Source organism: Pseudomonas palmensis, from assembly GCF_017848315.1.
GTDB classification, from domain to species: domain Bacteria; phylum Pseudomonadota; class Gammaproteobacteria; order Pseudomonadales; family Pseudomonadaceae; genus Aquipseudomonas; species Aquipseudomonas palmensis.
Window position 1 is genome coordinate 55,874 of the sequence record NZ_JAFKEC010000012.1, and the last position, 55,001, is coordinate 110,874.

The 55,001-nt window shown below is 59.2% G+C and carries 51 protein-coding genes and 2 pseudogenes (1 of these 53 cut by a window edge); 17 read left to right on the forward strand and 36 right to left on the reverse strand.

Features of this window, described 5'->3' with window-relative positions; all coding sequences use genetic code 11:
• Nucleotides 1-164: the 5' portion of an FMN-dependent NADH-azoreductase gene (locus tag JZZ72_RS09715; RefSeq protein ID WP_210014355.1), read on the reverse strand. The gene continues 502 nt to the left of window position 1, outside the view; only the first 164 of its 666 coding nucleotides appear in the window; its start codon is at nucleotides 162-164; its stop codon lies off the left edge, out of view.
• A gap of 30 nt (nucleotides 165-194) precedes the next feature.
• Entirely contained in the window at nucleotides 195-677 is a 483-nt protein-coding gene (locus tag JZZ72_RS09720; protein ID WP_210014356.1) for a GNAT family N-acetyltransferase, read from the reverse strand.
• Nucleotides 678-767: 90 nt separating this feature from the next.
• Between JZZ72_RS09720 and pdxR the strand changes: the two genes are divergently transcribed.
• Entirely contained in the window at nucleotides 768-2,204 is a 1,437-nt protein-coding gene (pdxR, locus tag JZZ72_RS09725; protein WP_210014357.1) for a MocR-like pyridoxine biosynthesis transcription factor PdxR, read from the forward strand.
• On the opposite strand, the gene JZZ72_RS09730 is transcribed toward pdxR, so the two are convergent.
• The 14 genes from JZZ72_RS09730 to JZZ72_RS09795 form a co-directional block, all read right to left on the reverse strand.
• Complete coding sequence (locus tag JZZ72_RS09730; RefSeq protein ID WP_012314955.1) at nucleotides 2,197-2,676, reverse strand: carboxymuconolactone decarboxylase family protein; 480 nt, start codon at nucleotides 2,674-2,676, stop codon at nucleotides 2,197-2,199. The genes pdxR and JZZ72_RS09730 overlap by 8 nt on opposite strands.
• A gap of 209 nt (nucleotides 2,677-2,885) precedes the next feature.
• Nucleotides 2,886-3,614, reverse strand: a complete 729-nt coding sequence (locus JZZ72_RS09735; RefSeq protein WP_182375168.1) for a TIGR03747 family integrating conjugative element membrane protein — start codon at nucleotides 3,612-3,614, stop codon at nucleotides 2,886-2,888.
• A gap of 34 nt (nucleotides 3,615-3,648) precedes the next feature.
• Complete coding sequence (gene traD, locus JZZ72_RS09740; RefSeq protein WP_210014358.1) at nucleotides 3,649-5,775, reverse strand: type IV conjugative transfer system coupling protein TraD; 2,127 nt, start codon at nucleotides 5,773-5,775, stop codon at nucleotides 3,649-3,651.
• Between the two features lie 9 nt (nucleotides 5,776-5,784).
• A complete protein-coding gene (locus tag JZZ72_RS09745; protein ID WP_210014359.1) occupies nucleotides 5,785-6,204 on the reverse strand; it encodes an integrating conjugative element protein in 420 nt (139 codons plus the stop codon).
• Nucleotides 6,201-6,755 carry a lysozyme family protein gene (locus JZZ72_RS09750; protein ID WP_210014360.1) on the reverse strand — a complete coding sequence of 185 codons (555 nt, stop codon included), beginning with the start codon at nucleotides 6,753-6,755 and terminating at the stop codon, nucleotides 6,201-6,203. The genes JZZ72_RS09745 and JZZ72_RS09750 overlap by 4 nt, the downstream gene beginning before the upstream one ends.
• Nucleotides 6,737-7,456: a TIGR03759 family integrating conjugative element protein gene (locus tag JZZ72_RS09755; RefSeq protein ID WP_210014361.1), complete on the reverse strand. Its 720-nt coding sequence runs from the start codon at nucleotides 7,454-7,456 to the stop codon at nucleotides 6,737-6,739. The genes JZZ72_RS09750 and JZZ72_RS09755 overlap by 19 nt, the downstream gene beginning before the upstream one ends.
• A gap of 10 nt (nucleotides 7,457-7,466) precedes the next feature.
• On the reverse strand, nucleotides 7,467-8,138 hold the full coding sequence (locus tag JZZ72_RS09760) for a hypothetical protein (protein WP_210014362.1): 672 nt from the start codon (nucleotides 8,136-8,138) through the stop codon (nucleotides 7,467-7,469).
• Nucleotides 8,135-8,650 (reverse strand): PFGI-1 class ICE element type IV pilus protein PilL2, encoded by a 516-nt coding sequence (gene pilL2 / locus JZZ72_RS09765; RefSeq protein WP_210014363.1) that lies wholly within the window; start codon nucleotides 8,648-8,650, stop codon nucleotides 8,135-8,137. Before pilL2 ends, JZZ72_RS09760 begins: the two co-directional genes overlap by 4 nt.
• Before the next feature lie 131 nt (nucleotides 8,651-8,781).
• Complete coding sequence (locus JZZ72_RS09770; protein ID WP_210014364.1) at nucleotides 8,782-9,498, reverse strand: DUF5983 family protein; 717 nt, start codon at nucleotides 9,496-9,498, stop codon at nucleotides 8,782-8,784.
• A 65-nt stretch (nucleotides 9,499-9,563) separates the two neighbouring features.
• Nucleotides 9,564-10,058 carry a JAB domain-containing protein gene (locus JZZ72_RS09775; protein WP_014753671.1) on the reverse strand — a complete coding sequence of 165 codons (495 nt, stop codon included), beginning with the start codon at nucleotides 10,056-10,058 and terminating at the stop codon, nucleotides 9,564-9,566.
• Between the two features lie 66 nt (nucleotides 10,059-10,124).
• A complete protein-coding gene (locus JZZ72_RS09780) occupies nucleotides 10,125-10,382 on the reverse strand; it encodes a hypothetical protein (RefSeq protein WP_210014365.1) in 258 nt (85 codons plus the stop codon).
• A gap of 67 nt (nucleotides 10,383-10,449) precedes the next feature.
• A complete protein-coding gene (locus tag JZZ72_RS09785) occupies nucleotides 10,450-10,983 on the reverse strand; it encodes an STY4534 family ICE replication protein (protein ID WP_210014366.1) in 534 nt (177 codons plus the stop codon).
• A 741-nt stretch (nucleotides 10,984-11,724) separates the two neighbouring features.
• Nucleotides 11,725-13,692, reverse strand: a complete 1,968-nt coding sequence (locus tag JZZ72_RS09790; RefSeq protein WP_210014367.1) for a DNA topoisomerase III — start codon at nucleotides 13,690-13,692, stop codon at nucleotides 11,725-11,727.
• 96 nt (nucleotides 13,693-13,788) lie between these two features.
• Complete coding sequence (locus JZZ72_RS09795; RefSeq protein WP_210014368.1) at nucleotides 13,789-14,133, reverse strand: helix-turn-helix domain-containing protein; 345 nt, start codon at nucleotides 14,131-14,133, stop codon at nucleotides 13,789-13,791.
• Between the two features lie 141 nt (nucleotides 14,134-14,274).
• Here JZZ72_RS09795 and JZZ72_RS09800 point away from each other — a divergent pair, with 141 nt between their 5' ends.
• The gene (locus JZZ72_RS09800; RefSeq protein WP_210014369.1) at nucleotides 14,275-14,502 is read left to right on the forward strand and encodes a hypothetical protein; all 228 of its coding nucleotides are present in this window, start codon (nucleotides 14,275-14,277) and stop codon (nucleotides 14,500-14,502) included.
• Between the two features lie 93 nt (nucleotides 14,503-14,595).
• Here the strand turns inward: JZZ72_RS09800 and JZZ72_RS09805 are convergent, their stop codons facing one another.
• The 9 genes from JZZ72_RS09805 to JZZ72_RS09845 form a co-directional block, all read right to left on the reverse strand.
• On the reverse strand, nucleotides 14,596-15,024 hold the full coding sequence (locus tag JZZ72_RS09805; RefSeq protein ID WP_210014370.1) for a single-stranded DNA-binding protein: 429 nt from the start codon (nucleotides 15,022-15,024) through the stop codon (nucleotides 14,596-14,598).
• A gap of 5 nt (nucleotides 15,025-15,029) precedes the next feature.
• A complete protein-coding gene (locus JZZ72_RS09810; protein ID WP_210014371.1) occupies nucleotides 15,030-15,524 on the reverse strand; it encodes a DUF3158 family protein in 495 nt (164 codons plus the stop codon).
• Nucleotides 15,521-16,276, reverse strand: coding sequence for a PFL_4669 family integrating conjugative element protein (locus JZZ72_RS09815; protein WP_210014372.1), 756 nt, complete (start codon nucleotides 16,274-16,276; stop codon nucleotides 15,521-15,523). The genes JZZ72_RS09810 and JZZ72_RS09815 overlap by 4 nt, the downstream gene beginning before the upstream one ends.
• A 151-nt stretch (nucleotides 16,277-16,427) precedes the next feature.
• Nucleotides 16,428-17,645: an STY4528 family pathogenicity island replication protein gene (locus tag JZZ72_RS09820; protein WP_210014373.1), complete on the reverse strand. Its 1,218-nt coding sequence runs from the start codon at nucleotides 17,643-17,645 to the stop codon at nucleotides 16,428-16,430.
• Nucleotides 17,639-18,190, reverse strand: a complete 552-nt coding sequence (locus tag JZZ72_RS09825) for a DUF2857 domain-containing protein (RefSeq protein WP_210014374.1) — start codon at nucleotides 18,188-18,190, stop codon at nucleotides 17,639-17,641. Before JZZ72_RS09825 ends, JZZ72_RS09820 begins: the two co-directional genes overlap by 7 nt.
• Nucleotides 18,191-18,206: 16 nt before the next feature.
• Nucleotides 18,207-19,718 (reverse strand): ParB family protein, encoded by a 1,512-nt coding sequence (locus JZZ72_RS09830; RefSeq protein ID WP_210014375.1) that lies wholly within the window; start codon nucleotides 19,716-19,718, stop codon nucleotides 18,207-18,209.
• Between the two features lie 14 nt (nucleotides 19,719-19,732).
• Nucleotides 19,733-20,611: a ParA family protein gene (locus tag JZZ72_RS09835; protein ID WP_210014376.1), complete on the reverse strand. Its 879-nt coding sequence runs from the start codon at nucleotides 20,609-20,611 to the stop codon at nucleotides 19,733-19,735.
• 2 nt (nucleotides 20,612-20,613) lie between these two features.
• Nucleotides 20,614-20,829, reverse strand: coding sequence for an AlpA family transcriptional regulator (locus tag JZZ72_RS09840; RefSeq protein WP_210014377.1), 216 nt, complete (start codon nucleotides 20,827-20,829; stop codon nucleotides 20,614-20,616).
• Between the two features lie 113 nt (nucleotides 20,830-20,942).
• Entirely contained in the window at nucleotides 20,943-21,680 is a 738-nt protein-coding gene (locus JZZ72_RS09845; RefSeq protein ID WP_210014378.1) for a hypothetical protein, read from the reverse strand.
• 590 nt (nucleotides 21,681-22,270) lie between these two features.
• Here JZZ72_RS09845 and JZZ72_RS09850 point away from each other — a divergent pair.
• Nucleotides 22,271-23,149 carry a LysR family transcriptional regulator gene (locus tag JZZ72_RS09850; RefSeq protein WP_210014379.1) on the forward strand — a complete coding sequence of 293 codons (879 nt, stop codon included), beginning with the start codon at nucleotides 22,271-22,273 and terminating at the stop codon, nucleotides 23,147-23,149.
• Nucleotides 23,150-23,470: 321 nt separating this feature from the next.
• Here JZZ72_RS09850 and JZZ72_RS09855 read toward each other — a convergent pair whose 3' ends face one another.
• On the reverse strand, nucleotides 23,471-24,055 hold the full coding sequence (locus JZZ72_RS09855; protein WP_210014380.1) for a TetR/AcrR family transcriptional regulator: 585 nt from the start codon (nucleotides 24,053-24,055) through the stop codon (nucleotides 23,471-23,473).
• A gap of 189 nt (nucleotides 24,056-24,244) precedes the next feature.
• Here JZZ72_RS09855 and JZZ72_RS09860 point away from each other — a divergent pair, with 189 nt between their 5' ends.
• Genes JZZ72_RS09860 through JZZ72_RS09870 form a run of 3 tightly spaced genes read left to right on the forward strand, consistent with a single transcriptional unit; the run spans nucleotide 24,245 to nucleotide 29,951 of the window.
• Nucleotides 24,245-25,387, forward strand: a complete 1,143-nt coding sequence (locus tag JZZ72_RS09860) for an efflux RND transporter periplasmic adaptor subunit (RefSeq protein ID WP_210014381.1) — start codon at nucleotides 24,245-24,247, stop codon at nucleotides 25,385-25,387.
• Between the two features lie 11 nt (nucleotides 25,388-25,398).
• Entirely contained in the window at nucleotides 25,399-28,527 is a 3,129-nt protein-coding gene (locus JZZ72_RS09865) for an efflux RND transporter permease subunit (protein ID WP_210014382.1), read from the forward strand.
• Nucleotides 28,524-29,951, forward strand: a complete 1,428-nt coding sequence (locus tag JZZ72_RS09870; protein ID WP_210014383.1) for an efflux transporter outer membrane subunit — start codon at nucleotides 28,524-28,526, stop codon at nucleotides 29,949-29,951. Before JZZ72_RS09865 ends, JZZ72_RS09870 begins: the two co-directional genes overlap by 4 nt.
• Nucleotides 29,952-31,054: 1,103 nt before the next feature.
• On the opposite strand, the gene JZZ72_RS09875 is transcribed toward JZZ72_RS09870, so the two are convergent.
• Nucleotides 31,055-31,312: a hypothetical protein gene (locus JZZ72_RS09875; protein WP_210014384.1), complete on the reverse strand. Its 258-nt coding sequence runs from the start codon at nucleotides 31,310-31,312 to the stop codon at nucleotides 31,055-31,057.
• Nucleotides 31,313-32,466: 1,154 nt separating this feature from the next.
• Here JZZ72_RS09875 and JZZ72_RS09880 point away from each other — a divergent pair.
• The gene (locus JZZ72_RS09880; RefSeq protein ID WP_210014385.1) at nucleotides 32,467-33,417 is read left to right on the forward strand and encodes a nitrilase-related carbon-nitrogen hydrolase; all 951 of its coding nucleotides are present in this window, start codon (nucleotides 32,467-32,469) and stop codon (nucleotides 33,415-33,417) included.
• A gap of 182 nt (nucleotides 33,418-33,599) precedes the next feature.
• On the opposite strand, the gene JZZ72_RS09885 is transcribed toward JZZ72_RS09880, so the two are convergent.
• Nucleotides 33,600-34,373, reverse strand: a complete 774-nt coding sequence (locus JZZ72_RS09885) for an AraC family transcriptional regulator (protein ID WP_210014386.1) — start codon at nucleotides 34,371-34,373, stop codon at nucleotides 33,600-33,602.
• Between the two features lie 93 nt (nucleotides 34,374-34,466).
• Between JZZ72_RS09885 and JZZ72_RS09890 the strand changes: the two genes are divergently transcribed.
• The 7 genes and pseudogenes from JZZ72_RS09890 (at nucleotide 34,467) to JZZ72_RS09920 (ending at nucleotide 42,619) form a co-directional block, all read left to right on the forward strand.
• Nucleotides 34,467-35,336 (forward strand): DMT family transporter, encoded by an 870-nt coding sequence (locus JZZ72_RS09890; RefSeq protein WP_210014387.1) that lies wholly within the window; start codon nucleotides 34,467-34,469, stop codon nucleotides 35,334-35,336.
• 1,184 nt (nucleotides 35,337-36,520) lie between these two features.
• Nucleotides 36,521-38,338 (forward strand): annotated as a pseudogene (locus JZZ72_RS09895) (tannase/feruloyl esterase family alpha/beta hydrolase).
• 34 nt (nucleotides 38,339-38,372) lie between these two features.
• A pseudogene (gene yghX / locus JZZ72_RS09900) lies at nucleotides 38,373-39,241 on the forward strand (YghX family hydrolase).
• Nucleotides 39,242-39,434: 193 nt separating this feature from the next.
• Nucleotides 39,435-39,962, forward strand: coding sequence for an SRPBCC family protein (locus JZZ72_RS09905; RefSeq protein ID WP_236066253.1), 528 nt, complete (start codon nucleotides 39,435-39,437; stop codon nucleotides 39,960-39,962).
• The gene (locus JZZ72_RS09910) at nucleotides 39,962-40,975 is read left to right on the forward strand and encodes a zinc-dependent alcohol dehydrogenase family protein (RefSeq protein WP_210014388.1); all 1,014 of its coding nucleotides are present in this window, start codon (nucleotides 39,962-39,964) and stop codon (nucleotides 40,973-40,975) included. The genes JZZ72_RS09905 and JZZ72_RS09910 overlap by 1 nt, the downstream gene beginning before the upstream one ends.
• On the forward strand, nucleotides 40,969-41,613 hold the full coding sequence (locus JZZ72_RS09915; protein ID WP_236066254.1) for an SRPBCC family protein: 645 nt from the start codon (nucleotides 40,969-40,971) through the stop codon (nucleotides 41,611-41,613). Before JZZ72_RS09910 ends, JZZ72_RS09915 begins: the two co-directional genes overlap by 7 nt.
• 142 nt (nucleotides 41,614-41,755) lie before the next feature.
• Nucleotides 41,756-42,619, forward strand: a complete 864-nt coding sequence (locus JZZ72_RS09920; protein ID WP_210014389.1) for an NAD(P)-dependent oxidoreductase — start codon at nucleotides 41,756-41,758, stop codon at nucleotides 42,617-42,619.
• Between the two features lie 74 nt (nucleotides 42,620-42,693).
• On the opposite strand, the gene JZZ72_RS09925 is transcribed toward JZZ72_RS09920, so the two are convergent.
• The 4 genes from JZZ72_RS09925 to galB form a co-directional block, all read right to left on the reverse strand.
• On the reverse strand, nucleotides 42,694-43,605 hold the full coding sequence (locus tag JZZ72_RS09925; RefSeq protein WP_210014390.1) for a LysR family transcriptional regulator: 912 nt from the start codon (nucleotides 43,603-43,605) through the stop codon (nucleotides 42,694-42,696).
• Nucleotides 43,606-44,045: 440 nt separating this feature from the next.
• Nucleotides 44,046-45,164 carry a 4-oxalomesaconate tautomerase gene (locus JZZ72_RS09930; protein WP_210014391.1) on the reverse strand — a complete coding sequence of 373 codons (1,119 nt, stop codon included), beginning with the start codon at nucleotides 45,162-45,164 and terminating at the stop codon, nucleotides 44,046-44,048.
• 2 nt (nucleotides 45,165-45,166) lie between these two features.
• Nucleotides 45,167-45,883 (reverse strand): 4-carboxy-4-hydroxy-2-oxoadipate aldolase/oxaloacetate decarboxylase, encoded by a 717-nt coding sequence (locus JZZ72_RS09935; protein ID WP_210014392.1) that lies wholly within the window; start codon nucleotides 45,881-45,883, stop codon nucleotides 45,167-45,169.
• Nucleotides 45,880-46,656: a PIG-L deacetylase family protein gene (galB, locus tag JZZ72_RS09940; RefSeq protein WP_210014393.1), complete on the reverse strand. Its 777-nt coding sequence runs from the start codon at nucleotides 46,654-46,656 to the stop codon at nucleotides 45,880-45,882. The genes JZZ72_RS09935 and galB overlap by 4 nt, the downstream gene beginning before the upstream one ends.
• Nucleotides 46,657-46,775: 119 nt before the next feature.
• Here galB and JZZ72_RS09945 point away from each other — a divergent pair, with 119 nt between their 5' ends.
• Complete coding sequence (locus JZZ72_RS09945) at nucleotides 46,776-47,969, forward strand: LysR family transcriptional regulator (RefSeq protein ID WP_210014394.1); 1,194 nt, start codon at nucleotides 46,776-46,778, stop codon at nucleotides 47,967-47,969.
• A 14-nt stretch (nucleotides 47,970-47,983) separates the two neighbouring features.
• On the opposite strand, the gene JZZ72_RS09950 is transcribed toward JZZ72_RS09945, so the two are convergent.
• The 4 genes from JZZ72_RS09950 to JZZ72_RS09965 all read right to left on the reverse strand — a co-directional run bounded on the left by JZZ72_RS09950 (nucleotide 47,984) and on the right by JZZ72_RS09965 (nucleotide 53,442).
• Complete coding sequence (locus JZZ72_RS09950) at nucleotides 47,984-49,231, reverse strand: OprD family porin (protein ID WP_210014395.1); 1,248 nt, start codon at nucleotides 49,229-49,231, stop codon at nucleotides 47,984-47,986.
• Between the two features lie 220 nt (nucleotides 49,232-49,451).
• Nucleotides 49,452-50,714, reverse strand: a complete 1,263-nt coding sequence (locus JZZ72_RS09955; protein ID WP_210014396.1) for a gallate dioxygenase — start codon at nucleotides 50,712-50,714, stop codon at nucleotides 49,452-49,454.
• 21 nt (nucleotides 50,715-50,735) lie between these two features.
• Complete coding sequence (locus JZZ72_RS09960) at nucleotides 50,736-52,085, reverse strand: MFS transporter (protein WP_210014397.1); 1,350 nt, start codon at nucleotides 52,083-52,085, stop codon at nucleotides 50,736-50,738.
• Nucleotides 52,086-52,554: 469 nt separating this feature from the next.
• Nucleotides 52,555-53,442: a LysR family transcriptional regulator gene (locus tag JZZ72_RS09965; RefSeq protein WP_210014398.1), complete on the reverse strand. Its 888-nt coding sequence runs from the start codon at nucleotides 53,440-53,442 to the stop codon at nucleotides 52,555-52,557.
• A gap of 94 nt (nucleotides 53,443-53,536) precedes the next feature.
• On the opposite strand from JZZ72_RS09965, the gene JZZ72_RS09970 reads away from it, so the two are divergent.
• Nucleotides 53,537-54,037, forward strand: a complete 501-nt coding sequence (locus JZZ72_RS09970; RefSeq protein WP_210014399.1) for a lactoylglutathione lyase family protein — start codon at nucleotides 53,537-53,539, stop codon at nucleotides 54,035-54,037.
• Nucleotides 54,034-55,001: alcohol dehydrogenase catalytic domain-containing protein (locus tag JZZ72_RS09975; protein ID WP_210014400.1), on the forward strand; the 968-nt coding region annotated here is incomplete at its 3' end. The genes JZZ72_RS09970 and JZZ72_RS09975, both read left to right, overlap by 4 nt.

Below are 55,001 nucleotides of genomic sequence, written 5' to 3' on the forward strand. Positions count from 1 at the left end.
TTGAGGTCTAAATCGGTCAACTCAATACCCCTTCTGCCGGCCTCGGTGGCCAAGGCGAACAGGATCTGCTGGGACAGCTTCAGACTTTCCGAAGCCTCTGCATTGGGGCTGGTGACCAGGCGAAGAATGCGCAAAGGAGCAAGTGGCTGTTGGGACGATGTCATGAGGTTTGCCTCCTTGGATGTGCATGCGGGTTATGGCGTATCGAACTGTTTTTGAAAGCGCAGTGCACCCATCAACAGGCCTTCACGGAAGTAGAAACGTTGCGCGCGGGCGTTGGCCAAACCCGTGTCGAGCACCAGGCGCGCACAACCGCTGGCGCGCGCCAGTCGTTCCAAGGCTTGCAATAAGCGCGATCCCCACTGGCCACCCCGCTGAGCCTCGGCGGTTACAAGGTCATCGACATACAGGAATGCGCCGTAGACCAGGTTTTCCTGAAAGCGGTAACCAGCCAGTGCTACAAGAACGCCTGCGTCATAAGCGCCAATCAGGCGATAGCCTTCAAGGCGCATACGGTCGATGCGGCTGACGAAGTCGGCTTCGCTTATCAGATGAGGGCGCAATTGCTGCATTACCGGGAATGCGCTGCACAGGTCATGGGGGCTGTCCAAGGGACGCAGGGCGGGGTCGGCCAGGTCGAGCACGCTGGGTATGAAGTTGTGCAAAGGGAATTTCATGGGAGTTGCCCTCATCAGTAGGTGATGGCGCTATATTGGACTACCATTGACCCACTTGATTGAGCCAAGAAATGGGATATGAACTAGGCCATGATGACCTCCCCCAAGCCGCCTTTTGCTCCCTTGGAAGAGCAGTCCGCCTTGCCCCTGTATCGTCAACTGTACGACCGCGTGCTGGCCGCCGTTGCCGCTGGCACGTTGTCCCCGGGTGACCGCTTGCCGTCGGCGCGCGCCATGGCTAAGGAGCTGGGGGTGGCACGTGGCACCGTCGAACTGGCCTATTCGCTGATGGCCAGCGAAGGGTACCTCCTGGCGCTCGGGCAGAAAGGCACCGTAATCAATCCTGAACTGCAGAAGCCTGTTTCAGCGGCCACCGTATTACCAGTCAGCAGCCAAGTGATCGAAGACGCGCCTGATTCGCTCTGGCGTCCACCGCAGCTGTTGCCGTTCCAGATGGGGGTACCGGCGCTGGATGCATTTCCGCGCAAGATATGGGCGCGTCTCGGTGCTCGGTATCTCCGTGGGATGCGTCTGGGAGATCTGGACTATCCAGCACCCCACGGCCTGGCAGCGTTGCGCAGCGCCATTGCTTCGTATCTGCAGGTGTCCCGAGGTATCGATTGCGGTGCCCATCAGGTGTTTATCACCAGCGGTTGGCGCAATAGTCTGTCCTTAGTCGCACATACCCTGTTGCAGCCAGGCGAGTGCGCCTGGGTGGAAGACCCGGGCTATCCCACTACGCGCCAGGTTCTTCGCCAGTTCGGCCTGGACCTGGAAGCGGTGCCGGTTGATGCCGAAGGCATGAACGTAGAACACGCCATCGCAGGTTCTCGGGCTGCTCAGGTCGTCATGGTGACACCAGGGCATCAGAGCCCGCTGTCGATGGCACTGTCGCTGCCACGCCGACAACTGCTGCTCGATTGGGCTGCCCGCACCGGTGGCTGGATTGTCGAAGACGATTACGACGGCGAGTACCGCTACGTCAGCCGTCCACTTCCAGCGCTGGCCAGCTTGGATCGCCATGGGCGCGTGCTGTATGCCGGCACCTTCAGCAAGGTGCTGTTTCCCGGTATTCGCCTGGCTTATTTGGTAGTGCCGCAGGCGCAGGTGGCAGCGTTCGAGCGCGTCGGACGGGCCTTGTTTGCTGCCGGGTCACCGTCAATTACCCAGGCTTTGGTGGCGGAGTTCGTTGCCGAGGGACACTTCGCTCGGCATATCCAACGCATGCGTCGCCTCTACAACGAGCGACGGGCATTGACCATCAAAGCACTGGAGCGGAGTTTGCCGAAGGGTATGCAGGTGGAACGCTCGCCAGGCGGTATGCACCTGGTACTGCGTTTGCCGGAGGACGTAAGCGACACCGCCCTGGCCGAGCAGGTGCTGGCGAGGGGCATGTCGGTACAAGCGTTGTCGCGCTGGGCTGCCTCATCGCAGCGTCAGTCAGGTCTGCTCCTGAGTTTTACCAACTGCGCCACGACTGCTCCAGGCGAGCAGCTTGGCGCGTTGATCAGCAAGTTACTCAGTTGAGGTTGGCCTTGTTCAGGCCGAAGAGTTCATCGGACGAGCCCGGGATCGCCTGGAAAGCCACATTGAGGCGATTCCAGCCATTGATGGCGACGATCAGGAACGACAAATCCGACAGCTCCTGCTCGGAAAACTGCTCACGCGCACTCGCATACAGGCTGTTGGAGATACCATGAGGCGGCAGTTGGGTCAGGGCTTCAGTCCACTCCAGCGCCGCCCGCTCTGCTGGCGAAAACAGCTGTGACTCACGCCAGACGGCCACGTGGTGAAGACGCAGCTCGCGCTCGCCATGGATCTTGGCCTCTTTCACATGCATATCCACGCAGAACGAACAGCCGTTGAGCTGCGAAGCGCGCAACATGATCAGGTGGGCAAGATCGGCCAGTAGCGGCTTCTTGCTCAGTTGCAGGGTGAGCTCCACCAGTTTGTTGGACGCTTGGGGAGACAGTTTGAAGTAATCAAGGCGGTTGTTCATGGGGTAGTTGCTCGTAGTGGGTGGATGGTTGTTGGAGCCCAATGTAGCAACGCTTGGAATAGCCCCACAGGGCCAAGATGGTAGCTTCGAACTAGGCCATATCTGTATCGAAGTGCGCCATGATCACCTATCGAGCGATAGGGTCGAAGGGGTGCAATGGGCCGTTTATTGGCCTCCGCGAATGGCCGCAATGGGTCGATAGCGGACGGTCAAAGGTATTTTTTGAAAGTCGCAGCCGTAATTGCCACCATCCATCCAAGCACTGCAGCGCATGGCAGTAGGACCCAAATGGGATTCACCGATAAGGGCAGGGTGAGGTAGATCACCCAAGGGCTTACCATCAGCGGCAGCAACAACCGCTTCGCTCGATGGTAGACAAAGCTGCTCTCCCGGCCCGCTCCAAACTTGCGCAGGTCGCGACGCATCAAACCATCGATCGCGCCGGTGATCACCGCGAGCAGGAACAGAGGCATAGATAGTGTGAGTACGGCCAGTCGCACCACGAAGGTGAAAGTAGTGAACAGGGCCGCTAGTAGGTAGTCCTGCGTCAAAACGTAGACCTGCGCGAACTCCCCCTGCTTTGAAGGTTCTCGGCTGAGCAATCTCAGCTGGGTATCGGAATGCGCCCATCCGGTGCGCACTACGACCCAGTCGTTCAGGTGTTCGAGTACCTTGGCGGCCGCTTGCGCCGGCTCTTGCACGAGCAGCGAACTCTTGAAGTGGCCACTGAGCCAGCCCAGCTCGCTCAGCCACATGGCATGGCTGTGATGCCAGCCCTGCTCGGGCCAGAACCACAGCATGCCCACAAACTCCAGCACGATGGAGAAGATCAGCGAAGCGAACAGCAGGCCGAGCAGTCGCAGACACAGCTCGAGCATGCCGATAATGAGCCCCGGACTTCGCTGTGGAGGAGGTGAGCTGGCTGGGGTGGTAGGCATACGGGCTCCGCATACTCGGTTGCTGACGGCGCGCTTACGGGGTGTGTCTGCGCCCGGGAGGAGGCATCTCGGGATCGAAATCGATCGTCGGTGCACCGCCAGCGCTGCTCCACCAACTCCCCGCATTGACGTTGTAGGACTCGCGCATGCGCGCAGCCAGGGTCTGGAGATCCGCCGGCATCGCATCGTCGCTAGCCGGCTTCGGTAGCGGCATGCGTACTTTCCACAGTTGCCCACCTTCCTGGAACGAGAACATCTGCCCCTTGGGCAAGGCGATGATGTGTGCGGGTTCGATCAGTGGCACGGCGGTGGTGGTGACCCGGTCTTGCGAGGAGGAGGTGAAGTCAGTACGGGCATCAGGATCGGCGGTGTCCGTCGCGCCGGAGACCAGGGTGCGTGTCTGCACGTTGACCTTGGGCAACTGGTTGGTCAGCAGTTCGGCGGTGGCGGTCTCCCGTACCCGCAGCATCTGCAGGGTGTTGAAGTTGCCGATGACCTGACCGGCCTTGGCCCGGTTGCCGATCCGCGCCTCGATGTCGCTCAAGGTCTGGGTATAGGCGGTGACCTGGATACCGGCTCCACCACCCTTGTTGATCAGCGGAATGAACTCGTCGCCCATCAGCTCGTTGAACTCATCGGCGTGCAGGTTGATCGGCACCTTGTCCGCGGCGCTGGAGGAGCCTGGTAGACCATGGTCGATACCGTGTTTGTAGATATGGCCCGCGACGGAGACCAGGTCGGCAAACATCGAGTTGCCGACGGCAGCGGCCACCTCGGCATCGGACAGCGCATCCAGGCCGACGTAGACGATGCCGCGTTTGCGGATGACCTGCAGCCAGTCGAAGATCGGCCGTGGATCGTCGAGGTCGGTGTAGTTGGGGGCGAGCAGTTGTGCGGTCTTGCCGCTGGTGAGTTTTTCCAGGAGTGGCAGCAGTGAAGCCACGATCTTGTCGAAGTAGGTGCGGTCGTAGCGCACGGCCGAGCGCAGGCCGTCCATCACCGGATCGAAGATGCGCTTGGCGGTCAGGTACTGCTCGATGGCGACCACGCGCTTTTCTCGGCCGATCATGTGCCGCGGGATGTTCTTTTCGTTTAGGCGACCTTCGATCTGCACGATTGCTTCCCAGGCCTGCGGATCATCGCGGGCGAAGAAGTGCTGGGCGTACTCGATAAACAGCGCATCGATGTTCACCACGTGCCGCTGGATCTGCAGGTAGTCGGGGCGCCGGCCGAGCTCGATCAGCGCCCGGGCGATGATATTGACGAAGCGCCAGGCGAACTCGCGAAACGCCGCCGAGTTGCCTTCACCGCTCAACTGGCCAGCGATGCGGGTGGCGACTTCGGAGATGCGGCCGAAGCGGCCGATGGCGTTGTAGCGGGCGGAAATCTCCGGCCAGCCCAGGTGGAACACATAGAACTCATGCTCGCGGCCGGCGCGCCGCGCTTCCACGCACATGCGCTTGAGCAGATCGGCATCGCCTTTGGGATCGAAGACAATCACCACTTCCTGAGTAGGGCGGTGGATGTCCTGGGTGATGTACACCTCGGCCAGGCGTGTCTTGCCGACCCGCGTGGTGCCCAGCACCAGGGTATGCCCGACTCGCTCTCCCAGCGGCAAGCTGGCTTCCTGTTCCTTCGGCTCGACGCCATGCAGCAGAGGTGAGCCACCCACTGGCGGCAGCGGCCGCACCGGGTTGAATGGGCTGTCCCAGGCGGTCAGGCGGGGCAGCAGTGACAGCCCAGGCGGGGCCTTCTCCAGCAAGTGTTCCATCCGGCGCGCCCACTGGTGGGCAGCCGATTGATTGACGTAGTGGGCCAGCGCCGGGTCCTGGGCCTCGAGCAGACGCTGGGTGTGCAGGCGGGTCCAGCGAAAGCCGCGGCCCATGAACAAGCGCTTGCCACTCACCGGAATCTGGCGACTGGTCAGCGAATAGCGTGGCAGGCGGCGGATATTGCGCCGATAGCGCAGGACGATCCGCGCCTCATTGAGCCGCTTCAGGCCGAACGCGGTATAGGCCAGTGCCATGCCGGCCCCGACCTCGGGTGACAGGGCTACCGCCCAGGGCGAGTGCAGGCACAGGGCGCCGGCACCGGCGCAGATGCCCACGGTGTACAGCTCCACCGCAGGGCGCAGCAGGGACTCCATCGCATGCTCGCTCATGATGAGCCCTCACTGTTCCAGGCCGGTGGGCGTGATCAGCACCGGGTAGTGCTGAAGTTCCAGGCGTTCGGCGATGTCGTCACCACTCACCGGCCAAATGTCCAGCCCCGGGGCTGCCGCCTGGATGCGGCGCAACGCCTGGGCGTCGGCCACTTCAACCGCCAGACCGCTGGCGCCCATGTCCTGCAGCCTCTGCGCATGCTGGGCCAACCATTGCAGAGAGGCGGCGTCGTGCCCGACCAGGAACAGCGGCGTGAATCCTGGCAGCTTCAATGTCCTTGGCGAGACGGCACCGGGTGAAAGGCGTGTACTGTGTACAGGCAGGGCCCAGGTCAGCGCGCGGGGATCGGGCAGTTGGCTGGGGGCCGCGAGCGCGGCAACCGTCCACCACAGGCAGATAAACAGCGTTACCCAGCACCGATGGTTCATGGCTGCGGCCCTCTCGGGGATGCCGCGACCGCCTGGACACGCTGCCAGTGCTGGCTGAACTGTCGGCGGTACTGCGCTGCGGGTTTACCGCCGGCAGGGCGGTGATAGCGGCCCGCCGCCACGACCCAGTCACCGCTGTCGGCATAGTGGGCGCGCAGCAGCTCGGCAGTCACGGCCAGGTTGGCGCGAGGATCGAGAGCCTCGCAGGCGCTGCGGTAGCGATCCGGGTGGTAGCCGAGGTTGGTCTGGCCCAGCCCGACATCGATGCGCTTGGGATCGTGGCGGATCAGCGCCTGTTTGAGTGCGGCACACGCCTCATCACGGCGGGCGAAACGCTGCGGTGTGCCCGCGACATTCAGGGTCCAGGGCCAGGGCATGAGGTGACCCCGCAGTGGCGTACCGCTCTCCTGCAGGGCGATGGCGAATAGCACGGAGGCGGGGATCCCGGCACGCGCGGCAGCCAGTTGATACGCCGGCGGCGGTAGCGCGTCGGCGTGAACGGCCGTGGCGCAGGTCAAGGCCAGCGCGAGGATCAGTCGATGCGCTGCCATTTCCCGTCCACCTGCTGGTAGCGCGCCGGTAAGGGGCGGCTGGCGCCCAGGGCGAACCAGCGGCCGCGGTCATGGTTGAGGGTGACCTGGCCACTGCTGACCTGGGCGGGGGTAATCCCAGCGCTCCGCGCCCATTGGCGCAGACGCCCGTCGTCACCCTGGCTGCCGATCAAGTACACATCGAGGTGTGCGCCGACACGCAGCCACTGCTGGGTGTTGGAGACGCAGGGCGGGCAGCGTTCTTCCACAAACAGGGCAAAGCGGCCGGCAGGGGTAGCCGCTGGATCGTCGGCCATGCCCTGCACGGGCAGCATGCCCGGGAACAGTCGAGCCCAGGCGGCGGTGTAGGCCTTCTGGTAGGCCAGTTCACGCTCAGCGCGTTTGGCTTCGAGACGGACCTGCAGCTCGGCGTAGCGCTGCCGTTCCTGGTCCGAGTCGGCTTCCACCCCGAGAGTGCTGAGCGGGTCGAGCTGCGGCGACCAGTAGTGGCGGGGCCCAGCCTGCAGACGCTCGAACTTGGCCCATTCTTCATCAGACAGTCCCCAGGCCTTTGCCCGAGCCGCATCGGATGCCTGCCGATCCAGCGGCTTTTGTTCGCTGAACTGCGGGGCCGAGTCGACCAGCTTCGGCGCGCTCCACGCCACGCCTGCGAATAGGCAGCTGGGGAGCAGGATGAGCGAGAAGATGGAAAAACGAGCCATACGCACCTCGTCACGGCAGGGGCAGTGTGTGGTCGCCATGCCCCGGGACATGGAACACCACCTGGTCCGCGCGGATCGCGCGCAGCTGCCAGCTGTTCAAGCTGTCGCCAGGCTGTAGCAAGTGCGCGGTCGTCAGCGAATGAGCACCTGCGGGCAGGGCTGTCACGAACCTGATGTCACCTCGGGTCTCGGTACCCAGCAGGGTGAAGGGCGGGTCCAGAGGCTTGGGCTTAGCTTTTTCACTGATGGAGGCCTTTGGCTGCGTGCTGGCGGTCGCAGGCACAGAAGGGCGGGCCGACAGTTTCTCGAGCGTGGCCTCTGCCGTGGCTAGTCGTTGCTCCAGTGTGCTCAGATCGTTGCTGCTAGGCCCTGGCGGTGCTGCCTGGAGCGTCTTGAGCGAGGCGGTCAGCTCATCCTGCTGCTGGCCGAGGGCTGCCTGCGCCGCAGTGTGTCGATCTTGTGCGTCGGCCAACGCCACGACTTGCGGCTGCAGCGTTGTGAGCCGTTCGGCCAACGCATCGATATCGCGGCGCAGGGCGGGCTCTGGGTCGGCCGGGGCGTTGCGGGCCGCAGCCTGAAGCTCGGCCAGTTGCTGATGATGGTTGTACGTTTCGGCGGCGAGCACGGCGGCGCCCAGGCAGAGGGCACCGACCACCAGGGCCTGAAAATGAAGGACCTTCATGGCGTGAGCTCCAGGGTCGAGAAGGGTGGAGCGGGCGGCGGCACGCGCAGGGCATAGCATATGGTCCGATCAACTGGATCGATGTCGAGTCGCCAGGCCGGGCCGCCGATGATGGTCAGGGCGTCCAGCAGCGAGACCGGTCCGAGCTGGTGCTGCACCGCGGGCAGAGGGCGACGGAACAAGCGATCCACCCCAGGGCTATCGGCGCATAGCGCGTAGCCCGAGCGTTGCAGCACGTGACGCAGGGCTTCACCGACGGTGGCGTGCAAGGATGGCGCGATCTGAACGTTGACCAGTTGATACAGCGGTTGGCGCTGCTCCAGCGTCGGTCGCGTCGTGACGAGGGTGTAGCGGTCCTGGCGAACCCAGGCCGGAAGCTGGGTTTTCGGCTCTGGCGATTCTCTCGGCAACGCGGGTGGTGCTGGGGGGGCCGGTGCCGAAGGCGGTGGAGGCGTGCTGCAGCCCGCCAGGGCGATCATCAGTCCGAGGGTGGCGAGTGTGGGTGTGTGCATGACCGTGTCTCGACAAATGTTGCCGATACGATGGCGAAGGTGTGAGTCGAGGCCCCACTGGAAAACCGAATCTGGCCAGCCAGCTTTTCAGTCGGCCACCACGAAAAAAGGCGCCCGGGAGGGCGCCTTGATCAGTCTTCGGTGTAGAGCGGTAGCTCAGCCAGTGGTGCGGCGTCAGGGTCAAAGATCAGCAGGCGGGTGTCTGCCTGGCCTGCCAGCATCAGCAGCTGGAGCAGCACCGGCGGGACATGGTTATCGCGCATGTGCGCACAGACTTCGCTGGCGCTCCAGCCGAACCTGCTGGCTTCATGTGCCGCTACCCAGGGTGTCGAGTACAGCTTGCACCCCACGGCATGGTTGCTGTTGAGCTCGAAGCACTCGAAGAAACCCGCTGGCGAATTGCACCAGGTGCACACCTGCAGGAACTCGAACTCGTCTGCGGGCAGGTGCGCGCTGCTGATCTCCCAACTGCGGCTGTAGTGTCCGGTGGCAAAGGACAGTTGATCGATCAGGTTGCGCGCAGCTTCCACGTTGCCGAGGTCGCCGATATGCATCGAGCGTCCGAGCTGATTGCCCAGGATCTGGTAGAGCACCGTGTTCACCAGGCCGTCGGCCGGGCAGCGCATGCGAACAAACTCGGGTACGCACTCGCCGTCGGTGACCACCGCGACGTCGTCATCAAACAGACACGGCTGCAGGCTGATGGCCTCATCGGGCAGCTCGTTCTGAGCCGGGTGCAGCGCGCGGTAGCACGGCGGGCAATCGTCAGCATAGCTGATCTGCAGGACACGCTCGTAGCGCAAGTCTTGGAAACCGCGAAGAAACGGATTGGGCAGGGAAGGGTGCATGGTGATTCTCCGAAAGCGCCGAGGCCACCCCGAACGGGCGGTGACCTCATGGGCAAAGTGGGCTGTCACATCCAGCCGTACTCGGCCAACGAAAGCGGAGTGCCTTCGCCGACGATGATATGGTCCAGGACGCATACCTCGACCAAGGCCAAAGCCTCGGTCAGGCGGGTGGTGAGTACCCGATCAGCGCCGCTCGGTTCCGAGCAGCCGGAGGGGTGGTTGTGGCTGAAGATCACGGCGGCGGCATTGTGTTCGAGTGCCTTGATGACCACTTGGCGTGGATACACGGAGGCACCGTCAATGCTGCCGGTGAAGAGGATGTCGAAGCTCAACACACGGTGGCGCGAGTCGAGGCAGAGCAAGGCAAACACCTCGTGGTGGTAAGGGGCGAGTTGCAGTTTCAAGTAGGCTGCGGCATCGGCGGGGGTTATCAGCACCTCCCCGCGCTGGAAGTGACGTTGGTCCAGCAGCTGCAGGGCCTCGGTGATCAGCGCATCCTCACGGGCGCGTTGGGCCAGTACCGAATCGAGCGGGTCAACCAGGTTCAAGGCGGTGTTCATGGGCAATTCCTCGTGGCAGATGGAGCGCCCCCTGGGGGAGTGCCCCAGGCTGGTTTAAGTGCGTGATCAAAGGCGCGTGAAGCGATGTCGAGTGCCGTGCAGCGGGCTTAGGCAGCCCTCGCACGGTTGCATGGAGAAGGCCTCGATACCGGCGCTAGTCTGCGGGTCGAAGTCGGCACTCAGCGGTAGCAGGGCTTGCAGTTGGGCGCGCATGTGAGCGATGCGGTGTTCGACTTCAGCCTCGCTGTAGTACAGCGACAGCCCGCTGAAGTCGTCGTAGGCGACTGCCTGCAGGCAGTCTTCGCAGAGCCAGAAGCTTTCCATGGCGACCTCCGACATAAAGGAACAACAGGCGCTCATGAGAGCGCCTGCTGCGGGCGGCCAACCTGCCTCAAGCAGACTGACGTGCGGCGGTCGATTTACGTGCAGCGGGTGGGATTGGCTGGCCTTGGTCAGCGCCACCGTCCGCTTGTTCAGACTCTGCTGATTCAGCAGCCTCAGGCGCTGCAGCAGTGTCGGTCCGAGCCGGCGCACGGTAGCTGAACTGACCGTCGACCTTGATCCACTCGATGAAGATCAGTCGGCCTTTGAGGCTGGCGCCGGGTTGCCCCTTGCGTTCGCCTTTCTCGTACATGAACGGATCGACCCAGAGGTCACCGATGCGAAATGCGATAAGGACCTTGCGTTCCGCGCGGACGTCTTCCAGGTGTTCACGGATCAGCCGGTCGGCTTCACCGCTGGCGACCTTGCAGTCGAAGCGGGTGTACTCGACGTCGTCCGAGGCACCGTGCAAGGCAGCGATGTCACAGGCCATGAACGCTTGGCCGCGGCGAGCCGGGACTTCGCGAACACGGTTGAGGTAACCGATGCCTTGGGTGTGCAGGTTGAAGTAGGTGGTGGGGGCGTTATTGCTTGCAGTAGTCATGATGGAGCTCCTGTTCAGCAGAACGCGGACATCCACCGGCCCTGGCGGCTGGTGAGTTCCGCAAGGGGAGGTGCAAACACATGATCGGTCGAGAAGGCGCTCATCACCGATGGGACGGTGACCGTGCGAGCTGCCGAGCGCGAGTCGCACTTTGGGGGAGAACCACCCGAAACGGGCGTAGCCTTGAAGGTCCTGGCTACCTGGGTGCTGTCAACGACAGCGGTGTGCAGCTCACCTATAGAACGCCCCGAAAGGCCCGTCAACCGTGTTTTTCAGGCGGTCTTGGCGGGCGGAATCGGGTGGCTTTCGGTGGAATCTCGGCGGCGAAAAAATAGCCCGACGGTCATCAGGCTAGGAGGAGTTGGACCACCCTTGACCCGGCGATGTGGCACCGGAGTCCGTCGCAGAGCTCCACTACCGATCCACCTGGATCAACCGACCCTTGTCGTGGCCTGGGTCGGAATAAACTGGCACGCATCCGCGCACAAAAGGTGCCCAGTGTTTCGCCGGCGGGCACCGGAGCTGAGCATCGTCGCCGAAGCGGATGACCCCTATGGCCTGGTACAAGCCGCACGGGTCATCCACCTGGGAGACTCGGAACGCTGAGAAGTCATCCGCGGATGCGCTGAAGTGTGGCTCCGAACTCTAGGAGTCTGACCGAGCTACCCGGAGCGAATCGGTCTTGGTCGCCAAGCGGCGAGGGGCCGGATCACTACACCAGCGCTGCGGTGTGCCGTCAAGTCATGCGTTTTTCGCCCGCTTGGTTTTTGCCACCGGTTTGGTGCCCTTGCACTCGGGGTAGCGGATGCACGACCAGAAGGTGCCGGTGCGACCTTTGCGCTGGCGCATGGCGCTGCGGCAAACCGGACATAACGGCCCTTTGCTGGGGGGCGGCCGCAGGGTGAGCGTGGCGTTACTGCGCACCAGTCGAGTCAGCCACTCTGCCTGTTTGGCGAGAAAGGTCTCGACGCTCAGCTGGCCCGATTCGATGCGGTCCAGCGCCTGCTCCCACAGCGCGGTCATGACCGGGTCGGCTACTTCTGGCGGCACCGCTTCGATTAAGGTATGCGCGGCGGCTGAGGCGGCCAGGCTGCGTTTCTTCTTGGTCAGGTAACCGTGGTCGATCAAACCCTGGATGATTGCCGCGCGGGTAGCCTCAGTACCGAGTCCGCAGCTGTCCTTGAGCTTCTGCTTGAGCCGCGGCTCGGCTACCTGGTTGGCGATGGTTTTCATTGCTTTGACCAAGGTGCCTTCGGTATAGGCCTTGGGTGGTTGTGTGCGCTGTGCGTTGAGCGTGGCGTCGATCAGCGCCACCGTCGCGGATTCACGCAACGTCGGCAGCTGCTGCGCCTGTTCAGCCGGCTCGTTACCGTCGGCCTCGTTGATCACCGCCTTCCAGCCGCGGACCAGGATCTGCTTGCCGCGCGCCACCAGGTGATCTGCCTGGCTGTGCAGCAGCGCCTGGGTTTTCAAGTACTGATGCTCGGGCATGAACTGCGCGAGGTAGCGGGCGCGAATCAGCGTGTAAACCGCCCGCTCGCGCTCGGAGAGCTGCGCCAAATCCAGCGTGACGGCGGTGGGAATTATGCCGTGGTGCGCGGTGATCTTGCTGCTGTTCCAGGCACGGGAGCGGCGGCTGGGGTCGACCTCCTTGAGGATTTCCCCCAGCGATGGTGCGGCGGCGGCCAAGGCGTGAAGGACGCGCGGCACCTCATCGAGCATGCTCTCCGGCAAGTAGCCGCAGTCGCTTCTCGGGTAGGTCGTCACCTTGTGGGTTTCATACAGGGCCTGGGCAGTGGCCAGGGTCTCCTGTGCACCCAGTCCGAGCTTGGCCGAGCAGATCTCTTGCAACGTGCCCAGGTCGAACGGCAGCGGCGGGCCTTCGCGCACGCGCTCGACCTCGACGCTGTCGATCTGTGCGCTGCCAGCTTGAGTGAGGCGCCTGAGCGCCTGCTGCGCGGCGGTTTCGTCGATACAGCGTCCAACCGCATCGCTGACCGCGGCGGTGGGCTGCCAGCGCGCGTGAAAACGGATGCCGTCCTGCTCCAGGTGCGCATCGACGGTCCAGAAAGGTCGCGGCACAAAGCTGGCGATCGCTCGGTCACGCTCGACCACCAGGCGCAGGGTGGGCGTCTGTACACGGCCCACTGGCAGCAGGCCATCGAAACCAGCGCGGCGGCCGAGTAGGGTGAACAGCCGGCTCAGGTTGATGCCCACCAGCCAGTCTGCACGGGAGCGGGCCAGCGCACAGTGATAGAGCGGCAAGGTCTCTTCCCCTGGACGCAAGGTGCCCAAGGCCCGGCGTATCGATGCCTCATCCAGTGCGGACAGCCACAGGCGCAGAATCGGCCCCTGGTACTGGCAGCGCTCGAGAATTTCCCTGGCAATCATCTCGCCCTCGCGGTCGGCGTCGGTGGCGATGATCACTTCGCTGCAGGTGCGCAGCAGTTGGCTGATCACCTTGAGCTGGCCAGCGACCTTGGGCTTGGCCACCAATTGCCAGTGGCTGGGAATGATGGGTAGGTCGTCCAGCGACCAGCGTTTGTAATCCCCATAGGCTTCGGGCGGAGCGGTCTCCAGCAGATGCCCGACGCACCAGGTGACGGTGACGTTCTGACCCTTCAGGCAGCCATCACCGCGATTGCTGGCCTGCAGCACCCGGGCGATGTCGCGGGCTTGGGAAGGTTTCTCGCAGATGAACAGGCGCATACACGTGCCTCTCGGTGGGTACCGACAGGGTGGGGGTGTGGGTGCGAAGCGCCAGGGTAAATCCGAAGGTGCCCAGCTCATATCGGCGGGCATGCGTTACTTGCGTTGCGCGAGGTGGTTCGCCAGCGTTTGCAGAAACTCCAGGGCGAACTGCTTATCCGCTTCACCCAGCTCCTTGATGATCGACGTGATCTGTTGGCCCTGATCCTGCGGGCGAGGGCTGATGGCCAGCAGCAACTCATCGGCAGGGCAGCCATACAGGTCGGCCAATTTCAGCAACTTGCTTACGGAAAGCTCAACCTCGCCTCGTTCGAGGCGCGATACGGCTTCCCCGGAAATCTTCAGGTACTCACCCACCTTCGCCTGAGTGAGGCGGCAGGCACTACGGTAAGCCGCCAACTGGCGACCAATGTGATGTGGGCTAGGCTCTTTCACGGGCAATGGGGGCGCTCTCCAATTCGACTTATATGGTCGAACAGCAACCCAAATATATGAACAACTCAGAAGGTTGACTAACAACCCTATGGGGCGTATTACCGAAAAAAGCTGGATGACTCGACCGTCACCACGGAGACAACAAACTTGCACGGATCCCACCAGAGTGAGGCAGATGCATTAGCAATCAAGGCCTATGAGCTGTTCATGGCCACCCATCTGGAGCCGGACAAGGAAGAGGCTCGCGCCCGGTTGATTGCCTGGGTTCAGGAGAGTCCACTGCACTGGCGGGCATTCCTTGCCCTGGACCAGTACTTGGCGGAAGTGAAGCTAATGCTCGAACATGAGCGGCGCAAGAGCGTCCGGCGAGAGTGAACCAACGGCAACAGCCAGCATTGCCCGCTGAGCTGCCTGTATGGTTCCAGTGATATCGCGCTGCGGGCGGCGATTCCACTGAGTACCACGCACTTACCCTGACTTGCGTGGCGCTTTCTTGCCTCCCCCCTTGCGCGAAGTGCTGGCATTGTCGCTGGCTTTCTCACGCATGGTCACCGAGGTCAGGCGGTGCGGCAGAATACCGATGCGCCGCGCCTCCACCTTGAACGTCACGCGTGCGTTGTCCTCGCTATCCTCCCATTCCTCCTTGACCGTGCGCCCTTCAACCAGGACGCGCATGCCTTTCTGGTAGAGCGTGGCCCAGTGTTCGGCGTCGCGGTTCCAGAGCTCTACGGGCGCCCAATAGCCGCCGCGATCCTCGTAGCCGCCTTCGCGCGGTACGGGGTTGTCGAAATAGACATTCAGCCGCAGCAGGCGCCGCGGCTCATCTGGATTGGTATTGAACTCCTGATACTCCGGCACGCTGCCGATGTTGCCTTCACCAACAAACAAAGTACTCATGCGGGTTACTCCTCGGTGGGGGAACGGGTTAGGGCGAGCTTGGCGGCCTCAAGCTTGCTGACACCGCCGATAGCCTGGCGATACAGCGACTGCAGGCTGCTCATCTGCAGGTTCAGCACCACGCGGTTGGTCTCCAGCTGATACAACGCTTGCCGCAGCTCAGGGTGCAGACGTGGCTGAACCACCGCCTCCTGCCACACCTGCACGCCCATGCGCTGGAAGTCCGGACTGCGCCAGCGCAGGAAATCAGTGCCCGTCGCGCTGTGCTGGACGACCAGTCGCAGGTCCAGCAACGAGAAGGGTGGCTGGGCCATGATCGCCAGCATCACCGCCATCAACTCGGCGACCTGGGTGCGCAGGCGCAGGATCGTCTCGGCGAACTGCTGCAGTTCCCCCTTACCCTTAAAAGGCTTTAAAAGGCCTTTTAGGGAGGCACCCTGTGCGAACTCGCGATAGGCATCCGCTGACAAACGCCGGGCAATGGCTTCGGCCAGGGTCATGTCTCACCTCCGTCGTTCGCGGTGTCCGCTGTAGGCAGCTCCTCGGCTTCCGGCGGATTCGGGCCTTCGATCTCGGAGGGCGCGTTGCTGCGGGCAATCGGCGGGGCAAACTGAGAGCGGCGCGTCCCTTCGAGAATGTCCTGCGGCAGGGTGCCGAACTTGTCGATGGCTTCGCGGGCACGGGCGTTGTTGGCGGCCATGTCGTCGCGGCTCACCCCGGCCAGTCGGTAGCGCTGCGCCAGGCCAAATAGGCTGCGCAGCAGATGCGCCCCGCCATCGATCCACGACTCCATGTCGCCCCGGCCGATCAGCGCCGTGTGGTGGGCAAGCAGTACCCGCCGGACCAGGGTGTCGTAGTCGGTGAGCAGGTAGATCGCGAGAAAGCCCAGCTGGCTGCCGATGAACAGCGGCAGGGTGACGGGGTGGATATTGAGGTTGTCACCGACATCGACTTGCGTTGGCAGGGCTCGTTCTACGCGGCTCATTTGCTGCGTCAGCGTGGCCATGTCCAACCTGGCCTGCAGCAGCTTTTCCTCCAGTTGCAGCATGAACCAGTCCGCATAGGGATCACCTTGGCTGCTGGCGTGTTTGAGCAGGTTGGTGACGCTGATGTAACCGGGCATACCCAGGATCGGATGTACCCCGTCGCGACCGCTGCGCCCCTGCCACAGCCGTGCCGCATGGTGGGTGTGCAGAGTCAGGGTGATGCTGCTGCGCAGGGAGCCCAGGTTGAGTTGGTAGTGATCGACCATCGCCAGTACCTCGCCGTCGGAATGACGCCGACGATGGGCCTAACCCTGGCCGGGGACGCGAATCATCGCGAAGATGGTGCGGTCACATTTCCAGAAGGGTGGACGTTGTTGGAATCTATGGCATCGGCATTATGTCCACCGAGCTCCAGCCCTATGTCGCCGCAGTGATCCCTCGGCAACGTTGTTTCAGTTCCTCCAAGCAGGAGAGGGCAAGTGGCGAGGCGGTGCGCTGGCCGTTGCGCTTGGATCGCTCGCGGGGTGGTTCCTCCGGCACAGGCTTCGCTGGGCGTGAAGGAGGGTTTGCGGATTTCTCTTGCTCGGTACGCGCGGCCCACAGAGTGAATTCGCCCTGGCAGGCGCGCTTGATCAAGCCCATCAGATAGGCGACCGGTTTTCGAATCTCACCGCGGGCGCAGCGCACCGCCGCTTCATTGATCACCGCTTGTTGCTGTTCCGGCTCGAGCTGACGCATCGCCTGGGAGGCCATACGCCGCTCGTTCGGGTTCAGCGGTAAATCCTCAGGCCACCGTGCTCGACCAAACTCCACCTGCCCCAGTACCGTACTTTTTTTGCTTTGCTCTTTCTGTACTGTACGGCCAGCGTCGGCATTCCGAATCACAGCCAGATCCGCTGCATTGCCGCAGGGTTCGGGATTGGTTGCACCAGCCGGAGAATTCCGAATGGGGTGGTGTGCGCCAGGTTCGGAATCCTCTGTCTGTGTTTCATCGTTCATCAGCGGCAGTGTTTGCTGTTGGACCAGCGGCAGCGAGCCGAGCCTGTCCTTGTCGAGCTGGGACACCTGGGGGTCGGCCTGGATCTCGGCGATCACATGCTGCGCCACGTCCCGGACCCCTTTGGTGGCATGGGAGAGGTTCTGTCGCAGCAACGCCGCGTAGCCGCTGTCCAGCTCCAACTGTTCGGCTGCGGTCAACGGATCGCCGTGCAGCACATAGACGCAACCACGCAGACAGCCGCTAGCATCGCGTGAGCGCTCCACCAGGCTGAGCCAGCGCGTGGTGCGCAGAACGTTGAGTGCGCGGGCGATGGTTTCCCGAGAGGCCTGAGTACCGCAGGGACTGGTCGCCAGGTAGGGCTGCAGGTCCTGGTAGCGTGGCGTCTTGACCTGACGTTCGGTGATCAGCCAGCGAAGCACTTGCCAAGTGTTGCGTTCCAGTGGCGTCAGGCGGCGATCCAGCAGCAAGGTCTGCGGCAGCGGGTTATTGTCGCCGTAGTAGATCGTCCGCACCGCGGGCTCCTCGGTGGGGACAACCAGTTTGCCGTTCGCCGCGTACCACTCATTTCGGCGCCGAAGGGCGTCGTAGCACTGACGCACCACGTCCTGCCAGTCGACCTCGTAAAAGCTCAGCATGGTGTGCCTCCGTACAGTTCGACCTGTTGCCAGACCAGGGTCAGGCTGATGTGTTGCTCCTCGGCCAGCATCATCATGGTGTCCAGCGGATCGTTGTCCGGATCCTCTGTGCGCAGCTGGCTCCAGCGATTCCACACGGCATGCTCCTGCACTTCACTGAGCTGGACCGGCCGACCGCGGTGCGTCTCGATCTTCAGCACGCGGCGGCGCAACGCGGTCTCCGAATGGTCCAGGCCGAAGCAGCGGTACATGATGTTTGAGCTCGCGCCCAACTTGAGCGCCCGGTTGATCAACCGCTCGTTCTGCTCATCGCGCTCGGCCTGAACGATCAGGCGGCGCAACACGGTGAGGTCGACCTTCACTTCGACCCAGGCGATCGACGAGTGCGCCAGGTGAGACAGGGTGGTCGGGGGCAGCGACTGCAGCACCTCGATGTCTTCATCGGCCAGACCCAGGGCCTTGCAGCGCTGTAACCTGCCATGGCGCAGCTCATGCAGCACCTGGTTCAACATGGCATGGTTCAACAGATTGAAAGTTGTGCTCATGAGGTGGCTCCTCACGTTATCGAGTGGACGACAGCGTCAGTTCGATCAACTGCCGGGCGTGGCGGATCAGCGTGAACAGCTGCTCCAGCTGGGCATCAGGAAGGCGTTCAAGGCCCACCGTCAGGGCTGGGCGGTCGGTGAAGGGAAGGTCGTAAACGCCGATCAGCAGCTGACCAAACAGTGCTGCCGGCAACTGCTGACGTTCTTTCCAGGCCACGTCGTCCTGAAGGCGCAGCAGGGCCGAGAGCAGCAGCTGAATACCGGTGTGCCGCGAGCTGAGTCGCTCGCCATGTCCCGGTGAAAGCGTGAAGCCCAGACCGTCCACGAGTGGGCTAACCATGTCGCTGGCGTCTGCGTAAGCGGCAAGGTCGGCAGCCAGGCCGGCGCAGATCGCGCGCAAGTCGCTGATATCGTCCAGTGGCCCGGAGCATGATGGTGACGCGACGACCGGGCTAGGAGCATCCTCGAGCTCTTCCAGGGGCTTGTCTGGCAACGGTTCGTCACCCAGCGCTTGGCGTATATCGTGTAGGCGTGGTGCCTGCAGTGGCTGGAGGGCCTCAGCTGGCTCCGGATCTGGCTCTAGCTTGGGCGCCTTGGTCTTTCTTCCCGGCGCATGGACAGGTATTGGTGAGGCCGCTGGGGACTGGCCAGGCAGGGCGGGTAGCGAGGGACGTTGTCCCTGGTGCAGCTCCAGTGCCAACAGACGAGGCGTCTGCTCCAGACTCACTGCCATCCTGGCAATCAATTCGTCCTGCAGCTCACTCGAGTCCAGCTCGGGCTTTTCACCGTCGAACGCTGACAGAACTTCAAACCACAGAAGCGGGAACTGCTCGGGGCTGCCGAAGTATCGGTTCCAGATCGCCTCAGCCCGCCGTCGCAAGCTGATGAGGCGCCCGATGGCGTTTTTGCCCAGGCCCGCGTACAACACCTGCGGGATGACGGGTAGCAGGTGCTCGAGTGCGTCGAACATGCGGCTGATGTGTGACTGCGAGATGGGATAGCCACCCTCGCTCAAGCGCGTCGCGAGTTCGCGCTGGGTGAGGTGGGCGTCGCTGGGCTGAAACATGTCCTGCAGCTTCGCCACGGCCAGCGCCCGCTCGATAAACGTCAACTGGCCGTGCAGGTCACTCTCGGCCAGATGCCCGAGCAAGGTATGTGCTTCCGATTGCCAAGGGCGGAACAGGCAATGGATACGGAAGAACCGCTCTTCGCGCGTTTCCTGCCACAGCTCGCCGAGGATGCTCAGACGGGTGTTGCCGCCGTTGCGGATGATGAAGTGCGGTTCATCGGGGCGGCGGGTGATGGCGGGTGGCTGATCCAGGCCGCGCTCGCGGATCGAAGCCTTGATGTCGTCATACAGTGGGTTGCGGATTACACGCGGGTTAAGTTCGTAGGGGCGCAATTGCTCGAGATTGACCACCATCGGCGTATCCCCAACGGGAGCCGCCGCTAGATCGCAACCGTGTTTCTGCGGAAAGTGCGCCTGTTGCAGTTGACGCGTGATGTCTTCGGAGGTCGGCGGCTTCATTACTCATTCTCCGTTCAACTGCGACGGATCAGCTGGTGCTCGGCAGTGGCCGGGCGGCCAGGCGAATGCACGGCGAGGGCACCGAGTTGCTTAGCCCATTGCGGGAAAAGCTCGATGGCCAAGCCGCGCATGATCTCGGCGGCACAAGGGCTGCGGCTGCCGGACAGTGGAACTGGCTCAACGCGGTGCACAGGCAGGCCGAGCGATGCGGCATTCGGATAGGCTACGCGGTCGGGAACCACCACGCTGCAAACGCTGACATGCGGGTCATCCTGAAAAGAGGTTTGTAGGCTCCGGATGATTAAGCGGGTATCGCGACGATTGGCGTTGACCTGGTTGAGCAGCAGCTTCACCGACGGCAAGGCTACGCCGAGGTAGCGGTAAGGCTCCAGCTCTTCAAGCAGGCCCAGCGTGCCCCGGCGCAGCTCGCGCGCGGCGAGCATTTCCGGCGGGACCGGACACACTGCGCAATCGGAGGCGAGGATGACCATCTCCACCACCACGCTGCGCGCTCCTTGGGTGTCGATGATCAGCACATCGTAATAATCTTCGAAGGCTGGCAGCAGGTTGCGCAGTCGCAGTCGGCCATCGGCCGCGTGAAGCAGCAGGGTGCTGATATGTCCGGCGCGGTCGTTGGAGACGATCAAATCGAGGTGCTGAATGACTGTGGTGGAGATGACCTGCTCATGCGCCGTGAGCCGCTGGGCAATGAGCTCGTAGCTGCCGCCCTCCCGGGACTCGCCTAAGGCGAAGTAACTGGACAGCGTAGGTTGGCTGTCCAGATCCAGCAGTAGAACGCGAAGCCCTGCATCGGCGAGCACACCGCCCAGGTTGGCGGCGACGGTGGTCTTGCCTGCGCCGCCCTTGGTCGAAATCAGCGAGAGGACGTCCATGGTCAGTCCCCCGAGGACAGTCGGTCCTGGACCCACTGTTCGATTTCCAGTGAGTCCCAACCGACGGCGCGTGTGCCGATGCGCCGGCATTGCGGGAACTGCCCGGCCTTCATCAGGTTGTAGATGTGCGAACGCTTGAAGCCGGTTTTCAGTTCCACTTCATCGCGACGCATGATGTGACGGTCGGCTGGCAGAGAGGCAGGGCTGGTCGATTGCATGATGTCACTCCGTAGCGCCGGGTGGCGCGTGGTGGGAAGTGACAGTCAGTGAAGGTCGGAAGAGGGTGAAAAGCATTGTCAGGCAATGCCGAGCATTGCCTGACAATGCGGCGTTAGCCCCGTGCTGCCTGGGCCATATGGCGGCGAGCCGCGGCAAATCTCCGATCAAGGGTACTTTTACTCAGGCCGTTTACCCCAGGAAATCGAAGTGTAATGGCCTCTACCAAGGCTGCCTGGCTCGGGTAGATCGATTGCCTTTGCCCTGTTTTCGATTTGCTGAGCGTGACTTCCAGCAATGCGCCGACGATCACGTTGTGCATAGCTTCGGAAGTGTCGGAAGGAATGCCAACAGAATCGAGTCGCGCTACCAGTTGGTTGTTGAGCGTGGTGAGCGAAGCCATTTTATCAGCGCTGGCAGCATACGACAGTTGCAATTGCTCTATGGTACGCAGCGCAAAGTCCAGCTCCGCCTGTTTGGCCAAGTGCGCATTCAGGCTGACACACCCTGAGTGATCTGTGCTTGACGAAAACAGGAAAGCGGGCCTTTCGCCTGGGTAGTTGCGGGCGAACCAGACCACAAGGTCGGCGCGCCGGACGGACCAGTACACCCGGTGTAGCTGATAGTCCGAAGTGATCGGATGACCCAAATAGGTCGCGGGCAAGTCGCCGCTGAGAATGGCCTCATAAATGCACTCCGCGTAATCATGCAGACGTGGCCATTGGGGAAAGTGCTTGAGCAGGCTGCCAGGATGGGACAGTTCGGCTTGAAGAATTTCGTCTTCGTGATCGGACAAGTCACACCACAGGATGGCGGCGTCAATGGGATGGTAAGAGCTTCTTATCGAGATCATGGCACACAGCCTCCTGCTGCGTTCGTCCTAGGATCGCTGGCGGGGGCGTTGCTGTGCCTCAGTCGAGCGAGTCAATACCTTTAGATCCGTACCGAACTCCTTGATAGTTTCGATACTTACGTGGGTCCGCATCGAACTATTGAATGACATCTAGCGGGTACATTCGAGTGCACCCGCTGCCGGCTCAAGCAACTTCTATGGTTCTCCTGATTAAATCCGTATCGTCGAATCCACGAAGCTTATCAGCTATCGCTCCGCTCTTGGTGAGCTTTACCGTCACTCTTTCTTTCCGTAGCGTCCGATGGAGCCTGATCTCGCTTCGCTTGCTTGGAAGCTTCTGGAGCACGTTTCTCGAACTCCGCTCTGGTGTGTTGCTGCCAGTTTTGGAGTGCCTCCGCGCCGCCCTCGGCCGCCGCATTGATACTGATTAGGGATAGGATTATAGTCACTGCCAACGTAGGGGATTTCATGGGTCTAAACTCTTAGCTTTGGTCGGCTGATATTACGCAAATTTTTGACTCTAAAAAACCCAGCATTCAGAGTTATAGTGGACGAGAACTCGGACAATGGCAGTTGATAGGATTGAAGCAATGCGCGCCTTTTGCAGCATTGTTGAAGTTGGTAGCTTTGTAAGCGCAGCTAATATGCTTGGTGTGCCGAAAGCTACCATTTCAGGTCAAGTGAAATCTTTAGAGAATAGCCTGGGGATTGCGTTACTCACAAGGACGACGAGAAAGGTTGAGGTCACAGCGACCGGCTTGGCGTACTACGAGAAAGCCAGATTAATATTGGACGATGTGGATGATTTGGAAGCTCTAGTTGCACAAACCCCCACCGCAATGAGAGGGAGAATTAGAGTAAAAATGCCTTCGGCAGTTGGGGCGGGCGTTGTAATTCCGAAACTTCCGGAGTTTATTTCGCAATATCCTAATTTATTTATTGATATCGCATATAGTGAGTGGGCTGGGACGGACTGTGCTGTTGTCACCAGCGATGAATATGATAATGATCTAGTGCGGCGTGACATAGGGAGGTTACGATTCTGTCTTTGCGCATCCGTATCTTATTTGGAAGCTGGAAGCGCGATACTTAACGTGAGCCATTTAACCGAGCATAAGTATCTGGGTTTTAGATTTCCAGGTACGGAGAGAAAAGCTCGACAGCGACTGCTGCGGGGAAGCGAAATTCATGAAATAAAGCAAACTCCGTATATGTATTTCAATAACGGAGCCGCCGTCTCTTCGGCCACGGTAGCTGGCCTGGGAGTTGCGTTGTTGCCGCTTGCCGAAGCGCAGCCTTTGATTGCAAACGGCTCGATTCGACAGATTCTACCGGACTGGGAGGCTGAAAGCACAGTGTTGTCAATTGTTTATCCGAAGCATAACAGGTTGTCTTCGCGTATAAAGGCATTTGCGGCTTGGCTGGAGGATATTATGAGCAGAGATGAAGTGTGGCGGTTAGGGGGGTAATCATGTGTTTTCTAGTTGGATGGCAAGAATATGTTGCAGTGCCTCGCTCGGTAGTATTCGGATACGCTTGAACTCTGGGGGTTAAGTGATTATGGCAGGCTTGGTATTCTATGGTTGTCGATAAAATATTTTTACGCGAAATTACTTTTTGATCGATAGAAGTGGGCAAGGTTGTGGTTATTTGTCTCGATCTCACTAAACCATATGCTGGCAGGAGTGTGCTGATACGCTTTTGCTTGTGGACTACGGGTAGGCTCAGAAAAGTGTGGCGCCTGTGACCGCTCCCGTGGTCACAGACGCAGAGTTTAGCTTGAATGTGGATTAGGAGGTAAGAACTAAGTGTACGATTTTCTGTAGCATATCTCTGCTTATTACAGTTCTCGCTTCGGCGTTTCGTAGAGCTCTCGACGAGAGACCTTCGAATAACGCTGCAATGATTTCACAGCGCGATCTAATATCTGATGCATCGGCCCCGAACAGGTCATTAAATGACTGGCTCATGGCGTTGTCATGCTCCTGGATTAATTTAGAGACTTTAGGGTTGCGGCTAGCTTCGGCCAAAATCTCGACGGCGAGAGCCGCATGATTGAAATCCATGTATCTGTCTGCACATTTTGGTACCAACTCGACGAAGGCCGCAATCGGTCCCGCTTCGCTGGAGTTATCGATTACTTCCTGAATGAGGTCTGCCAGCTCGTTATGCTCCCTGGCAACGACTCCTTCGATTATACTTTCTTTGCCCCCAAAAAAATGATGGATATGGCCCGGACTCATCCCGGCAGCAGCGGAGATTTGCGCCATGCTGGCACGGTGAAAGCCTTCCATTCTCACGCACTCTGCTGCTGCCGATAGCACTTGATCCTTTCTGCGAGCAGCAACGGCGCTATCACCCATTTTCTTAACCATCCAATGCCTCCTCTATGCCTATCTATCCGGGACACTTGCGCTCTAACGACCAAAACAGTGTACACTGGTTGATGGGTGGGTCGATCGACCTAGATTGATTTAGCCACAAATTTGGAGGTCGCCGATAGCGGGCCTCCTGCTAACACACTAAACGTGGGTGGGTCAACCCACCTAAAAATGGTTATCAAAATGTATTTTTTTAAATCGAAGATGCCAGGCGCACTAGCGTTAATGGCGCTCATGAGTCTCGCGGGTTGCGAAAACTCTAAGTCGGAAGTCAAGGTACAAGCGGATCCACCTCGCGTCGGCACTATTAGCCTTCATCCAGAGACACTACAACTAAAGGTAGAACTCCCTGGCCGCACCCGTGCCACAGAGGGCGCTGAAATCCGTCCGCAGGTGACTGGAATATTGCTTAAAAAAGCATTTGACGAAGGGGCCTATGTTAAAAAAGGTCAATTGCTTTATCAGATTGATGCGGCACCCTATCGAGCTGCGCTTGCTCGTGCGCATGCGAACTACCATTCGGCTGAGGCGCTGATTAAGCGTTACAAAACACTTATAGAAACTAGCGCTATTAGCAGGCAACAATTTGACGACGCACAGTCACGCTTCATGGAGGCTAAGGCAGACCTTGAAGTTGCTCAAATAAACCTGGATTATACTCGAATAGTTGCTCCTATTTCAGGCAGGATAGGTAGGTCAAGCGTCACGCAAGGTGCTTTGGTTATCGAAAACCAGTCATCGGCCTTGGCGGTCATACAACAACTAGATCCGATATACGTTGATGTCGTTCAGCCTGCAAGTATGCTCTTGCAACGGAAAAATTATTTAAGCAAGCATAGCGCTGGCCCGAAAGATTCAAATGAACATCATAGTGCTGTATACGTTGCCTTAGAAGACGGTGCTAAATACGGGTATGCTGGTAAGTTACAGTTTTCAGAAGTGCAGGTGGACGAGAGTACGGGCGCCGTCACCTTGAGGGTGCTTATGCCCAATCCGGAGCATATTCTGCTCCCGGGAATGTTTGTCAGGGCCGAGCTTGAGTCAGGTTCGCGTGAGCAGGCGATACTAATACCTCAGAAAGCTGTCTCAAGGAACAGTCGTGGTGAGACTTCTGTGTTTCTTGTGGACTCCGAAAATGTGGTTTCGGAACGTAAATTTCAAGCCGAGCGTTTAATTCAAGGTCGCTGGCTAACAGATGAACCGTTCGCTCCGGGGTCCAGAATTATAGTCAACGGTATACAACATGTGAAAGCGGGCATGAAAGTCGATGCATACGATGTTGGGGCGACGGCTGATCGACTTACCTCTGTTGGAATTACTAGATAACTGGCGGTACCATGTCAAAGTTTTTCATTGAAAGACCCGTTTTTGCTTGGGTTGTAGCTATTGTTATTATGTTGGCCGGGGCGCTGTCACTGAAAGGTCTTCCCGTCAATCAATATCCGGATGTCGCCCCTCCTGCAATTGGCATTATTGCAAGCTATCCAGGTGCATCCGCCCAGACAGTACAAGATACTGTCACTCAAGTAATTGAGCAGCAGCTTAATGGACTAGATGGGTTACGATACATACGCTCTGAGAGCAATGCTGATGGGAGCGTTACGATCGTAGTGACTTTTGAGCAAAATATCAATCCGGATACTGCTCAAGTCCAGGTCCAGAATAAGCTATCGCTTGCGACGCCAATGCTCCCTCAGGCAGTTCAGCAAATCGGACTGCGAGTGGTTAAGTATAAGCTTAATTTTATGATTGTCGCAGGCCTGGTTTCTGAGGATGGCAGTCTCGATAATTATGCACTAGGAGATTTGGTCGTTTCACAACTTCAGGATCCGCTGACACGCACACCAGGCGTCGGCGACTTCATGGTTCTGGGCGCTCAAAACGCAATGCGTGTTTGGCTGGATCCACTGAAATTAAATAACTATCAGTTAATGCCAGCAGACGTTACTCGAGCCATTGAGGAGCAAAATGTACAAATCTCTTCAGGACAGTTGGGGGGGCGTCCTAATGTTGAAGCTGCGCAGCTCAATGCAACGATCATAGGGAAATCCCTGCTTAGAACTCCTCAGGAGTTCAAAAATATCCTGCTGAAGGTCAATGCTGACGGGTCGCAAGTCAAGTTGCAGGACGTCGCCGACATTGAGCTCGGTGCTGATGACTTTTCAATCAGTGCAATGGCGAACGGAAAGCCCAGCGCTGGTATTGCGCTACGCCTTGTTACTGGCGGTAATACACTGGACGCGGTTGCTGCAGTTCAAGAGACTCTGAAGCGTATAAGTCCCACCCTGCCAAAGGGTGTAAAAGTAATTTACCCATACGATACGGCACCAGTAGTCAGTGAGTCGATCAACGGTGTAGTGCATACGTTGATCGAAGCCGTCGTGCTTGTTTTTGTCATAATGTATTTGTTCTTGCAGAATCTGAGGGCTACGTTAATACCAACGCTGGCGGTTCCTGTTGTACTTCTGGGGACATTTGGTGTTATGGCATTGTTCGGGTTCACCGTCAATATCCTCACAATGTTCGGGCTGGTTCTGGCAATCGGACTATTGGTGGACGATGCAATCGTAGTTGTTGAGAATGTCGAGCGCCTCATGAAGGAGGAAGGGTTGAGCCCATTGGACGCGACTCGTAAGTCCATGGAGCAAATATCCGGCGCCCTTGTTGGTATAGGCCTTGTGTTATCCGCCGTATTTATACCTATGGCGTTTTTTGGGGGATCGACGGGTGTAATTTATCGACAGTTTTCGGTCACTATCGTTACCTCCATGGCGCTTTCGGTATTCGTCGCTCTCGTGTTTACGCCTACGCTATGCGCTACACTTCTAAAGCCCGTCCATGCTGAACACTCAGGGAGCGGTTTTTTTGGTTGGTTCAATCGAATGTTTGATCGCTCAACAGCTCGCTATGGGCATGGCGTTGAACTAGTAGTTAACAATCGCGGGCGCGCGTCCGGGGTGTACGTACTTATTGTATTGGCATTGGCTTTCCTGTTTCCAATGCTGCCTACATCATTTTTGCCTGGTGAGGATCAAGGTTTTATTTTGGCGCAGGTAGAGCTTCCGCCTAATAGTACTGCAACACAGACCGATAAAGTGCTTGAGGAAATGACTGCCTATCTGCTGCATGATGAAAAAGATTCTGTTGAGACTGTTTTTGCAATCAACGGTTTCAGTTTTTCTGGTAGGGGACAGAATAGCGGCATGGCGTTCATTATGCTAAAGCCCTGGGGTGATCGCAAAACGACGGCGTTTGAATTGCAAGAAAGGTCAATGCATTATCTACGTACGATTGAATCTGCGTCGGTGATTACGTTTATGCCTCCGGCCATTATGGAGCTAGGGAACGCGGCAGGCTTTAATTTCTTCCTGCAAGACTACAGTGGCGCTGGGCATAACCATCTCATGGAAATGCGTGCTCAGCTATTGGAAAAAGCCGCTCAGCGCCCAGAGCTAGCACTGGTTCGGCCTAATGGTAAGGCTGACGAACCTCAGTACCAGGTAGTGATAGACGACGAAAAGGCTCGAGCCTATGGCCTAACGCTTGCGGATATCAACAGCACGATGAGTGCTGTTTGGGGAGCTTCATATGTGAATGATTTTATCGATCGTGAGCGTGTAAAGCGTGTATACGTTCAAGGTGTACCTCAAGCCCGTATTACTCCTGACGATTTTGCGAAATGGTATGTGCGTAACAAAAGTGGGGAAATGGTGTCGTTCGCTGCTTTCGCTACGGGTTCATGGACTTTCGGCTCCCCAAAGCTGGAGCGATACAATGGCACACCCGCCATTGAATTTCTCGGTCAACCGGCACCTGGTTTTAGTACCGGGGATGCAATGAAAGCCATTGAAGAAATTGCCGCGTCACTGCCACCCAGCAGTGCGATTGCCTGGACTGGTCTCTCATATGAGGAGAGGATCAGTGGATCTCAAGCTTCTTCCCTCTATTTGCTGTCAGTAGTGGCAGTGTTTCTATGTCTAGCAGCACTATATAATAGCTGGTCTATTCCTATTGCAGTGATGTTAGTCGTCCCACTTGGTATCTTGGGCACGGTCGGAGGCACGCTCATGCGCGGATTGGATAATGATGCGTTCTTCCAGATCGGGTTGTTGACGACTGTTGGGCTCTGCGCAAAAAATGCGATATTGATTGTCGAGTTCGCTAAAGAACTTTATGGAAAGGGTGGGCGGACATTGAATGCTGCGGCGATCGAAGCCTCAAAACTTCGATTGCGTCCTATTATAATGACTTCTTTAGCATTTACTATGGGTGTGATCCCCTTGGTGATATCCCATGGCGCTAGCGCAGGTAGTAAACATGCGATCGGTACCGGTGTAATTGGGGGGATGATAACTGCTACGTTCCTTGCAATATTCTTTATTCCACTCTTCTACGTGCAGGTGACATCTCTTTCTAATTCAAAACGTCAAAGGCGTGAGGTTGTTGGTGAGGAGATGTCAGAATGACCGTTAACGCCATCCATTATACAATCGTCCGTCTGTCGTTGCTGAGCGTTGCTTTGACAGGGTGTAGTTCGCTTGCGCCAGTGTATAAGCGTCCTCCGCTCCCTGTTGCAGAAAAATGGGCGAATTCAGCGATGCCTAGCTCTCAGAGAGATACTCCAAACCTTAACACTGGTGATCGTTGGGAGGGCCTTTTTACCAATGTCGAGCTCCGCTCGCTGATAGAACTGGCATTGAAAAATAACCGGGATCTAAGGGTTGCGAATCTTAACGTTCAAAAAAGTAGAGCCTTGTATCGAATTGAGCGAGCCGGGCTCATGCCACAAACTCAGGTAGGGGCTGCAAAAAACTATGTACGTACACCGGGATCACTTACATCATCTGGGGCTGATGAGACCGCAAAAAGCTATGATCTAAGCGTGGGAATTACATCGTGGGAGCTGGATTTATTCGGGAAAATTCGAAGTTTAGAGAACCAAGCTCTAAATGAGTATCTTGCTACTGAGTCGGCTCGGAGAGCTACTAAAATAAACATTATCGCCGAGACGGCACTTGCATATTTAAGACTGACAGCCAACCACGAACTTCTAGCAGTCGCGACTGATACGCTGAAAAGTCGTAAGCAAGGATTGGCCCTGCAGACCCAACTCAGACATGTTGGAAGTTCGTCTGATCTTGAGTTAAATCAAGCGTCAGCTGAGTTCAATCAGGCAGAGGACGAGTATCTCGCGAGCGAAGCAGCATTTGTTCAGTCTCGTAATGCTTTAGAGTTGCTGGTCGGGAGTTCTATTTCGGGATTGGAGCTTACTTTGGATCCTGGGGAATCAGCGGTAGGCGTCACCGACATACCACCAGGTTTGCCCTCGGATTTACTTACTCATCGGCCTGATATAGTTGCGGCTGAATATCAGCTAGTTGGCGCGGAGGCTAATATTGGAGCGGCACGCGCAGCGTTTTTCCCGAGTGTAACTCTCACTGGCAGCTTGGGATACGCTAGTCCGTCGCTTAATACGCTGACCTCGGGTGCAAATCGTACTTGGGAGTTTTTACCGAAAATTAACGTACCAATCTTTACCGGCGGGAGGCTACGCGCCGGTTTAGAGGTCAGCAAGGCGAACAGGGACATAGCCGTGGCAAACTATGAACGAACAATACAGACGGCATTCCAAGAAGTCGCAGATGCGTTGGCTGTGCGGGCTACCATTAATAAGCGAGTGGATGCTCAGCAGCGACGGCTAAACGCTGCGGAAGCGGCTCACACTTTGGTCGTCCAGCTGTACGGTACAGGTGTTGCTAGCTACCTTGAAGTCCTAGATGCTCAGCGTACCCTTAACAACGCTCTCAATGATCGGATCACTACAAAGCTCGCTCGAGAGCAGAACCTAATAATGTTATACAAGTCACTCGGGGGGGCGTGGGGCGCATAAGTGTAAGTGGATCGTATGGATGATTCTGTTCGGTTAGTGGACGATCATGATGTTTAAAGACGTCGTAGGGCTCCAGCTTACAGAATGTAGTTGCGCATCGCTTCCCATTAATAGTAAAGGATCGCCTTGTGTAGTGTAATATCTGCCGAGCAAATTACATTAACCATCACTTATATACACAGCCGACCGCTCTGCGGTCGGTTTTACGTGGGGTTTGTGATGTTATGAGTATTTTCTCTAAAGTTTTTAGGAACTGAGTCTATTAAAGACTAGTATGCGCAGAACGGTCACATATGTTCCTAGCGATGTCAATTGTGAGTGGAAAAGCATCCTCGGCTCAGCAAAAAATAGCTTTTTATAGTAATAAATTTCTTGGGTGTAGGGCATAGGTCTGGTTGGCTTCTGCTCCTGTGCCCACCTCGCAGTAACGCTCGGCAGGGCCAAGAATCAATGGGTACCTGACATAGAGCTGCGGAGTAGAAGTAGATTCTTTTTCGGCTGCAGCGTCGACTCTAGACCTGTATAGTTTCAAGATCATTCAATCACTTATGACATGATCTTAAGGCAGGTCAGTATTTGCCCATAATTGATCGAGCTTGAACCTCAGTACAAAGGCACCTCACTGGCGCAGTCTATACGTGCGGGGAGGGGGGCACCAGCCGATTCGGCGCTCTCGGCTGGCTGTGAAAGGCAGGGATCTCTCACCTATCAGTTAGGGTGAGTGTGAGAGCACTGATCCCTACATGATTGGGCCAAGATTTTAGGAGGGCACCAATTGGCAGTGGGCTAATGTTCATAGTGTTGAATCACCTGAGGATGCCAGTTGCCTTTGATGGGTTCTAAGTGTACGAATCTTAAACAGGAGCGGAACCGATTCAAGATCTTGAGTTACTAATCATCTGTTACTTATTTCGTTGCCTAAGTCAATATTCTCCAGGCAAGGCGGCAAGGAATTTTCGTAAGCGAGCCAGGTTGGGGTTGACTAACTATTAAGTGCGCTCGCTGAAATAAATTGACGTTAGTCTATGCAAGTGAATTATATAATTCGCTCGGCCGGCGCTATATGTCAGGACACAACTGTCGTTATATGCAAATCTTGTAATCTATTTAAAGAGTTCTTTGGTCTCTCGAGTATCTTGCAATTTCGCAGGCGGCGAAGCTTGACCAAATACCGCTGGTGCCAGAGCAATCGACTCAGTCGCGGTTGTTTTAAACGAGTCCTTCGGTGCGGAAGCGTGTTGAATGGTTTTCTTGATTCTATCTTGAAAGCGAATGGCGGCATGAGCTCCATCTGCTGCATTTACATTACTTGCGGTTAGTGATAGGAGGCAGAAAAATAATGTTGCTTTATCTATCGTCATGGTTCATTTGTCTCCGATTTTGTTAGTGTAGCGTAAGATATCCTGTTATGAAGATAAAGCATAAAAAACTATACACACTGTTCGATATATCGTACAGATCAGAGATGTGTAGATGCTGGAGCTAAACCTTGGCCTAATCAATTCCTGTCCGTCTCGGAAGGAGTTGAGGGCAGTGGCCAGATTGGCTGAGTCTGAATGCGGTATAGCTACCTCGGCCCGGCGCTACGCATAAGTGTAAGTTCTAATGTTATCTTTTTACGTTTATTCTGAGCACATTCAGCCATCCAGGCTGGATGCGATTTATCAGGTTTTATCTGTGAGCCGTCTGGCACGTAGTTCTCGTTGGTGAGAGAACACTGAATGCCGTAGTTGCGCCGCTGAGATCTAAATGCTCTTGGAGTTGCATATGCGACTTTAAGTAACAGGGATATAAGCTTTTGGTTCTAGGCGTTACATTAGGGTGTCGCAATGTCTACCGTTGCCGCAGCTTTAGTTGGTGATGGCCGATCTGTTATTCTAGTTGGAAACTGGTCTAAGGATTATACAGTCTGAGCGCTTGTAGAAATGGTTATATCGACCGGCAATCGGCCTGCAGTTGATGGCGCAGTGGATGTGCGGGAAACTAAGTAGAGGTTTGTGCAGCTACGCACGAGTTGTTTTCTATAGTCTTACGAAGAGACTTATCTGGGGCCGTGAAATCAGATGAGTAGCCGTAGCATCGCCTGCCGAGAACGCTGATGGTAGCTGCCACCAAGCAGGAGAGCGAACGCAAATGGTGCGTTATTGCTGTGCATTTGTTCAGGCAATCTGCCCGGTTACACGGGAATGCTTCAGAAAACAACCTAATGCACAACAATGGGGCTTCAAATGCACCAAGAACGGGCTCTCAGGTGTTCAAACATCCGTAAGGCCGGATTGGGTGAGCATCAAGCATAACGCCAGGTTCCGCAGGCAGCTTCAAGCTGGTGTTCCGCGCCAGCTTTATTTGGAAACAATCCCAAAAATTTTCAGTTGATGTCGCATATCAATTACAAGATGTCGTACATAATTTATCAGTGGATTCATGGTAAGGGAATGTTGGCATGCTGCTTGCTCCGCTCTGACGGCGCCTGTTTGGCGTTAATTTCAAATCATAGAGTGCATGAGGAAGGGTTATGAGTGATTTTCAACGGCAGGAGTTTCGTAAGATTCGCGTTGCGGCAGTTCAAGCTGAGTCTGTATTTCTTGACTTGGATGCAACAACGCAGTTGGCCTGTCAGCTTATTGCCCAGGCAGCGACAAATGGAGCTGATTTGATTGCATTTCCCGAAGCTTTTATACCTACATTCCCCAATTGGTATGAAAGTATGGGTGAAGGCATAATTGCCAGAGAGCTTGATAAACGGCTATTCCTAAGCTCGGTCGAGGTGCCAGGTGAACACATCCAGGCAATTGCGGAGGCATGTCGCCGAGGGTCCATAAACGCTGTGGTTGGAATCAATGAGCGGATGAGCGGGACGACCGGTACAATGCACAATACACAGGTGCATATTACCAGCGAGGGTGTCATCGCAGGAAAGCATCAGAAATACGTTGCCACAACTGGAGAGCGTCAAATACACACACCAGGGAAAACGGGGCACTACAATTCATTTAAAACTGAGTTCGGAGTGGTGTCAGGACTGATTTGCGGTGAGAATTCAAATATGCTGGGGGCGTACGCGGCCGCGGTAAATTATCCAGTAGTGCATGTAGCTTCATGGCCTTCGTATTTCCATCCCTATTTTCATATGCAGCACGCTATACTGACAGCCACTGGCGGTCTAGCTTACTCTTTAAAAAGTTTTGTGATCAATTCCGTTTCTCGCGTTTCATCAGCTTACATAGAAGCTGTGGCGCAAAATGAGAATGAGCTTGAGTTTTTGCTGGAGCAGCAGCGATTCAAACCTGGTGCGACAGTGCTTGATCCATCCGGGAAAGTAATTGCTGATGGCACTGGTTGCGCGGCTCCACTGCTTTTCGCTGATATAGATCTCGCAGATGTGATTATCCCAAAAATGATCATAGACTCCGCTGGTCACTATAATCGGCCTGAAATTTTCGCACCACTCTTTAACGGATTGTAATGGCGATAAGCCATTCGTCAAGGGCGGGTGGCTTGTTTTTCGTTTCCGTATGTGGTCGATTAAATGTCAATTATATTACTAGGTCGTCGGCGCTGCCATAGTGTATAAAGTTTCTGCTGGGAGTTGTATGGCCAAGTCGGGCTCTCACATCAATGGTAGTCTCGGTTTTCGCAATGCCCGAATTATTTGTTCTTTCTATACGACTCGGGTGTCATTCCTGTCAGGCGGCGGAACATGTTGATAAAAACAGATGGTGAAGAATATCCCAGTTCCCATGAGATTTGCTGAATGGTTAGCCCCTCATCAAGACCTTCTAGAGCTCGCATGTGTCGTGCACGTTGCTGCCATTCTCCAAAACCGATACCAAGTTCGGCGAGGCACTTCCTTTCAAGGGTTCTCGCTGTCATGTGAAACTTTTTCGCTACTTCTTCGGTAGAACGCTTGTCTTTAAGGCTGGAGGTAACATCATTCAATATCTCACTAAGAGTCTCTGTATTCGAATACGGTAGGTACGACGATATGATTTTCGAGGCTGCGATTTGATCAAGGGCGACTTGGGCCATTCTCAGTTCTTGAATAGTGCTGGGAGAATTGACAGAAATTCTCGCGAATTCATTGAGAATTGCTTTCAGTAATTCGCTCATTGACATAGCACAAGGTCTTCCCGGTAGTGTTTCCGAAATACTATTTGAGAGGTAGACGCTCCGATATATCGATGAGACTCTATTGAATGACTTATGTGGTCGGTGAGGTGGGATCCAGACCGCATAATGCGGTGGAGATATAAACCGCTCACCACTAATTTCTAAATTCATGACACCCTGTGCAACGTAGTTAAGTTGGCCCCATGGGTGGGCGTGCTCTATCCATTCCGCCGGATCGAGATTTTGATGGCGGAAATAGATGTCACCGTTGAACTCTGAGAATTTCGGTATACCGTCGCTTTTCACGATCATGTCGGATTAACACCATAAATTGTCGTGTTTGAATGATTTTCGTCGGATGGCTTACGTTTCATAATAGCAAAAAATCTTATAGGGATAAACTGCGTGAACTATTTTTATCCAGTGATAGCTGCTTTCTTGTGGGGGAGTAACACGATTATCACTAAGCTATGTGCAAATGTTCTATCTCCAGTCGAAATCGGCTTCTACCGTTGGCTAGTTGCTGCATTGATTCTAACGCCTGTCGTCATTAAGTCGATTATCATCGATTATCATGTGCTAAAATCGTGTCTTCCCAAACTGTGCGTCCTCGGATTTTTGGGTGGGGTAGTGTTTCAGTGTTTGGCTTACTATGCCGCGCATTATACAACAGCGACCAACATGGGGATCATCCAGTCTCTAATGCCGATAATGGCCTTGATCCTTTCTGTAGCTTTTCTTAATAGTGCGGTCAGTGTCGGAGGCATATTAGGTGTGGTTGTCTCTGCAGTGGGTGTTGTAGTAGTGGTTTCTCGAGGTGATTTTATCGTCTTTGTCGAGCATGGGATCAATCGAGGAGACCTTCTAATGCTCGTTGCGACCTTGGCGTTTTCCTTTTACGGATTTTATGTTCATAAGTGGAGGCTGAATGTACCGCTTTTACAATCGGTCTATATTCAGGCGGTGGTGGCAACAATAGTGCTTCTTCCTTTGTTTGTTGTGACTCCAAAAAATCAGATAAGCGCTGAGTCAAGCTTCTATATAGCATTTGCCGGTGTGGCGGCTTCAATTTTTGCCCCGCTTTTGTGGATGCATGGTATTTCTAAAATTGGAGCTGCGAGGGCTTCCTTGTTTTTTAATCTAGTTCCTGTCACCACTGCTCTTCTCGCTGTTGCTTTGTTGGATGAAAAAATGACTGTCAGCGTTTTGGTGGGCGGCGGGTTGTCCATTTTAGGCGTACTAATAGCTGAAGTCTTTAGGCCTAAAAGCGCCTAGAGCACTAGGCGGTTTGAATTACGTTACGCTCGGGTAGATTTGCTAACTGTAAGTGGGATTGTTGGGATAAATTCCTCTGTAGTAGATCTAGTTAGATGATTGCGTTTTACGCGGCCGCTTGTGAAGTAGAGGCGGTCGGCGAGTTGTAAGGCTTGAGATCAGCATGGGCACAGTTGACATTGCATTGAGCTACCGTAACATACTTAGTTCTCCGCGGGACATACCGACTGGTTTGAAATTAGAGCATGTCTTCGCTATCCATTATCAACAGGGTTGCTCATCCCGTATCTTATTGCCTCACTCCTCGCCGCTGATCGAAGCGAGACATGCCCTCAGGGTTATCAAGCACCAGGTTGTGCGGGCGAACAATGGACATCGCGGCTTGTTAGTTAGCCAAGACGTATATAGCGGCTTGCCTCATTCGATTACCCCGATGTGCACGCGCCCTCACAATTGCTCTATCACCAGCATCGGCGGCACTAAGCGACCCGCACGGCCGGTGCGCTTGGCGCTAACGGTCATCTACACTCCATCCAGCAACATGCGCCGCTGTGGCCGTGCGAACCCTTCCGTTTGAAGCTGTCGATGCATAAAGTCACACTTTCACGGGCTCGGCGTCGACGCAGCGTGGCAGCAGGTGACCACCGACAGCGAACGGAGGCTGGAAGAGTTCGCAGAGGGGCGGTAGCAGGATGAGCCCCGCGTGATGTGCGATTCCGACTCGCTGGCGTACCTGCTTGGGCAACTGCGCGGCAGGAATTTCTCCGGCAAATCACTAGTGCAGGTTCGCTGATGAATACAAAACGAAAGGGCAGGCGCAAGAAAGTCCCGATCGTCGCAGTGCTGGAGCTCTAACATATTGGATGCTCCAAGAGCGCGATATGCTCCGGGTAAAGCCCCGCGGTGGCCGTGAAGTGGGCCGGGACCAGCCGCACCCGCGCTAGGGGGCTCGTTGTCTCCCCAGTTCTATCCCATGGCTATCTTGGCCGACGTCATTACCCGTACCGGCAGCGAGGACGTGCGGGGCTAAGGCCGCTAGGCCCGCACTCCCCCCGCATCACTAGCGTCTTGTTGTGGGTAGGCACCGGCGTCGAAGGCAGGCGTTACGAACTGAGCTGACGCGCCGGGTTTTCCTTTCCCGCTCCGTACCGACTTGCCACCGCATCAAATAAGGATGTTCTACCATGCCCCGTATTCTGACAGAGAACGGTTCTTCGCTCGCAACACTTAGGTTGGTCGCGCTCGTCACGGCTGTGGTGTTCGGGCTTCCCGCCCGCGCTGATCTGACGACCACGACCACGACCAGCGCCGAGCAGCCCGGGACCGGCCCCGTAGCACTCGGTGTGGTCCCAGCCAAGGCAACCTGTGCTGATCTGGCCGGCGTCGACCTGACCGCCATCGGCGGCGCGGGCAGCACTATCACCGCAGCGATCGAGACCACCACCCAGGCGGGCATTGCCGTCTGCGCGGTCGAAGGCACGCTCGCCCCGGCGATCAACTTCGCTATGCAGTTACCGACCGCAAGCTAGACGCAGCGCTACCTGCAGATCCGTTGCGGTGGCCTATGCGGTAGCATTGCTGGAAACGTCGGCGCCGCCGATGGCTGCGCGCCGCTGAACAGCGGCGGCTTCGTGCTTGCCGCCACCGACATGGGCCACCAGGATCAGGATGGCTCGTTCGGCCAGAACCCGGTCAAGCGCGCCGACTTCGCCCATCGCGCCCAGCACCTGACCGCTGTCGTGGCCAAGGCGCTGATCGAAGCGTTCTACGGGCAGCCGCAGAAGTACGCCTATTTCACCGGCTGCTCGGACGGCGGCCGCGAGGCGCTGATCGAGGCGCAGCGCTATCCGGACGACTTCGACGGCATCATCGCCGGCGCCGGCGCGCTGAACTTCATGGCGCAGAACGCCGTCTTCCATGCTTGGCAGGCACGCGCCAACACCGGCGCGGACGACAAGCCGATCCTACTGGCCGATCGCTTGCCTATCCTGCACCGCGCGGTGGTGGATGCCTGCGACGCACTCGACGGGCTGGAGGACGGGCTGATCGCTAACCCGCTGGCCTGCCGCTTCGACCCGGAGACGGTGCAATGCCCTGCCGACGCGGCGGATACCTCGGCCTGCCTGACAGCGGCCGAGGTGGACGTCGCGCGCAAGTTCTACGCCGGCCCGCGCGATGCCGCCACCGGCAAGGCACTGACTGCCGGCGGGCCGCAGCCTGGCTCGGAGTTGGCCTGGGCTGGCGTCTACGTGCCGCAGTCGGCTGACGATACGATCTTCAGCGAGAAGGTCAGCCTGCCGGTGCTGCGCCACATGGCCTTCGAGACTGATCCGGCGCCCGGGTTCACCCTGGCCGACATGCGATTCGACCTAGCTACCTTCGACCGGCTGCGCGTACGCCATCGCCTATTCGACGCCACCAATCCCGACCTGTCGGCCTTCGCCGGCAGGGGCGGTAAGCTGATCGTCTGGCACGGCTGGTCTGATCCGCACATCTCGCCGCTCAACAGCATCGCATACTACACGGCTGTACGGCAGCTCATGGGCGCCGAAGGCACGGACGCCTTCGCGCGCTTGTATGTCTTGCCCGGCATGTACCACTGCGCCAACGGCGAAGGGCCGCACCTGGTCGACCTGCTCACGCCGATGCTGGCATGGGTCGAGGGCGGCGTAGCACCGGACTCCATCGAAGCGCGCAGGCCGGCGCAGGCCGCCGCCAGCAACTTCGGTGCGCCGCGCGGCGCGGGCGGCCGCCGCGGCATGGGAGAGCGCCCAGCTCCGGCGCCCGGTGCGCAGGCCGCCGCACTCGGGCCCACGGTCGCCTCGGCGGGTGCGGTCGAGCGCAGTCGCCCAGTGTATCCATGGCCCTACGTAGCGGCCTGGGACGGTCAGGGCGATGCCACGCTTGTCACGAGCTATCGACGCGGCCCGGCCATCGATTTCGTCATTCCCGACTGGGCAGGCGCCGGTTTCTTCATCCCCTACGAACCGGCGGCGCAGTAGTGCCAGCCGTACCACCACCGTCCCGGAGGCGGACATGAACCGACTCACTGCCAAGGACTTCGACCCCGAGCGGCTGGAACTGTACGACGGTTACGTGCATGAGCGCCTGACCCGGCGCGACTTCCTCGACCTTGCGGCGAAGTTCGCCGTCGGGGGGCTCATAGTCGCCGCGATCCTGTCTTCGCTGAGCTCGGACTACGAGCTCGCGCAGCAGATCGCTTTCACTGATCCGGAGATCTGCGCCCAGTACATCCGCTATCCTTCGCCGAACGGCCACGGTGAGGTGCGCGGCTATCTGGTGCGACCGGCCGGGTGCTCGGCGTGGCCGTCGTGCACGAGAACCGCGGCCTGAATCCATACATCGAAGACGTGGCGCGGCGCCTGGCCAAGGCCGGGTTCCTCGCGACGGAGCCTTACGGTCTGAGTTCGGTCGGCGGCTATCCCGGAAAGGACGACGAAGGTCGGCGCCTGCAGCAGCAGGTCGATCCGCAAAAGCTTATGAATGATTCCTTTGCCACGATCGAATACCTGCAAGCAAACGAGCTAACCACTGACAAGATCGGCATCACCGGCTTCTGCTATGGCGGCGGTGTCACCAACGCGGCGGTCGTGGCTTACCCGAAGTCGGCTGAGGCGTTGCCGTTCTACGGCCGTCAGGCCAAGCCGGAAGACGTACTGCGCATCAAGGCGCCGATGCTGCATTTCGCCGAGATGGACCCGAATGTCAACGCCACCTGGCCGGCCTACGAGGTGTCCCTGAAAGCGGCCGGCAAGACTTATGAGGCCATGCCTATCCGGGCTAATTACGGCTTTCACAACGACTCTACTCCGCGCTACGAAGAGGTGGCCGCCAAGCTGGCCTGGGATCGCTCCCTCGCGTGGTTCCAACGTTACCTGAGCTGAGTGGTCGTATCGTATCTTCGTGATATTAGTTTTAATGATGTAAAAAATAAAAACATAGGATTGGATTTATTTCTGTTTGGCCACCACCATAGTACTCATGCCGAGAGGCTTCGCAGCGAGAAATGCCTCCTGTGTCGCCGCAAAAGCAACAACGAGCCGAACGGCTCTACTCATCGATTTCAGGAGTATTTCCATGACTATGAACGCAATCTACTGGCCCGAAGGCTACGTCCCGGGCTTCACCGAGAACTTCGCTTCCAACGAGGTCATCGTCGCCGGCCTGAGCGCCGCCGACGTGTGGCCGCTGCTGGCCGAACCGGCTAAGTGGCCGAGCTACTACGCCAATTCTGCCAACGTGCGTTTCCACGACGGCAAGGGACCGGTGCTGGCAGACGGCGATCGCTTCTATTTCGAAACCTTCGGCTTCCCGGTCGAGGCGCAATGCAACGAGTACGTCCCGCCGGCGGCCGGCCAGCCCGGTCGCGTGGCCTGGCACGGCTGGGCCGGCGAAATCGGCGCCGACGACCGCCTGGACGTGCACCACGCTTGGCTGGTCGAAGACCTGGACGGCGGCCGCGTGCGCATCCTCACTCAGGAAACTCAGAAGGGCAAACCGGCCGCCGAATTGCACGTCGCCAAGCCCAACCCGATGATCAACGGACATCAGGACTGGCTGGATGGCCTGGTGGCCGCTGCTCGCGCTGCCAAGGAGACAAAGTAATGAAGGCCGTCGTCGTTCGTGCGCCGGGTGGGCTGGATCGCCTCGAAGTCGGTGAACTGCCCGATCCCGGCCAACCCGGGCCAGGCCAGATCCGCGTCGCCGTGCACGCCACCTCGTTGAACTTCCACGACTTGCTGGTCGCTAACGGCGGCATTCCCGCTGACGACGGCCGGGTGCTCATGTCCGATGCCGCCGGCGTGGTCGAGGCCGTGGGCGCGGGTGTGAGCGAGTTCAAGCCTGGTGACCACGTGGTCTCCGGCTTCTTCCCGCAGTGGGCCGACGGCCTGCCGTTCGAGGCTGTCGGCAACTTCCGCGGCACGCCAGGCGATGGCCTCGATGGCTATGCCACCGAAGTCGCCGTGCGCGCAGCTACCGACTTTACCTTGGCCCCGCGTGGCTGGAGCCATGCCGAGGCGGCTACCATCACCACCGCCGGGCTTACCGCCTGGCGTGCGCTGGTGGTCGATGGCCGACTCAAGGCCGGCGCCAGTGTGCTGGTGCTGGGCACCGGCGGCGTGTCGATTGCCGCGCTGCAGATCGCCAAGGCGATGGGCGCACGGGTCATCGTCACCTCGTCCTCCGACGACAAGCTAGAGCGCGCCCGTGCGCTCGGTGCCGATGAACTGATCAACTACCGGCAGGTGCCCGACTGGGGCAAGCGCGTACTGGAGCTGACCGGCGGCCACGGCGTTGACCACGTAGTCGAGGTCGGCGGGCCGGGCACGCTGGCGCAGTCGATCAAGGCCGTGCGCGTCGGCGGCCACATCGCCCTGATCGGCGTGCTGACCGGCCGCGAGGGCGCGTTGCCGGCCGCGGTGCTGATGGCCAAGCAGGCACGCCTGCAAGGTCTGATCGTCGGCAGCCGCCGCGATCAGCAGAACTACGTGGCGGCGCTGGAGCAGACCGGCATCCGCCCGGTGATCGACCGCAGCTTCCCGCTGGAGCAACTGGCCGAGGCCTTCCGCTTCCAGGAAAGCGGCGCCCACTTCGGCAAGGTGGTGGTCGAATGGTAAGGCTCGATTTGAAACGCCCAAGTGCTTTCCTGGCCGGGCTGATCGCGGCCCTGGCCGTCACGCTCATGCCAGGCTGTGCGGCGCCGCACAGTACCGGCGATGCCGTTGCCACGGGCATGCAGAACGCCATCGTCTGGCCCGAAGGCTATCTGCCCGGTACCACGAACAACTTCGTCTCCAATGAAGTGATCGTCGCCGGGCTTCGCGCGGCCGACGTGTGGCCGCTGCTGGCCGACGCGACGAAGTGGCCGAGCTACTACGCCAACTCGGCCGACGTGCGCTTCTACGACGGCAAAGGCCCGGTGTTGGCCGATGGCGACAGCTTCTTCTTCAAGACCTTCGGCTTCCCGGTCGAGGCGCAGGTCACCGAATACGTGCCCCCCGCCAACGGCCAGCCGGGCCGGGTGGCCTGGCACGGCTGGGCTGGTGAGGAAAGCAGCGCCGAGCGGCTCGACGTGATCCACGCCTGGCTGGTCGAGGATCTGCCCGGCGGCCGCGTGCGCGTGCTCACGCAGGAAAGCCAGAAAGGCAAGCCGGCGCAGGAGCTAGCCGCCAGCAAGCCAAACATCATGATAAACGGCCATCAGGATTGGTTGATAGGTCTGGTCGATGCCGCTCGCAAAAACAAGGCAAGGTGACGATTACCCGCATTCTGTGCCCAGTAGTGCTTGTCTGGCTGCACGCCAAGAAACTGGCCGGGCTATTTAGCGTGATCCCGGTTCGATGCCTGGACGGGAATGCCCTCGCATCGCCCATCCATATAGACCAAAGGAAAACATTATGAGCAAGATTGCCGTATTGGGCCTGGGCGCGATGGGATCGCGCATGGCCGCCAGCCTGATCAAGGCTGGCCATCAGGTGACCGTCTGGAATCGCAGCCCTGCCGCAGTCGAGGCGCTGGCCGCCGCCGGTGCCATGGCAGCCGCCACGCCCAGGGCCGCAGCGGACGGCGCCGAGTTCGTGATCGCGATGGTGCGCGACGACGAGGCCTCGCGCGACGTCTGGCTCGATGCCGAGCGTGGCGCGCTGAAAGGCATGGCCGAGGGCGCGATCGCCATCGAGAGTTCGACGCTGACTCCGCGATGGGTGCGCGAGCTGGGCCAGCAGGCCGTCGCGCGTGGCACTGCATTGCTGGAGGCGCCGGTATCCGGCTCGCGTCCGCAGGCCGAGGCCGGTCAACTGGTCTACTTGGCCGGCGGCGACGCGCAGGTGCTGGAGCGCGCCCGTCCGGTGCTGGCCGCCATGGGCTCGGCCGTGCATCATGTCGGCGCGCTGGGAGACGGCGCGCTGACCAAGCTGGCCACCAACGCCCTGCTGGGCATCCAGGTCACCGCGCTGGCCGAGATCATCGGCCTGCTGCGGCGCAACGGCGTCAACGTGCAGAGGGCACTGGGCGCCATCTCCGGCACCTCGGTCTGGGCGCCGGTGGCGCACTATCTCGCCGGTAGCATGGTGGCCGGCAACTTCGCCCCACAGTTCCCGATCGAGCTGATCGAGAAGGACTTCGGCTACACCCTGCAGGCGGCTGTATCGACGCAGGCGGCGCCGACCATCGCTGCGGCGCAGGGCGTATTCCAGCAGGCCATCGCGCGCGGACTGGCCGGGCAGAACATGACCGGGGTAGTGCGCCTTTTCACGGAGTAGGCGCCGGCGTGGCTCGCACAGGGCAATACCAGGTGCGTTCCAACGCTCTGTCCGTCCCAAGCGGCCCTGGACGTTCAAGCCCTTCGGTCGGCGCACGTCTGGAACATTAGTTCGCGCAGCCAGCGATGGGCCGCGTCCCGATGCGTGCGTTCGTGCCAGGCAGCGACCTTGGTGAAACCGGGCACCTCAATGGGCGGATCGAACACCGCCAACCCAGCCATGCCGGCGACCAGCCGACTCGGCAAGATCGCCACCATATCGCTGGCTCGCAGGATCTCGGGAAGGATCAGGAAGCTTTTTACCGACAGCGTAACCTTCCTCTGCTTGCCCAGCTTCTCGAGCGCCTCATCGGTCACGCCACGGAACCCGCCGCCTGTATACGAAACAAGTGCATGATCCAATGCGCACAACTGGTTGACCGTCAGACGCTTATGCCCGTCCATGGCGGGGTGCCCTTCGCGCAGCACACAGACATAGTTTTCCTCGAACAGGTTCCGGGCATGCAGACCAGGAGGAGTGCTCTCGGGGGTCACCAAGGCCAAGTCGATATCACCGCATTCGAGTTGCGCCCGCACCTGTTTGTCATCGACCGGCAGAAGAGCGACTTGGACGTGTGGTGCTTGCAACTTGAGAGCAGTCAGGAGCGGCAGCGCGACGGCACGCAGCGCGTAATCGGTCGCTGCGATGGTAAACGTTAGTTGCGCGGTCGAGGGGTCAAAGACTGGCGGCTGGAGCAAGGCACCGATTTCGCTGATGACCTGCTTGAGCCGGGCTCTCAGTTCCAGGGCGCGCTGCGTCGGTACGACCCCGCGCTGCGCACGCACGAACAAGGGGTCTTCGAAGTTCTCGCGCAGCCGTGTCAGCATGCCGCTCATTGCCGGCTGAGTCACGCCAAGGCGGGTGGCCGCGCGAGTCACATTGCATTCGTCTAGCAATGCGTCCAAGGCCTTGAGCAGATTGAGATCCAGTGTTCTGATATCTTTCATGCTTATGCATATAAGTTGGTAAAATGACCTAACTTATATCTCCATGCTGCCTTTCAGATCAAGTATGACTTTTAAGAACTGAAATAGGGGAAGGGCACGCAACGGCCTTAAGAAGCTTCTCCCTCTTGCTGATTCGTGCCGCCGCTGTTGAACGCCCATTTTGCACGCGCAGCGAAAACTGCGTGTCGAGAATTGCTTTCTTACTGCGCCACACGAGAGCAGCATGATGATCAGAGAGGATACTTGTTCATTTCATCTGGACGCAGTTCACCTCCGACGAGGGCGTACCGACTTATCCTACGCACGGCCTTGAATTTGCGCCGCCTTGGCAAGGTCCGCGGCATGGATGCAGCGGTCATTGGACGCCACTGGTATTTGTGTTTTTTCATCGGGAGAAGCCGAGCGCACAATTTTGCTGCACAAAATCCATGTGCTTAGCACTAGCTCCCACGTGTTGTTTCGTTTCCACGTGGCCGGTTCTCCCGTCCACTCCAGATATGACGCTCAATACACACGACCCCATCAAACAGCAAACGCGCCGTCCTCACCAAGCCGCACCCCTTGATCACCCCATGTTCCAAGCTGATTTCCACCGTAAATTCACCACTCGGATGTTCCACCGCCAAACGGTGAATATCACCGCCGGACGTGCTGGCGAGGGGCTGGGCAATCGATCCTTCGATCAGGCAGGCAGTGGCGACACTCACCGCGCCAAACACCCCAATGGACGCATGGCAGCGGTGCGGGATGAACGAGCGCGTATTGATGGTGCCGCCGTTGCGCGGTGCCGACAGCAGGCACATCTTCGGGACATTGCGCTGGCTGACATCGCCCAGGTTCATGCGTGGGCCCAGTTGCAGGCGGATGGCTTCCAGGCGCGTTTTCAGTGCGCTGTCTGCCTCCAGCATTTCGCAGGGCTCGTAGCCGCTCACGCCAAGGTCTTCGGCACGCAGCAGCACCACCGGCATGCCGTTGTCGATGCAGGTGACGTCCACGCCGTCGACACGGTCACGGCTGTTGCCGGTGGGCAGCAGCATGCCGCAGCTGGCGCCAGCCACGTCGGCGAAGGTCACCACCAGCGCCGCCGCACGGCCCGGCACCCCATCGATGCGGGTATCGCCGGCATAGTCCACTTGGCCATCGATGGTCGGCACCTGGGCGACGGCGATCTGCCCGGTGTTCTCCATGAAGATGCGCACCGGCGTGCTCGAGCCGCTGGCGGCCACCAGGCCGCGCTCGATGGCGAACGGTCCTACGCCGGCCAGAATGTTGCCGCAGTTCTGCCCATAGTCCACCCGCGCCTCGTCTACCACCACCTGAGCGAACAGGTAGTCGACGTCGGCATCATCGCGCTGTGAGGCGCGGATCATGGCGACCTTGCTGGTGAGCGAGTCGGCGCCGCCGATGCCGTCGATCTGCCGGGCATCGGGCGAGCCCATTACCGCCAGCAACACGCGGTCACGCAGCGGCCCGGGTGCGGGCAGGTCGGCGTCCAGGAAGTACGCGCCCTTGGAAGTGCCGCCGCGCATCAGCAGGCAAGGTATGCGGGTCTGGCCCATGCTCAGTCGTCCAGGTCGCTGAGGTGGTCGACATAGCGCAATCCCTTGGCCGCCAGGCGCGGACGCATCTCGTAGATATCCAGGCCCAGCTCGCCAGCGGCCAGGCGCAGGCGCTTGCGCTCTTCCAGTTCTGCGCGCTGGGTGGCGGCGTCGAGTACCGCCTCGGCTTCGTCATGGCGTACCACAACGACACCGTCATCGTCGGCGACCACGATGTCACCGGCATTGACGAGCTGCCCGGCACACAGCAAGGGCAGGTTCACCGAGCCCAGCACCTCTTTCACCGTACCCTGGGCGTTGATGGCGCGGGACCACACGGCAAAGCCCATTTCGCGTAGCGTCTGACTGTCGCGGATGCCGGCGTCGATGACCAGGCCGCGCACGCCGCGAGCCTTGAGAGAGGTGGCCAACAGGTCGCCGAAGTAGCCATCGCTGCAAGGCGAGCTGGGCGCGACCACCAGTATGTCGCCAGGGCGGCACTGCTCCGCGGCGACATGGAACATCCAGTTGTCGCCAGGGGCCACCAGGACGGTTACTGCGCTGCCGGCCACCGCCACACCTTGCTGGATTGGGCGCACGCCGGTATTCAGCAGGCCCTTGCGAGCCTGGGCCTCATGCACCGTGGCCACACCGAGCCGGCCCAGGGCATCGACCACATGGGCATCGACGCGAGGAATGTTGCGGACCACGATGCCTGTCTTGCCGATCAGCCCGCTCATGCCAGGTTCTCCGTTACGCGTGGGAACACGCTACGCAGGCCTTCGGCGTAGACGATGTTGCGTGCGCTGGTGATGCCCACGTTACGCTTGGCCTGCACGCCGCGCTGCAGGGCCACGCGGGTGTAGTACTCCCAGAGGTGTTCCTGGCCGGCCATGCACTGGATGGCGTCATACTTTTTGTCCCACACCGGGGTGATGTCCAGGAAGGTGTCCGGGCGCCATTCGCACTGCTCGGGCTGGTGCGGCTCAAAGGCGTACACGGGCGGTGCGCCAACGATCTGCTCGCCCGGCTTGTAGCCTTCGGCCTGGGCGATGATGCGGGCTTCCTGGGCCAGGTTCATGGCCAGCGGGTGGTCGTAGTTGTAGGGGTCTTTCAGCGAATGGCTGAGGACGAACTCCGGTTGCACCCTACGGTAGACGTCGGCCAGGCGGAACAGGGTGTCCTTGTCGGCGCGCATCGGGTAGTCGCCGATATCGAAGAATTCCACGCTGGCGCCGAGGATTTCGGCTGCTGCCATGGCTTCCTCACGGCGTGCATCCTTGACCTTGGCTTCGGTCATTTCACCCTTGCGCCACAGCTTGGCAGACTCGCCACGCTCACCGAACGACAGGCAAACCACGTGCATGGCATAGCCTTGCTCAGCGTGCAGCGCAATGGCGCCACCGGCACGCCAGACAAAGTCGGCGGAATGTGCACTGACCACCAGGGCGGCTTTTTGTGGGGTATTCATTGTTCGTAGGCTCCTGCAGTGGGGGTTGATGCAGGATGTCATCGGCCTGCGCACGGCACTAATGCGTTCACTTGCAACGGTTATGCGTTTTATTTATTGCCTGGCAAGCGAGGTATGGGCATAGTCGCCCCAGTCACGAGCCGGGCGCCGGGGGAAACCATATGATCGACGTCGAACTGCCCAACCTGATGCAAGTACGTGCGTTCATCGGGGTCGCCGAGTTGGGCAGCGTTTCGCGGGCAACGCAGGTGTTGTTCCGGGCGCAGTCCGTGGTCACCCGCGCCATCGCCGAGCTGGAGGCGCGGTTCGCTGTTCCGCTGTTCGAGCGCCATGCCAATGGCATGCGCCTGACCGACTATGGCGAGTGCCTGCTGCCGCGTGCGCAGCGCGTGCTGGCGGAACTGGACGGTGTGCCGGGGTTGCTGGGCACCGCGCAGGGCGAGCCCCTGTATCTGTTTCAGGCGCGGCGGCTGCAGGTGTTCGTGAAACTCTGTGAAACACGGCACATGCAAACCGTGGCGCGGCACTTCGGCCTTAGCCAGCCGGCCGTCAGTGCTGCGTTGAAAGTGCTCGAAGGCGGGTGCGGGCAGCCCTTGTTCGTGCGCACGTCGCGCGGCCTGCAGCCCACTGTGGCCAGCCGGGACATTCTTTTCCCCATCCGCCGGGCGCTGAACGAGTTGCGCCACATGGACAGTGACCTGAGTGCGATGCAAGGCACCCTGCGCGGGGTGGTGCATGTCGGCGCGTTGCCGTTGGGCCGCTCGCGCATTCTGCCGGAGGCCATTTTGCGTTTTACCGCCCAGCATCCACAGGTCCGGGTGGTGACCAACGAAAGCCCGTTCGACCTGCTGGCAACCGAATTGCGGGTAGGGGATGTGGACTTCGTGCTGGGCGCCTTGCGGCCTCACGACTATGCCAGCGACCTGGTGGGCGAGCCGCTCATCGACGAGGAAATGGTGCTGCTGGCCCGCCGCGGGCACCCGTTGTTGCACACACACCTGACGCTCAAGGGCGTGCACCAGGCGCGCTGGGTGTTGCCGCGGGCCGGCTCGCCGGCCCGCTGGCTGCTCGACAACTGCTTCGCCGCCGCTGGTTTGGCTGCGCCGTGGCCGGTGGTGGAAAGCGCTGATCTGGCGGTTATCCGTGGCCTGCTGGTGCGTTCAGACATGCTGGCGGCGGTGTCTGCGCACCAGTTGGCGTACGAGATTGCCAGCGGCGAGCTGCAACGCCTGCCGCTGGCACTGCCCGGTACTGCCCGCGCAATCGGCCTCATGCAGCGCAGTGGCTGCCTGCAGTCACCGGCGGCGGTCGCGCTGATGGCTTGTATCCGCCAGGTGATCACCGAGCAGGCATGAGCCCGGCAGGTGCTTTACAGCAGGCTCAGCGGGTAGCTGACGATCAGCCGGTTCTCGTCGAAACTGTTGGTGCTGCCCCAGTCCCGGCGCTGGCTTGAGTTGCGCCACTTGAGGTTAAGGGCCTTGAACGGCCCGGACTGGATCACATAGGCCAGTTCGCTTTCGCGGCCCCACTCGGTGCCGTCCTGGGTGCTGGCGTTGTGCACGTTGTCACCGTGGATATAGCGGTTCATCAGGGTCAGGCCGGGTATGCCGAGCACCACGAAGTTGAAGTCGTGGCGCACCTGCCAGGAGCGTTCCCGGGCGCTTTCGTAGCTTGAACCGAAGGCGTCGTTGGCCAGCGTGCCGCCGCTGGCGCCGTTGACCCGGAACCATTCATCATCGCCCATGACCTTCTGCAAGCCGACGTAGAACGTGTTGCCACCCAGCTTCGCCGAGAACAGGCCCGAAGCGGTGCGGTTGTCCAGTTCACCTGCCTTGGCACCGCCGTCGTCCTTGCCCCAGAAGTAGCCCAGGTTGGCGCCCAGTACCCAGTTGCCCAGCGGCTGTTGATGCTGCACCTGGAAGTAGCGTTGCTGGTAGATGTCTTCCAGCTGGGCGTACCAGGCGCCGACCAAGGTGCGCTCCTGGTTGAAGCGGTATTCGCCACCGGCGAAATTGAAACGGTCCGAGGTGTACGCGGTGCGGGTGAACAGGCTCATGTCCTGCATGCTGGCGTCGTTGCGCGTGCTGTTCTGGCGGAACTGGCCGCCATACAGGCTCAGGCCGGCCAGCTCGTTGGAGGTGACCTGGGCGCCCTGCAAGGTTTGTGGCAGCGAGCGGCCGTCATCGGCGCGCAGGATGGGCAGGGCGGGCGACCATTCACCGACCTTCAGTTCGGTCTTGGAGACCCGCATCTTGCCCGCCAGCGCTGTACGGCCAAAGTCGTCCGCCGGGCGCCCGTCGTCGTGAACAGGTAGCAATTGCGTGCCGGCGGTGCCCTTGCCGCCATCGAGTTTGATGCTGTAAAGCCCCAGCACGTCGACGCCGAACCCGATCACGCCGGGGGTGAAGCCGGACTTGAAGTCGAGGATGAAACTTTGTGTCCATTCCGCGGCCTTGCCTTGGTTTGTCGTGCCCATGTAGTCGCGGTTCATGTAGAAGTTACGCAGTGTCAGCGTTGCCTTGGCGTCGTCGATGAAGCCTTCGGCCGAGGCTTGCAGGGGTAGGCTGGCTGCCAGTGCAAACGTGGGGACGAGCGGGTACAGGGTGCGGCATTTCATTATTTTTATTCTCCAGTGATGGGCGAAGCGCTGCCCGCAGCGGCGCATCGGCGCTGGGCAGGTTGAATCAGGGAGCGGCGGGGGCGGCGCGGCGCGCGCCGTCACACGATCAAGCGGGAGGCAGGGTAAGTCGGGGCATGGGGCGGATTCCGTTTATGGTTTTTGTGGAATTCCAAAGGGCCAGGGCGCCGGGGCTCGGCCCCGGAGCGGGCTGCGTCGATCAGCTGGACGCCTTGCCGGCCACAGAGTAGCGAACCTGCTGGTTACGGGTCTTCATGAAGTCTTCGATGCTCTGCCCGCGCATGGCGGCGTAGATGTCCAGGTTGGACACGCCCAGCACTGCGCCGAGTTTTTCCAGCACGAAGAAGATCACCCCGTAGTGGATCAGCCCGCGCCAGTCGCGGCGGCGCAGCAGGTCGCTTTCCTCTTCACTCAGGCCTGCCTCGCGGTACAGCGCTTCGGGCTCGCTCAGGAAGCGCTGGCGCCACTGCGGCTCGATCATGCGGTGCAGGAACTTGTTCAGGCGGTAGCCTTTGGCACTGCGCTCAAGGGTGTAGGGGTAGGTGCCTTCGAGCTGCTGTGCCCCCGCCAGCTGATGCTGCATGTGCTGGCGGTGACGTTCGTTGACCGGTGCCGGCAGTGCCTGGTCGCGGTTTTCCAGCAGCAGGGTGGCGATGCCGGTCATCGACGGCAGGTAGTAGCTCTGGTGCTTGCGCTCGACATTGGCAGACAACGCGGCACGCATGATCAGCCAGGTGATCACCTCGGCGCCTTCCATGCCGCCGAGCGTGGCGTACTCGGCCAGCGTCATCTCGGTAAGGCGCTGCGGGTCGTTGACCAGCAGGTCGAGGAACTGCGCGTCCCACTCAGGGTTGTTGAAACCGCAACGCTCGCCATGCACCTGGTGTGATACCCCACCGGTGGCGACGATCGCCACCTTGAGGTCCTCGGGGTAGCTTTCGATGGCGCGGCGCAACGCCTGGCCCAGCCTGTAGCAGCGCCGCGCCGTGGGGATCGGCAGCTGCAGTACGCCGACCTGCAGCGGCACGATCTGTACAGGCCAGCTTTCATCGCAGGGCAGCAGTGCCGACATGGGCGAGAAGAAGCCGTGGTCCAACGGCTTGTCGCGAAAGAAGCTCATGTCGAACTCATCGGCCATCAGGCTCTGGCCGATGTACCGCGACAGCGCGGCATGGCCGCCTACTGGCGGCAGGTCCCGTGGGTTGCCGCCTTCATCGGCCACTCCGTATTGCTCGTCCACGCCCAGGGTGAAGGCGCTGTAATGGTCAAAGAAGAACGAGGTGACGTGGTCGTTGAAGATGTAGAACAGCACGTCCGGCTGGCGCTGCTGCAGCCAGCTGCGGATCGGCTCGAAGCTTTCGAAGATCGGCGCCCAGGCGGCTTCTTCCTGTTTGTCGTGGTCGACGGCGAAGCCGATGGTCGGGGTATGGGAGACGGCCAGGCCACCAATGATACGAGCCATGCGAAAGTCCTCTGTTACAGGTTACGGCGCGGTTACTGCGGGGGTCGTGCGCAGCCGGGCGTGGCCGTTGGCCAGGATCGCCAGGGCAGCGGCGAATGCCGGCAGGCCGAGGAGGGTGAACAGCAGTGGCAGGCCCAGCCCCAGGCTGAGCACGGCACCACCGATGAGGGAGCCGAAAATGGCCCCGAAGCGCCCGATACCGAGCATCCAGCTTACGCCGGTGGCGCGGAATTCGGTTGGGTAGTAGCCAGGGGCGAAGGCGTTCAGGCCGGTTTGCGCGCCGCTCATGCAGAAGCCGGCAGCCGCCACGCCTACCACCAGCAGGCTCGACTCCAGGCTCAGGGCGCCCAGCGAGACGATGCACAGGCCGCCCAGGGCATAGGCGATGGCGATGACCCGGTTGGGGTTGCGCCGGTCCATGATCCAGCCGACCACGATTGCGCCCACTGCGCCGCCGATCTGGAACAGGCCGGTGATGGTGGCGGCGCGCTCGATGGACAGCCCGCCATCACGCAGCAGGGTCGGCAACCAGCCCATGGTCAGGTAGATCACCAGCAGGCCCATGAAATAGGTCAGCCACAGGGCCAGCGTGCCAAACCGGTAGCGCTCGCTGAACAGCTGACGGGCCGGTGCCTTGTGCTGCGTGGTCGGTTCGCTGACTATAAAACGGGTGCCAGCAGCGAAGCGGCCGCCGAGCTTGGCCAAGGCTGCCGCAATCTGGCTGGCCGGTGCCTGGCGCGCGGCGAGGAAGCGAGCGGACTCTGGCAGCAGCCACCACAGCAATGGCAGCAATGCCAGTGGCAGCAGGCCGCCGGCCAACAGTACCGATTTCCAGCCGTGAAGAGGGATCAGCCAGGCGGACAGAAAGCCGCCCAGCCCCGAGCCCATGTTGAAGCCGGTGAACATGATGGTGATCATCAGCGATCGGTTGCGTGTGGGCAGGTATTCGGCGAGCAGGGTGGTGCAGTTGGGCATGGCCGCACCCAGGGCAATACCGGTCAGCAGCCGCAACACCGCCAGCTCATAGGGGTTGCGGGCGAAGGCGCAGGCCAGGCTCAGCAGGCTGAAGCCGCTGACCGCGATCAGCAGCACTTTCTTGCGGCCCAACCGGTCGGCGTAGGGGCCGGCGGTCAGTGCGCCGATGGCAAGGCCGACCATGCCGGCACTCATCACAGGGCCAAAGGCGGCGCGCGACAGCCCCCAGTCCTGCATTAGCGAAGGTGCGATAAAACCCATGACGGCGACATCGAAGCCATCGAATAGCACGATCAGGAAGCACAGCGACAGGATCAACCACTGATAGGCAGCAATGGGGCGGTTGTCGATCCAGTCTTTTACATCGATGGGAGCATCGACAGGAGGCTTGAGCATGGGTAGTCACCTTTGTTTTTGTATTGGTGTGAATTCCGTCTGGTTTCCGTAAGGCTTCGAAAGCGGTACGGCCCAGCAGAAATCACCCCGCCGGACTTCGGCGTGACGGCGACTGTAATCCTCCAGTTCAGGAAGCGCTTGCGGGATTTTCTTAAGCAGGTATCGAAATTATTTATTGGGGTAGCTGCGGTATCCACCTGAGTTTGGAGGAAATCTCTTCAACGACATCTCCTAAGTCGGAAAAGAGCAACGAGTGGCCTGACCAGATAATGCAGTAAGGTGATTTGATAAATTCAGCACCGGGTATATGGTGAGTGCTCAAACAGCTTTCTCCTCACCCCCTCTCACGAAAAGCATGTTCCGGAGTCGTAACAACCCAGCCGAATCCCGATGATCAATGGTCTACAAGAGCGTTTGGACGTCTTCGTCTTTTCAACGATTGCCTGATTTTGTGCGCTTGACCTGCAATTTACGCGCGGCGAGAGGCCACCTCCAAGTGCTGTTTTAACTCATCAACCACTCGGCTAGCTCTGGAAGACAGAGGCCACTCCGATCTACAGATGAGCCAGAGCGTATCTACGACAGGATTTCCGCACTCCACTACCTGCAATGCCTCCTGCCTGTGGAACGCTTGTTTGGCAAACCTGGGAAGCACGGTGAAACCAAGGCCTCGTGATACAGGCTCCAGTATCAGATTAACCTGATTGCTGAAACCTCGCATTTGAATCTCGCGAATACTTGGGGAACCTGGATACTTGCGGCTGAGCAGGCGCGTTGCCATTCCGATTCCGTCCGGATGATTGATGAAGCCAAGTTCTACCAGTGTCTCGTACCCCGCGTACCGTGTTGCAGCGGGCAAAATTAATTCCAAGGGCTCTTCAGCAAACTTCTCCGCTTTGATCCTGTCGTTGTCCGGCTTGTATGTAAGGAGACCTATCTCGAAACGGTTGCTCAGCACTGCTTCAAGAACCTCTGTGTCGGGAGCGAATCTGTGGCGAACGGTGATGCCCGGATGAGCTTGTTGGTAGTCGAGCAGTAGCGGATAGAGGGCGAGCCCAATGCTTCCTGGGGTTACAAAGCTTACATCTCCCACGTCGAGTGCAGACGCGCGCAGTCGGGCATCAAGTGCGCGTCCCGCACGCTCCATTTCCCGGTTGTAGTCCAGCAAAGCGCTGCCTATCGGCGTCAGTTCCACGTGACGATGATGTCGAAGGAATAGGGTACCGAACTGTTGTTCAAGATTACGGATGTGCTGACTCACAGCAGCCTGGGTAAGGCCCAGATACTCGGCGGTGCGTGTGAAGTTACCGAGCTCTGCGAGCACCGCGAAAGATTTCAACCACTGAGGATTAATCATCATAAATTCTTATCATAGTGATAACGCATGCATGATTTCCATTATACGTCGAGACGGTTAGGGTTGGTGAAAACCAATTTAGGATCTCACCGTCATGCCCGTTTACCCACGCAATTTTTCCCACATCGGCCTGTCGGTAACCGACCTGGATGGCGCCGTGAAATTCTACACGGAGGTGCTTGGTTGGTACCTGATCATGCCTCCGACCACCATCAGCGAAGATGAAAGCGCGATCGGTGTGATGTGCACGGACGTGTTCGGCGCAGGCTGGGGCTCGTTCCGCATTGCCCACCTGTCCACCGGCGATCGCGTTGGGGTGGAAATCTTCGAGTTCCGCAATGCGCAGCGCCCAGAGAACAACTTCGAATACTGGAAGACCGGGGTCTTTCACTTCTGCGTGCAGGATCCCGATGTCGAGGGCCTAGCCGCCAGGATCGTCGCAGCGGGTGGTAAGCAGCGCATGCCGGTGCGCGGATACTTCCCCGGCGAGAAACCTTATCGAATGGTCTATATGGAAGACCCGTTCGGCAATATCCTCGAAATCTACAGCCACAGCTATGAGCTGACCTATTCTGAGGGAGCCTACCACTCATGACGTTGGCAACGACACACCGTGCATTCACTTGGCATGGCAGCGCCGACCCAGCCGCACTGCAACTGATCGACTGCCTCCTGCCGCAACCGGAAGCGGGCGACGTGCTGATCCGCAATGTGGTCATCGGCCTCAATCCAGTCGATTGGAAGGTGCTGGGTGGCGGCCTGGTGAACTGGCAGCCCGGGCATGTTCCGGGTGTCGATGGCGCCGGGGTGGTGGTCGCCGTAGGCAACGGAGTGTCGCCGGCCTGGATCGGCCAGCGTGTCGCCTACCACCAGGACCTGGCGCGTCATGGCAGCTTTGCTGAACACACGCCGGTGAAGGCACGCGCGGTGCTGCGCATCCCGGCCGATGTCAGTTGGGAAGACGCTGCCGGCCTGCCGTGTCCAGGGCTTACGGCCTGGTTGGCACTGGAGAAGTTGCCCGCCGCCTGCCAGACCCTGCTGGTCGGCGGAGCCGGTGGTTCGGTGGCTCATCATCTGATCCAGCTGGCCGTGCGACGCGGCTTGCGAGTCTTCGCCCTGAGCAACCCGCGGCATGTGCAGCGGCTGAAGGCGTTAGGGGTAAGCGAATGCCTGCCAGGCCCGCTAGATGCACCTTGGCAAGCGCCCGAACGCTTCGACGCGGTGATCGACATGGTCAACGCCCAGCATGCGGGCTGGCTGACGCCGGCACTGCGTACCAGCGGGCATCTGGTGTGCGTGCAGGATCGGCTGGCGGCCTCGCCGATTGCGCCGTTCACGCGCGCGTTGTCGTTGCACGAGGTGGCGCTTGGAGCGTCGCACCCATATGGCGATGCGCGTACCTGGGAAGAACTGGTCGATGCTGGCGAGCGCATGTTCGCAGCGCTAGGGCGGGGGCAGTGGGCGCAGGACAGTTTCAATAGGGTGCCGTTCGAGCAACTGGCAGTTCATTTGAGAGGCTTACAGTCGCGCAGCTATAGCGGCAAGGGATTGGTTCGGGT

Excerpts from the sequence above, each read along its gene's own strand:
- JZZ72_RS09720 (WP_210014356.1), bottom strand. The coding sequence starts at position 677 with ATGAAATTCCCTTTGCACAACTTCATACCCAGCGTGCTCGACCTGGCC.
- pdxR (WP_210014357.1), top strand. The coding sequence starts at position 768 with ATGATGACCTCCCCCAAGCCGCCTTTTGCTCCCTTGGAAGAGCAGTCC.
- JZZ72_RS09730 (WP_012314955.1), bottom strand. The coding sequence starts at position 2,676 with ATGAACAACCGCCTTGATTACTTCAAACTGTCTCCCCAAGCGTCCAAC.
- JZZ72_RS09735 (WP_182375168.1), bottom strand. The coding sequence starts at position 3,614 with ATGCCTACCACCCCAGCCAGCTCACCTCCTCCACAGCGAAGTCCGGGG.
- traD (WP_210014358.1), bottom strand. The coding sequence starts at position 5,775 with ATGAGCGAGCATGCGATGGAGTCCCTGCTGCGCCCTGCGGTGGAGCTG.
- JZZ72_RS09745 (WP_210014359.1), bottom strand. The coding sequence starts at position 6,204 with ATGAACCATCGGTGCTGGGTAACGCTGTTTATCTGCCTGTGGTGGACG.
- JZZ72_RS09750 (WP_210014360.1), bottom strand. The coding sequence starts at position 6,755 with ATGGCAGCGCATCGACTGATCCTCGCGCTGGCCTTGACCTGCGCCACG.
- JZZ72_RS09755 (WP_210014361.1), bottom strand. The coding sequence starts at position 7,456 with ATGGCTCGTTTTTCCATCTTCTCGCTCATCCTGCTCCCCAGCTGCCTA.
- JZZ72_RS09760 (WP_210014362.1), bottom strand. The coding sequence starts at position 8,138 with ATGAAGGTCCTTCATTTTCAGGCCCTGGTGGTCGGTGCCCTCTGCCTG.
- pilL2 (WP_210014363.1), bottom strand. The coding sequence starts at position 8,650 with ATGCACACACCCACACTCGCCACCCTCGGACTGATGATCGCCCTGGCG.
- JZZ72_RS09770 (WP_210014364.1), bottom strand. The coding sequence starts at position 9,498 with ATGCACCCTTCCCTGCCCAATCCGTTTCTTCGCGGTTTCCAAGACTTG.
- JZZ72_RS09775 (WP_014753671.1), bottom strand. The coding sequence starts at position 10,058 with ATGAACACCGCCTTGAACCTGGTTGACCCGCTCGATTCGGTACTGGCC.
- JZZ72_RS09780 (WP_210014365.1), bottom strand. The coding sequence starts at position 10,382 with ATGGAAAGCTTCTGGCTCTGCGAAGACTGCCTGCAGGCAGTCGCCTAC.
- JZZ72_RS09785 (WP_210014366.1), bottom strand. The coding sequence starts at position 10,983 with ATGACTACTGCAAGCAATAACGCCCCCACCACCTACTTCAACCTGCAC.
- JZZ72_RS09790 (WP_210014367.1), bottom strand. The coding sequence starts at position 13,692 with ATGCGCCTGTTCATCTGCGAGAAACCTTCCCAAGCCCGCGACATCGCC.
- JZZ72_RS09805 (WP_210014370.1), bottom strand. The coding sequence starts at position 15,024 with ATGAGTACTTTGTTTGTTGGTGAAGGCAACATCGGCAGCGTGCCGGAG.
- JZZ72_RS09810 (WP_210014371.1), bottom strand. The coding sequence starts at position 15,524 with ATGACCCTGGCCGAAGCCATTGCCCGGCGTTTGTCAGCGGATGCCTAT.
- JZZ72_RS09815 (WP_210014372.1), bottom strand. The coding sequence starts at position 16,276 with ATGGTCGATCACTACCAACTCAACCTGGGCTCCCTGCGCAGCAGCATC.
- JZZ72_RS09820 (WP_210014373.1), bottom strand. The coding sequence starts at position 17,645 with ATGCTGAGCTTTTACGAGGTCGACTGGCAGGACGTGGTGCGTCAGTGC.
- JZZ72_RS09825 (WP_210014374.1), bottom strand. The coding sequence starts at position 18,190 with ATGAGCACAACTTTCAATCTGTTGAACCATGCCATGTTGAACCAGGTG.
- JZZ72_RS09830 (WP_210014375.1), bottom strand. The coding sequence starts at position 19,718 with ATGAAGCCGCCGACCTCCGAAGACATCACGCGTCAACTGCAACAGGCG.
- JZZ72_RS09835 (WP_210014376.1), bottom strand. The coding sequence starts at position 20,611 with ATGGACGTCCTCTCGCTGATTTCGACCAAGGGCGGCGCAGGCAAGACC.
- JZZ72_RS09840 (WP_210014377.1), bottom strand. The coding sequence starts at position 20,829 with ATGCAATCGACCAGCCCTGCCTCTCTGCCAGCCGACCGTCACATCATG.
- JZZ72_RS09845 (WP_210014378.1), bottom strand. The coding sequence starts at position 21,680 with ATGATCTCGATAAGAAGCTCTTACCATCCCATTGACGCCGCCATCCTG.
- JZZ72_RS09850 (WP_210014379.1), top strand. The coding sequence starts at position 22,271 with ATGCGCGCCTTTTGCAGCATTGTTGAAGTTGGTAGCTTTGTAAGCGCA.
- JZZ72_RS09855 (WP_210014380.1), bottom strand. The coding sequence starts at position 24,055 with ATGGTTAAGAAAATGGGTGATAGCGCCGTTGCTGCTCGCAGAAAGGAT.
- JZZ72_RS09860 (WP_210014381.1), top strand. The coding sequence starts at position 24,245 with ATGTATTTTTTTAAATCGAAGATGCCAGGCGCACTAGCGTTAATGGCG.
- JZZ72_RS09865 (WP_210014382.1), top strand. The coding sequence starts at position 25,399 with ATGTCAAAGTTTTTCATTGAAAGACCCGTTTTTGCTTGGGTTGTAGCT.
- JZZ72_RS09870 (WP_210014383.1), top strand. The coding sequence starts at position 28,524 with ATGACCGTTAACGCCATCCATTATACAATCGTCCGTCTGTCGTTGCTG.
- JZZ72_RS09875 (WP_210014384.1), bottom strand. The coding sequence starts at position 31,312 with ATGACGATAGATAAAGCAACATTATTTTTCTGCCTCCTATCACTAACC.
- JZZ72_RS09880 (WP_210014385.1), top strand. The coding sequence starts at position 32,467 with ATGAGTGATTTTCAACGGCAGGAGTTTCGTAAGATTCGCGTTGCGGCA.
- JZZ72_RS09885 (WP_210014386.1), bottom strand. The coding sequence starts at position 34,373 with ATGATCGTGAAAAGCGACGGTATACCGAAATTCTCAGAGTTCAACGGT.
- JZZ72_RS09905 (WP_236066253.1), top strand. The coding sequence starts at position 39,435 with ATGACTATGAACGCAATCTACTGGCCCGAAGGCTACGTCCCGGGCTTC.
- JZZ72_RS09910 (WP_210014388.1), top strand. The coding sequence starts at position 39,962 with ATGAAGGCCGTCGTCGTTCGTGCGCCGGGTGGGCTGGATCGCCTCGAA.
- JZZ72_RS09915 (WP_236066254.1), top strand. The coding sequence starts at position 40,969 with ATGGTAAGGCTCGATTTGAAACGCCCAAGTGCTTTCCTGGCCGGGCTG.
- JZZ72_RS09920 (WP_210014389.1), top strand. The coding sequence starts at position 41,756 with ATGAGCAAGATTGCCGTATTGGGCCTGGGCGCGATGGGATCGCGCATG.
- JZZ72_RS09925 (WP_210014390.1), bottom strand. The coding sequence starts at position 43,605 with ATGAAAGATATCAGAACACTGGATCTCAATCTGCTCAAGGCCTTGGAC.
- JZZ72_RS09930 (WP_210014391.1), bottom strand. The coding sequence starts at position 45,164 with ATGGGCCAGACCCGCATACCTTGCCTGCTGATGCGCGGCGGCACTTCC.
- JZZ72_RS09935 (WP_210014392.1), bottom strand. The coding sequence starts at position 45,883 with ATGAGCGGGCTGATCGGCAAGACAGGCATCGTGGTCCGCAACATTCCT.
- galB (WP_210014393.1), bottom strand. The coding sequence starts at position 46,656 with ATGACATCCTGCATCAACCCCCACTGCAGGAGCCTACGAACAATGAAT.
- JZZ72_RS09945 (WP_210014394.1), top strand. The coding sequence starts at position 46,776 with ATGATCGACGTCGAACTGCCCAACCTGATGCAAGTACGTGCGTTCATC.
- JZZ72_RS09950 (WP_210014395.1), bottom strand. The coding sequence starts at position 49,231 with ATGAAATGCCGCACCCTGTACCCGCTCGTCCCCACGTTTGCACTGGCA.
- JZZ72_RS09955 (WP_210014396.1), bottom strand. The coding sequence starts at position 50,714 with ATGGCTCGTATCATTGGTGGCCTGGCCGTCTCCCATACCCCGACCATC.
- JZZ72_RS09960 (WP_210014397.1), bottom strand. The coding sequence starts at position 52,085 with ATGCTCAAGCCTCCTGTCGATGCTCCCATCGATGTAAAAGACTGGATC.
- JZZ72_RS09965 (WP_210014398.1), bottom strand. The coding sequence starts at position 53,442 with ATGATTAATCCTCAGTGGTTGAAATCTTTCGCGGTGCTCGCAGAGCTC.
- JZZ72_RS09970 (WP_210014399.1), top strand. The coding sequence starts at position 53,537 with ATGCCCGTTTACCCACGCAATTTTTCCCACATCGGCCTGTCGGTAACC.